Origin of the sequence: Curvibacter sp. CHRR-16, from assembly GCF_018474005.1 — a bacterium.
Lineage (GTDB): Bacteria > Pseudomonadota > Gammaproteobacteria > Burkholderiales > Burkholderiaceae_C > Allorhodoferax.
The window spans coordinates 226,004-283,674 of record NZ_JAHCSH010000001.1 but is presented as its reverse complement, the minus strand read 5'-3'; the positions used below and the strand labels follow the sequence as shown (position 1 = coordinate 283,674).

The window sequence follows — 57,671 nt, the reverse complement described above, 5'->3', positions numbered from 1 at the left end:
TTCTTTGTTCGAAATCGGCTCAAAGCGGTAGCGGCCCCGGTTGATGTTGGGCGGCTCGAACTGGATGCCAAACGCTTGCGCATCGTCCACCAACACCTTGAGCTTGTCGGTGTTGTCCATTTCCACGGTCATGTTGGCGCAGAAAAACTCCACCGTGTAATGCACCTTGATCCACGCCGTGTGGTAAGCCAAAAGCGAATACGCTGCCGCGTGCGACTTGTTAAAGCCATAGCCCGCGAACTTTTCCATCAAGTCGAAAACCTCGTCGGCTTTCTCTTGCGGTATGCCGTGGGTCTTGAGTGCACCAGCGCGGAAGATGTCCCGGTGCTGATCCATCTCCTCTTTTTTCTTCTTCCCCATGGCTCGGCGCAGCAAGTCAGCGCCACCGAGCGAGTAGCCGCCCAGTATCTGCGCCGTCTGCATCACCTGCTCTTGGTAGACCATGATGCCGTAGGTCTCAGACAGCATCTCGGCCACCGCCGGGTGCGGGTACTCCACTTCTTCACGGCCATGTTTACGCGCCACAAAGCTGGGAATCAGATCCATAGGCCCCGGGCGGTACAAAGCGTTGAGCGCAATCAGGTCTTCCAAGCGGCTGGGCTTGGCATCGCGCAACATGCCTTGCATGCCGCGACTTTCAAACTGGAACACCGCCTCAGTACGGCCTTCACTAAACAGTTTGTAGACCGGCGCGTCATCAAGTGGCAAGTTTTCGTAGGCAAATCCTTGCTGGCCCGGATGGCGTTTGCGGATGAACTCAGCCGCAATTTCCAAAATGGTGAGCGTGGCCAAGCCCAAGAAGTCGAACTTGACCAAGCCAATGGCTTCCACATCGTCTTTGTCGTACTGGCTTACTGCCGAGTCGCTACCGGGCTGCTGGTATAGCGGGCAAAAGTCAGTCAGCTTGCCCGGGGCGATCAACACCCCACCCGCGTGCATACCGATGTTGCGCGTCAGCCCTTCGAGCTTGCGCGCCATCTCCAGCAGCATCTTGACTTCTTCTTCCTTCTCTTCGCGCTCGGCCAGAATCGGCTCGGCCTCGGTGGCGTAGATGTACTTGTCGCTCTTTTTGCCATCGGTGGGCGGTAGCTGCAGCGTGACGTTGGTGCCGGGCTTGTTGGGAATGAGCTTGGAAATGCCATCGCAGAATGTGTAGCTCAAGTCCAGCACACGGCCCACGTCGCGGATCACGCCGCGCGCGGCCATGGTGCCGAAGGTGGCAATCTGGCTCACCGCATCACGGCCATATTTGTCCTTCACGTACTCGATCACGCGGTCGCGGTTGCCCTGACAGAAGTCGATGTCAAAGTCCGGCATCGACACACGCTCGGGGTTCAAGAAACGCTCGAACAGCAGGTTGTAGCGCAACGGATCCAGGTCGGTAATTTTGAGCGCATAGGCCACCAAAGAGCCCGCACCAGAGCCCCGGCCCGGCCCCACGGGGCAGCCATTGTTCTTGGCCCAGGTAATGAAGTCCGACACGATGAGGAAGTAGCCCGGAAAGCCCATCTTCAAGATGGTGTCCAGCTCAAAGTCCAGCCGCTGCACGTAGCGCGGCATCTCTGCTTCGCGTTCAGTAGGGTCCGGATACAGGTGCACCATGCGCTCCTTGAGCCCTTCGAGCGAGGCATAGCGGAAATACTCCTCCGTGCTCATCACCTGCCCATTGACCTCAGGGATGGGGAAATTGGGCAACTGCGGCTTGCCCAGCACCAGCGTCAGGTTGCAGCGCTTGGCAATCTCCACCGTATTGGCAATGGCCGATGGAACGTCGGCAAACAGCGCCTCCATCTGCTCCTGGCTTTTGAAGTACTGCTCGGTCGTGAAACGGCGCACGCGCTTGGGATTGCTCAGTATTTCGCCCTCGGCAATGCAAATACGCGCTTCGTGCGCTTCGTAGTCCTCGGGATGGGTGAACTGAATGGGGTGGGTCGCCACTACAGGCAACTTCATGCGCCCAGCCAGCCGGATGGCAGCGCGCACATGGGCCTCGTCATCCGAGCGGCCTGCGCGCTGCAGTTCGATGTAAAAGCGGTGCGGAAACCAGCCTGCCAAGCGCAGTGCCAGATCGTGGGCACGAGCCATATCGCCCAACACCAAAGCTTGGCCCAAAGGGCCCGCTTGGGCACCGCTGAGCAAAATCAAACCTTCGTTGAGCTCCTGCAGCCACTCGTGCTTGACCAAAGGCAGGTTCTTCACCACGTTTTTGGTAAATCCACGGGCTAACAGTTCAGAGAGGTTCAGGTAGCCCTGCTTGTTTTGCACCAAGAGCAGCACCCGCACCGGGACAGTCGGATCGTCACCAAAACCTTCCAGCGATACTTCAGCCCCCAACATCGGCTTGACACCTTTGCCGCGCGCAGTCTTGTAAAACTTCAGCCCACCAAAAATATTGTGCAAATCACTGATACCCAGCGCTGGCTGGCCATCGGCCACCGCAGCTTGTACAGCGTCATCAATGCGTGTCGTGCCATCGACAACGGAATACTCGGTATGCAGGCGCAAATGAACAAACATAGCTTGGGATTGTAGGGGCGGCCCAGTGCGGCAAAACGAGCCTTGGCCCTAGACCGACAGCACCACACTGCGCAGGTTATGGGCCTGCAGGGTTTGCAAAAACTTCGGCAGCACGGCCAATACAAGCGCTTGCCCGCTATCGGTGTGTGCCATGTGGGGGCCATCGTGCAGCAGCACAATATCTCCGCCTTGCAAACGCTGGCTCAGGCGCTGCAGCACCACGGTAGGGTCGGCACACACGGTGTCGTAGGGACGCCGCGTCCAGCTCACTAGCTGAAGCTGATGGCGTTCCAAAATGGGCTGCAAAAACAGATTGCGCAAACCCGCCACCGCCCGAAACAACTGAGGCATACGACCTACGGTATCGGCAATGCTGCGCTGAGCGCTGACGATTTCACGCTCCATCGCTTTAGGTCCCAAGAGCGAGAAATGCTTGTAGTGGTGCTGCGTGTGGTTCTCTATGTGGTGACCACGGGCCACGATCTCACGCGCCAAAGCGGGGTATTGCAACACCCGCTGCCCAATACAAAAGAAGGTGGCTTGCGCACCCGCGGCATCGAGCATGTCCAGCACCTGCGGCGTATGCTCTGGGTGGGGACCATCGTCCAAGGTCAGCCCTACACAGCCTTGCTGGGCCCAAGGTTCAGGCAAGCGGGTGATATTGGGCCCAAGCCAGTTCACACGTGGCAACAAACCACCAGCCGCCAAAAACGCATGGTTGGCCACCACGGCACCAGCCGCCACTGGCCATGCTGCACTATGGGCCCAGACCAAACCCAGCGCAGCGCCATGCACCGCTAAGGTGGAGGCTGTCAGCAACTGCATGGTTTAGGCCTTACCCCCTGCGAGGGTCACAAAGCGGCTCCAGTACTCAGGCACAGCGCGAAACAACAGAACGGCTGCCACCACATTGAGCACGCCCACCCCCAGCAAAACCTCAGGAATGGTGAAGCCCACAGACAACAAAACACCCGCTACCAAGGAGCTGACGATCATGAACAAGGCGTTGAGGATGTTGTTGCACGCAATCACGCGGGCACGGTGGGTTTCGGGGCAGCGTAGCTGGATCAGGGCGTACATCGGTACGCTAAACACACCGGCAAAGAGGCTGAGCAAAAACAAATCGGCCAGCACCCGCCAGTGCGGGCCGTAGGACAAAAAGGCGGCTACGCCCATCAAATCCGAAGCGGGCAAACCGCGCATGGCAAAGTACAAATCCACACTGAAGAGCGTCATGCCCAAGGCCCCTGCGGGCACCAGCCCCAGCTCCAAACGCCGTGGGCACAGCACTTCACACAAGACCGACCCCGTGCCCACCCCCACCGAAAACACCACCAACAGCAGCGAAGCCACCTGCTCATTACCGTGCAGCACATCTTTGGCCAAACTGGGGAACAGACTCAAAAATACGGCACCAAAAAACCACATCCAGCTAATGCCTAGTAAGGTGCGAAACACCTGCGGCCACTGGCGTGCCATTTGCACATTGCGCCACGTTTCGGTCAATGGATTCCAATTCATGCGCAGTTGCGGATCTGCAGGCGCAACAACAGGCACTGCTTGGGCTGCCAACCGCCCCACGATAGCTACCAGCAAGCACGCGCCGGCTACGTACTCACGCCCTACCCCCGGTATGGCAATAAGCAAACCTCCTGTGAGCTGCCCCAGCAAGATGGCGATGAATGTGCCCATCTCCACCATGCCATTGCCGCCTGTGAGTTCGGCTTCGCTGAGCACTTGGGGTAAGTAGGCGTACTTGACCGGGCCAAACAAGGTGGAATGCAACCCCATCAAAAACACACAGCCCAGCAGCACTGCCACTTGCTCTGCCAAGAAGCCCCACCCAGCCAAAAGCATGATGGCGATTTCAAGATTTTTGACCCACCGGATGATGGTGGTTTTGTTGTATTTGTCAGTGAGTTGTCCCGCCGTGGCCGAAACCAGCACCATGGGCAAGATGAACAAACCCGCGATGACCAAACCCGCCAACTGGGTTGGCAGCCAAGCCACCTGCAACTGGTAAGTCACCAGCACTGTGAAAGCGAATTTGAAAATGTTGTCGTTCGCGGCACCGCAAAATTGGGTGAGGAACAAAGGGCCATAGCGGCGTTGGCCCAAAAGCGAGAACTGGTTGGAGTGGCTCATGCACCCATTGTGCATGAGCCACGTAAGCTGTGTGCTAGAGATTAACCACGCAGTTTGGCGGCAATTTCAGCCACGCGCTTGCCATAAACCTTGGCCGTTTCCAAATCGCCGGTGTGCAGTTCTTCGGCGGACTTGGTGGGGCCTTCTTGCGCAGCCATAGCACCTGTGAATGAACCCAAACGGTTGATGTTGCCATCATTCATAGCAGACAAGCCGACCCACACCATACCGTGTTGCATGGCCAAAGTCACAAAGGACTGGATGGTAGACAACTTGTCACCACTGGGGCTGTTAGAGCAAGTAAATCCACCTGCGACCTTGTCAGCCCAACCGCGGACAAACCAACGCTTGCTGGAAGCGTCAGAGAATTTCTTGAACTGCCAAGACGCAGAGCCCATGTAGGTGGGAGCACCAAAAATGATAGCGTCAGCAGCATCCAATGTGGACCATTGGGCTTCGGTGAGATCCCCGTTGGCATCAATCGCCACCAATTCAGCGCCTGCGCCTTCGGCTACGAATTGGGCAACGCGTTGGGTGTGGCCATAGCCAGAGTGGTAAACAACAACAGTTTTAGTCATACAAGTTCTCCTAGTTGAACAAAGGGGGGTGAGAAAAATCCAAATTACGGAGCCAAATCGAACACCAGCACTTCGGCATCGTGCCCTTGCTGCAGTTGCAGCACCGACTCGTTGGCCAACATGGCTGCATCGCCGCCATGCAGCGCTTGCCCATTTACCGCCACCTGGCCACGCACCACGTGCACATAGGCTTTGCGGCTTGTGTCCAAAGCCAGGACCACAGAATCATCACCATCGAGCATGGTGCTGTAGAGCTTGGCATCGGCATTCCACAGCATAGAAGGCTGGTCAGCCTCGTGCTGCGATGCCACCAATACCAAACGGCCTTGCTTGTCAGCAGGGGCAATATGGTTTTGGGCATAACCGGGTTCGATGCCTGCCTCAGCAGGTTCCACCCATATTTGCAGAAAGTGGGTAAGCTGCTGCGGGGCATGGTTGAATTCGCTGTGCCGCACGCCACTGCCCGCACTCATGCGCTGTACGTCACCAGCAGGAATGGCCGTGACATTGCCCATAGAGTCTTGATGGGCCAAGGAACCAGACAGCACGTAACTGACGATCTCCATGTCTTGGTGACCATGGGTACCAAAGCCCATGCCCGGAGCAATGCGATCCTCATTGATAACACGCAAGTTGCCCCACCCCATGAAAGCGGGGTCGTAGTAACCAGCAAACGAAAAACTGTGGAAGGACTTGAGCCAGCCGTGATCGGCGTAGCCGCGGTCTTGGGATTTGCGAATGGTCAACATACAGCCTGTCCTCCTGAACGTAACTGTAGGGGGACACCCCCACCCAGCAGGGTGATGGACTTTGATGGCATCATTCGATTAATTTCAATAAAACAACCCCCATCATGCAAAACGCGCGCAACTACCTCACGCCAGATGCATTGGCCATGCTGCAAACCATCCACAAGCTGGGCAGCTTTGCCGCAGCAGCGCGCGAATTGGGTTTGGTGCCCAGCGCGCTGACTTACCGGGTACGCCAAATTGAGGATGCGCTGGATGTGCTCTTGTTTGACCGCAGCTCACGCCAAGCCAAATTGACCGAAGCAGGGCATGAATTACTGCGCGAGGGCAATCGCCTGCTAGAAGAGATAGATGCCATAGCCAACCGTGTTCGGCGCGTAGCCACTGGCTGGGAGCCACAACTGACAATAGCCGTGGACACGATGATTGCCAGAGCACCCATCATGGAGTTGTGCGAAAGTTTTTTGAGTCAAAACCCACCCACACGCATACGCCTGCGCGAAGAGACTTTGGCAGGCACACAAGAGGCTTTGACCTCCGGTCAGGCCGATTTGGCCATTGGCATCACCCATGCCACCTCGCTGCCGCAAGGCATTGCATACGCACCATTGGGTGAAATGATGTTTGTGTACGCCGTGGCACCACACCATATATTGGCCAGCGCACCCGAACCGTTGAGCGATGAAACCATCCAGCAACATCGGGCTATTGCCATCGCCGATACAGTGCAACGAGGAACTGCCCAAACGCAAGGTTTGCTCGCAGGCCAAGACGTCCTCACCGTCCCCAGCCTCAACGCCAAATTGGACGCCCAACTGCGCGGATTGGGCGGTGGCAACCTCCCCCTGCCTATTGCACAACCCTATTTTGAAACGGGTCGTTTGGTTCGCAAAGCCATTACGCGCGACCCCCGCACGGTGGTCTTCAGTTACGCATGGCGCAAAGGCAAAAACGCCAGCGTCGGCCGCGCACTGCAATGGTGGTTACAGCAACTAGAAAGCACCAAAACCCGCCAAGCGCTGATGCAAGCCCACAGAGGCAACCTCACATAACAAGGTTTTGCTGTGTACCGTGGCCGCTTTGCACCCTCCCCCACCGGCTTGCTGCATGCAGGCTCGCTGCTGGCTGCACTGGCCAGCTGGCTGGACGCCCGCGCCCACCACGGCGTGTGGCTGGTGCGCATAGAAGACGTGGACACCCCGCGCTGCGTGGCAGAGGCTGACCAAACCATACTGCAGCAACTGGCCGCCTGCGGGTTGGTGAGCGACGAGCCCGTGCTGTGGCAAAGCCAGCGCAGCAGCGCCTACCAGCAAGCCCTGGCCCAACTGCAAGCAGCCGAGCTGGTGTACCCCTGCTACTGCTCACGCAAAGCCATAGCTCAGGCAATGGAGCAACGCGGGTACGAACGCCACCGCCACGGCGAACTGGTCTACCCCGGCACCTGCCGCCCCGGCCTACAAACCAGCGTACAAGGCCCCCACCGCATACCCGCGTGGCGCTTGCACACCGAGCGCATAGCGCAAGCCACCGGTACACCCGCCGTGCACTGGCAAGACCGCCGCCTAGGCCCCCAGCAGCAAGACGTAGCGCAAGCCGTGGGCGACTTTGTGCTGCAGCGTGCCGACGGCCTGTGGGCCTACCAACTGGCCGTGGTGGTGGACGATGCGGCGCAGGGCATCACTCACGTGGTGCGCGGGCAAGACCTGGCCGACAACACCGCCCGCCAGATCGTGCTGCAGCAAGCGCTGGGCCTGCCCACCCCCAGCTACCTGCACACCCCACTGGAACTGGGCGCCAATGGGGAAAAACTCTCCAAACAAAACGGTGCCGAAGCGCTGCAGCTAGACAGCCCAGAGGCCGTGCAAGCAGCGCTGAACCGGGCGGCACTAGCGCTGGGGCTTACGCCGCGAGAGGGGACTAATGCGGAAATGTTGGCGGCTTGGGTGAAGGAGTGGCGCGCAGTATGGTCACCACTTCTGCTACAGACTTGACCTAGCCAGCGGCTACTTCCTGCTCAGCTAGCGCCAGTATGCGTAAGAGCACCTCGGCGGCATTCAACTTGGGGTTGCTGTTAGTTACGTGCATGTTGTGCAAGCCGATCTCAATTGCATGACACAAGTAGTTGACGTGGTGGTCACCGACCTACGCTGTTTTACGCATAGGTTCGGCGAACTGCAGGGTTATGCACCATGCTTGAGCTTGAGCATGTACCCAAATGCTGTTGCAGTCGCACCAAAAACTGCAGCAGCAAGTAGGCCCAAGATCATTGCACCAGTGGTTGCAACAAAAACGCCCATGAGAACCAGCAGTACAGACCCAACGAATAGCAGCCACAAAGTAACTTTGCTGTGACCCTCGGCTGAATTGGAGTACACCTCCTTCAGGGTGAGCTTGTCGTCGCTATACGAACAGCCAGAAATCAGAGGCTTTGTTCCAGCGTAATACCAGCCGTAAAAGATAGCTACGAGCAGAAATGCCCAAGCCCAACCAAAGAGGACGCCAACACCGATGGATGTGGGAACCGAGACTTTGTAGAAGCGATGAACAAATGCACGAACCTTTGCTTCTGCCACTTCGTCCGCCAAGACGCGGCCCTTGCCGAAGATGCCCCAAGGGAAAAAGACCGTGGTGCCGTTCTTGTCCTTCTTGAAGCTGGCGTTAGTCAAACCGTCAAAATATCCCACTTCTATCTCCTTAATTCATAACATTCAAGTTGAGACACCCGCGGAGCCAGACACTAGCTGGCCGCCGTAGCAAGTCTATTGAAACGAGGATTAGGCGCCAACTGCGGCGCAGACAAGCGATGCGAGTGTGTAAGCAGCCAAGTGGTTTGATGCCGTGTAAGACTGACTCGCGGCAACACGCTTTGGCACATCTACCAACTTGTAGCGCCGCTTGAAGGATTGAAACACCTTTTCAACCTCGCCCTTGGTGCGGGCCGCGCAAACGATGACTTGACACTTCTCTGCCTCGAGTTGTTCGAGAAGCTCCTGGACGATTTCCGGCAGGTCGCCTCGATTGAAGATGCCTACAACGTGCCCTTCTATTTCTAGGGTTGCGATAAAGTCAAGCTTCCGCCCGATAGATTTAAAGCTTAATGGCTTCGCATTCGGGTAGGCGAGTAGAAGCTTGTACAGCAGGTGAAGAGTAGTACTCTTCCCGACACCACTCTTGCCTCGCAGTGAAAGAATTTGCTTCTTCAATTGAGTATTCCTTTAGGTGAAGCTGTTGCACAGTGATAGAAGGAAACTGTCAGGATTTTTGATACCAAACGTTAGATGCAACGAGCTCCGGAGCGCAGCGAAGGGAATAAAAATGCGCAGCATTTTGGCGTCCCGTTGACGGACTTGGAAGGCAGCGGGGCCACTAGTCTTCCTTGCGGTTGTTTGAGAGAACATAGCCAGCGACGGTACCGAGCAGGGCTGAAAGCACCTCGGACTTGAACTCAGGTACGGACACGCTAATGATCAGAAGGCATGGCAGGAATGCGACTTGCCCAAGCGCCTTAAGTGAATTTGGCCCGAACCCGTGGCCATTCTTGTGAAGGTTAGCGAAGACAAGCGCCATTCCAATTAGCATCGCACTACCAGAAATGGCAATGACCATGATTTTTAGTAGATCAGCGGGCGATATCGGCATTCTGTGTCCTTAATTTGTGGCGTAGCAATTACTAATTACCAACGTAATGTGAACAGAAAACCACGGTTAATACCTCCGGATCGCACCGCTACATTCGCTGCAAAAAAATACGCCAAACCCTTGTGAATATTGGGATTTTTTCGAAAAAACCGGTTTTATATGCAGGTATTAATTTTCATAAAGCCCAGCACTCTTTTGCACCAGCCCAATCGCCTACGCCCCAATGTTTGCGAGCAAGTTATTAACTTACGTTAAATAATACAACAACTGAAGGGCGCGCAACATCCCGCCCCCACACCAGTACTTCGTCCGCAACGGCGTGGGCCATATCGGTGTCGTGGGTGATGAGCAGCACGGCGCATTGCAGTTCGTCCACGCAGCGCATCAGGTAGTCCATCACCTGCTGCTGGGTGAAGGCGTCCAGCCTGGATGTCGCCTCGTCCGCCACGATGACCTGCGGCTGCAGCAGCAGCATGCGGGCGATGGACAGGCGCTGCAGTTCGCCGCCAGACACTTGGTGCGGGTAGCGCAGCAAGAGCTCCGCATCGAGCTGCAAGCCCGCTAGCGCCTGCGCCAAGCGTTCGTGGGCGATGCCATGCAAGCGCATCACATCCATCATGGCCTGTCCCAGTTGGCGGTAGGGTGAGAAAGCCGCCAAGGGGTCTTGGTACAGCTTTTGGAACTTCCAGTGCGGTGCGCTGGGGTCTGCGCGCTGCACGACGCCGGCATCGGCGGGCAGCAAGCCCAGCAGCACATTGCCCAGCGTGCTTTTGCCGCAACCACTGGGGCCACACACGGCGGTCACAGTGCCAGCGTGCAATGACAGGCTAACGTCCGCAAAGACGGGCTTGTCGCCAAACGACTTGGCCAGCCCATGCGCCTGCAACACGGGGCTTGCACGATCTGCACTGTGTGCACGGTGCGGCCAGTGGCGCGGCTGCGCTTGCACCAAGGCTTGGGTATGGGGCGACTGGGGGGCTTGCAGCACGGTTTCGCATGGGCCGCTTTCGACCACTGCGCCCTCGTGCATGACCAGCACCTGACCACCTAGCTGGCGGGCCAAGTCCAAGTCATGCGTGACGACCACCAGCGCTTGGTGCAGGGCTTGCGCCATGAGGAGCTGCTGCGCCACCGTAGCCACGGCGTTGCGGTCTAGGCCTTTGGTGGGCTCATCGGCCAGCACCAGAAGGGCATTGGTCGCTGCCGTGCAGGCCAAGCCCACGCGCTGTGCCATACCACCCGATATCTGGTGCAAATACGCCCTGCCCGCATGCCCTACCCCTAGCGTCTGTAGCCAGTGTTGGGCTGTCTGCTGCGCCACAGCCCAGCGCCCTGCAGCGCTGCCGCTGTAGTAGGCGGCCTCGGCCACTTGGGTGCGCAACGGCATGATAGGGTTGAGCGATGCCCACGGCTCTTGCGGCAGCATCATGACGGTGCTACCCCACAGGGCTTGGGTGCGAACTGGATCGCCATCGGTACGGTGCTGCCCGATCTGCACGGCTCCGCTGACCTGCATCTCTGGGGGCAAGGTGCCCATGATGGCGTCGAGCAGCAAGGACTTGCCTGCCCCCGAGGTACCAATGATGGTCAAACGCTCCCCCGCCCGCAACTGGCAGGTAAAAGGGTGCACCAATACCGCACCGGTACTGCGCAAACGCACTGTGAGTTGGTCGGTATGCAAACGCAGATCTGCGCATGTGTTTTGTGTAGTTGGCATGTCGAGCACAGTCATGTGGTTTCTTGCGCGGCTGGGGTGCCCACGAGTAACTGCAGGGCCGCCACGATGAGCAGCAGCAAACCTGCAGGAGCGGCCATCAGCCACGGTGCTTCTTGCCAGTAGGGCAAGGCTTCGGTCATGAGCAAGCCCAGCTCGGCATACGGCGGCAGCAAGCCAATGCCTGCAAACCCCAGAGTGGCCAGCATCAGCACAGCCGACGCAAAGGCATAGCAAAACAAGCGGGCCAAGCTGGGCCCGACTTCAGGCCACACATGCCAGCGCAGCACATAGGCCCAGTCAAAGCCCAACATGTGGCAGGCTTGCACTGGCTGGCCAGCTAGAGTCAAACGCACCTGAGAGCGGGTATAGCGAAAGAACTCCACCCATGCTGTCAAAGTCAGACCGCAGTACAGGCCCCACTTACTGCCGGGGACGATAGCGGCCACCAAAACCACCCACAAAAATGCTGGAATAGCCGTGACGCCATCGGCCAGCATGCGAAGCCCTCTATCCAACCAAGCCCTTTGCCATGCCGCGGCAAAGCCCAGCAAGCTGCCAACGAGCACTGCCACCAAAGAAGTGCCTGCAGCCATTAGCAATGACGTACGGCAAGCTTCCCCCAAGCGGGCCAAGGTATCGCGCCCCAAGTGGTCTGTGCCCAGCCAATGCGCAACACCAGGTGGCTGCAAGATGTTGAGCAAGTTTTGTTGGTGGGGGTGCTGTCCCCACCAAGCGCTAGCCAGTGCAAAACAAGCCACTGCCAGCAGTACCAAGACCCCACCCATGCGAGCGGGTTTTTTGAAGTTTGCAGGCATCCTTACTCTCCCCAATGGGTTGCATTGGTGCGCAAACGCGGATCAAGACCGTGACTGAGCGCATCAAACACCGCGTTGGTTAGCACGAACAGCAGCCCCATGACCAAGGCTGTCCCTTGGATCATGGGAGTATCGCGGGCAATGACTGCATGCACCAAGGCATGACCAATGCCAGGCCATGCAAACAGACTCTCGACCACCACCACCCCTTCCACCAACAGTACCAACTGCATGCCTGCGTAGGTGAGACTGCGCAGCACCATGTCTGGTACGGCATGGCGCCATACTGCCCGGCCATGCGGTAAACCCTTGATGAGGGAAAACAAGAACGCATCGCTGGCAATGCGCTGCTGCAGCGCGTGTTGCATCACCTGCACAAACCCCGGCAACAAGACCAGCGCCAGCGTGCTAGCGGGCAAAACCCAATACTCCACCCCACCATGCCCAGCCACAGGCAACCATTGGGCGTGCACGCCCAAGACCAGCATCAGCAGCAAGCCTGTCAAAAACACTGGCGTCGTACGCAAAGGCAACCACACGCACTGCAGAGCCCGCGCCAGCCTCTGCATACGAGCAGCAGCCAAGCCGACGCTGATGCACAAGGCCAAGACCAAGGCCAGCAGCCACGCCACCAAAGCCAGCACGGTGGTGTGACCCATCAGGTGTTGCAACTCATCCCACACCGGTTCACCACTGACCATGGAGTTGCCCAAGTGCAGTTGCAGCAAATCGAGTAACCAGCGCCACTGCTGCATCCAGATGGGTTGATCCAGCCCCAATTGAGCCCGCACAGACTGGGCCGCAGCGGCATCCACCATGTCATAACCGTAGCGGCTAGCGGCTATGCGAAAGGCCGCATCGCCTGGCAAAGCCTTGGTCATCCAAAAAGTCAGCACCCCCACAGCCAAAGCCACACACGCGGCCTGTACCCCCATGCGCAGGACAAAGTGCAACGCCGTGCGGTGCAGCGTCAATGCAGATTTCATACAGATCCCGCCTTAGCGTTGCCAACGCAAACGGTCGATGCGGTAATCCCGCTCCAAAGGATCAAGGCTTGCTCCTTGCAAACGCTTGCTCGCTGTCGCCGTAAGCTGGTACCACACCACGGGGATGAGGGGTAAATCGGCCTGCACAATGGTCGAAAAAGACCCTCGCAATGCGGAGCGACGCTGGACTTCACTGCTGCGCGAGAGCTGGCCCAGCACATCATCGACCTGCGCACTGCGCCAGCCCATAGCGCCCCAATCGCCTCCTGTAGGGCCAAAGTCTTGCAGCAAAGTGCCTACAGGGTCTGGCACCAAAGCGTAGTTGCGCGCCAGCAAGGCCAGTTCCAGACTGCCGTCTTGGTGGCCCGCAGGAATGTCACTGGAATTGCCCACACGCACCTCCAACGCCACCCCGATTTCGCGCAGCTGGGCTTGGATAGCGGTCGCAATCGCAGGTAACTCCGGGCGGTCTGAGAAGGTGCGCATAGTCAGTCGCACAGCTTGGCCATTGGCGCTGAACATGCCATCGGCCCCCTGCACCCATCCGGCTGCTTGCAATAGCTGGCGTGCCTGCGCTGCATTGCGTTGCAGTGGGGCCAGCCCAGGCACATGCCACTCCGCCATAAAAGGGGGAAACAACTGGGTGGCGGCGGCCTTGGGATCGCGCAAGACTGCAGCACCAATGCCCGCCCTGTCCAACGCCATGCTCAAGGCTTGGCGCACCCGCACGTCTTTGAGCAAAGGGTGGTGCGCATTGACCTTGATGTAAATGGTGCGAGGTACGGGCTGGCTCAAGAGCGTGAGATTGGCATTGCGGCGCAAGCGCTCCAAAGCGGCTGGATCGTGGCTGAACACCAAGTCAGCTTGGCCACTTTCGGCCAGCATGGCGCGTGTTTCGGCCCGGCTTACGGCCAGGTACTGCGCCTGCGCAATGGCTGGTGCGCTGCCCCAGTAAGCAGCGAAACGCTCCAAGGCCATTTTTTGCGGTGCTTGCAGCGACGCCACTTGGTATGGGCCTGTGGCAACGATGCGCTTGACGCTGCCATCGGCGGCGTAGGCCGCCGGAGCCAGTATTTGTGCGCTGCTGTGCGCTAGGTAAGCGGGCAAAGCACCAAACGGTTTGGCCAACTGGATCACCACGTCCGTACCGTCGGCACTGATTTTTTGAATACCCGCAGTGCGCAGCAAGCCAGGCTGCTGCAACGCCAATTCCAAGGAGCGCACCACAGCAGCACTATCGCAAGCCGTACCGTCATGGAATTTCACACCCGAGCGCAAGGTAAAACGCCACTGCAAAGCATCCTTAGAAACTGTCCATCGCGTCGCCAAGGCACCGCGCAGACTGCCATCATCGGCCACATCCACCAATGTCTCGGCCACCCGCATGCGGGTGAACACATAACCCGCTTTGGCTGGGTCTAAACCCGTTATCTCCCAAGGCGCAACGACTTTCAAGCTCTCGGTGGGCGCGGCCAATGCACCACCCAACACCAACGACGTCCCGACCAATACAGCCACGGCATGGACCATGAGTTTTCTTCTATTCATCACCATCTCGCTCATCTATCGCAACAAAATTGCATTTATTCTATTGCAATAGAGTTGCATTAAATGCATTGACCTAGCGAAAAATGGGCTTCGTACAATCGCAGGCTATGAGTACCGATCACGCCCCCACGCCCCACGCGGCAGCCGACAACGAGACCCAACCATATCTGCGCACCATCAAAAGCTTTGTCAAACGCACTGGCCGTATGGGCAGCGGCCAAGCCAAAGCGATGCAAGAGCTAGGCCCCCAGTTTTTGCTACCCTACCAAGCCTCTGCTATCGATTTAGTAGCACCCTATGCAAGCAGGACAAGCTCTAGAGGCCAATCTTTCACCCAAGAAAACCCGCTGATTCTGGAAATCGGTTTTGGCATGGGCGAGGCCACGGCGCAAATCGCCACCACCCTGCCCGACACCCGCTTCCTGTGCTGCGAGGTGCACGAGCCCGGCGTGGGTGCACTGCTCAAACGCATCGGCGAGCAAGACCTGCGCAACATCCGCATCTGCGCGCACGACGCGGTGGAAGTGCTGGACAACATGCTCACCCCCGGTTGCTTGGACGGTGTGCACATCTTCTTCCCCGACCCTTGGCACAAGGCCCGCCATAACAAGCGACGCCTGATCCAATCGCCCTTGGTAGCCAAGCTGGCCGGTCGCCTCAAGAGCGGCGGCTACATCCACTGCGCGACCGACTGGGAGCCGTACGCCCAGCAAATGCTGGAAGTGCTCAGTGCCGAACCTTTGCTGCACAACCCGGCCGCCACCAGCAACCCCGAACTGGGTGGCTATGCCCCCAAGCCGCACTATCGGCCACTGACCAAGTTTGAAAACCGCGGCATCAAGCTCGGCCACGGGGTGTGGGATTTGGTCTTTGTGCGCCGCTAATTACGCCCCGCCATCCGCTGCGGCTGCGTCAATTGGCAGTCCACCTGCCTTGCCACTGCGCGGGGGCCTAGGTGCTAGCCGCGTGGTGCTGCCCAGCTTTGCAAAAGGGCGCGCACCTGCAGCGTGTTTGCTGGACTTTATGGCCCAGCGCTTTGCCAGTGTCAGCCGGGCTGACTGGACGCAGCGCTTTGCCGCTGGCGATGTACTGCTAGCCAACGGCAGCCCTGCCAGCGCAGACAGCCCTCTGCACAGCGGCCAAACGCTGTACTACTACCGCACGGTAGCCGAGGAAAAACCCATTCCTTTTGCAGCCCACGTGCTGTGGCAAGACGAGCATTTGGTGGTGGCCGACAAACCGCACTTTCTGCCCGTAGTGCCATCGGGCCAGTACCTGCGTGAAACGTTGCTGGTGCGTCTCAAAGAGCAGCTGCAATTGCCCCACCTGAGCCCCTTGCACCGCATAGACCGCGACACCGCCGGGGTCGTCGTCTTTGGCGTGCGAGCGCAAGACCGCGGGGCCTACCAGCAACTGTTTCGCCAACGCAGCGTGGACAAGGTGTACGAATGCATCGCCCCCTACCGTGCTGCACTGGCACCTGCCTTGGCACAAGGACTGGAGCGCAGCAGTCGCATCGAGCCATCACCTGCGCACTTCATGCAGCAGTGCGAGGTGGATGCACCGCCCCACCAGCACAACGCCCACACCACCATACGGCTACTGGCACACCAAGGGCAGTGGGCGCACTACCAGTTGCACCCGCGCACCGGCCAGCGCCACCAACTGCGCGTGCACATGGCCGCGCTGGGCCTGCCTATCCGCTACGACGGCATCTACCCCACTCTCACGCCCGAGGGAAGCAGCAACTATGCAGAGCCGCTGCAACTGCTGGCGAGCAGCATTGCGTTTGCAGATCCCATCACCGGTCAACACCGCTTTTTTGCCAGTCAACGCTCCCTGCTGGCGCTGTAGAGTCCTATGCCCCACACCACGCACGCCGAAGTGCCCCTTGGCATGGCCCCAACGCCAAAGGCCAAGTGGATGCGCAAACGGGATTTCGCCTGATCACCAGCCGCGACAAATAGGCTGCTTTAGGGTTGCATGTGGAATGGAGCATTGCGAGCCACCACTTGCTTTGGTTAAAGCATAATTTGTAAAAAGCATATACAAATTTCCGCCAATAGAGGGCTAAGCCCTATAGGATGATGCGCATCCTCCACTGCTAGCCTTTCTATGCTCAAAACCATCCGATTACGACTTGTCGCCATGTCGGTGCTCATTGTGTTTGCCGCAGTCTTGGTACTGGGCGCAATCAGTTACAGCATCGCCAAGGGCTATATCTTGGCCGACCTCAATAACGAATTGGTCACCGTCAGCAAAGCCCAAGGAGACTTGCTTGGGCGTTGGGCGCAGATGCAAAAGCAAATCGTGCAAGGCATCGCAGGCAACTACCAGCAAGCCGATTTGGCACCTGTGTTGCAGCAAAGCACGGTATCGGGCCAGCAGGACTTGGCCTATATCGGCTTTGCCGACAAGCGCATGGTGTCCATCCCGCCCCGTGATAGGCCTGCAGAGTACGACCCAACGGCACGCCCGTGGTACAAGTTGGCCGACCAAGTGGGGGGTGCCGTCATTACCCCGCCCTATATGGCAGCATCCAGCAAAAAGTTGGTGGTGACCTTTGCCTATCCCATCAAAAACGGTGGCACCACGCAAGCAGTAGCCGGTGCCGACGTGACCGTGGAAGACGTGATCAAAGGCATCACCCAGATTCACCCCACACCCAGTGGTTTTGCGTTTCTGCTCGACAAAGACAGCCGCATACTGGCCCACCCCGATGCAGCGCTGACGCTCAAACCCGTGGGCGAGTTGTCGGCTAGCATCACACCCGAAGTGCTGGCACTGGCCAAGCAAAGTGACCAAGAACCGGCCTTGGCTGAGGTGGGTGGAAAAACATTTTTCCTCAAAGCCGTCGCGGTACCGCAAACCGACTGGGTACTGGTCACAGCAGCCGAGCGTGGCGAGGCCTTGGCGCGGCTCAACAATTTGCTCATCAGCATCGTGGTCACGCTGCTGGTGGTGAGCGTGGTGGCTGGCATGCTGGCTACTGGTGCCATCCACGCCTTGCTGCAAGGGCTCACCCACGTGCGCAATGCCATGCTGCAAATTGGCTCGTCCAACGGTGATTTGACCCAACGCTTGCCCATTAAAGGGGAAGACGAGATTGCTGAACTATCGAACGCCTTCAACCAATTTGTCGCCAAGATTGAAGCCGTGATGCTAGACGTGCGCGAGAGCGCATCGTCGATTGCGGTGGCATCATCCGAGATTGCGCTGGGCTCGCAAGACCTGAGCAACCGCACCGAGCGCACCGCCAGCAACATCGCCGAGGTGAGTTCGTCCATGGATCACCTCAATCAACTGGTCAAGCACAGCGCCGACAATGCCCACAATGGCCAAGGCTTATCCCAAAGCTCCGCCCAGTCGGCTGACAAAGGCGGTCAGGTGGTCGAGCAAGTCATTAGCACCATGGCCAACATCACCGACAGCTCGCGCCGCATTGCCGACATCACAGCGGTGATCGACGGCATCGCCTTCCAAACCAACATCTTGGCCTTGAACGCTGCTGTGGAAGCCGCCCGTGCCGGCGAGCAAGGCCGCGGTTTTGCCGTGGTGGCCAGTGAAGTGCGCGCCTTGGCCAGCCGCAGCGCTGAGGCGGCCAAGGAGATCAAACAGCTCATAGGCACCAGCGTAGAGCGGGTGGAAGATGGCAGCCGATTGGTGGGTGAAGCTGGTTTGTCCATGAATGAGATCGTGCAAAGCGTGCGCCAAGTGACGTACATCGTGCAAGAGATCAGCGAAGGCTCGCGCAAGCAAAGCTCGGGCATTGACGAGATTTACACTGCCATTTCTGATCTAGACCAAATGACCCAGCAAAACGCGGCGCTGGTGGAAGAGTCTGCGGCGGCGGCGGCCAGCCTGAAAGACCAAGCAGCCCATTTGGCCCAAGTGGTGGGCTCTTTCAAGCTGGGCGAGCACCGCTAAACCCACACGGCTGCTTACCGAACCAACTGCGCCTGCAACCACCCACGCAGGCTGTTCACAAACGCCACGGCCTGCACGCGGGGCAGGTCGGCCAGCGTGACCACGGCCTCCTGCACACGCCCCTCTTGCAAGGCGATTTGACGCCCCACGCCCCCTAGCAAACCGCACTGCAAAGCCGGTGTGACCCAGTGGCCATCGAGCAGCAGCGCCACGTTGCCGCGGGTGCACTCGGTAATTTCCCCGCGCAGGTTGTAGAGCACGGTGTCAAACACCCCGGCTTGGGTCTGCGCTGCCGTGGGGCCCAGTGCATCGTAGTGCGCACGGTGGGTGGTTTTAAAGCGCACAAACTCGCTATGCGCCCACTCCATGGGTTGGCTGGCCAGCTGTAGCTGCACAGGCTCGGGCGTGGCGTGCATGGCAAAGGCTTGGGCGCTGTATTGCCCACTGCGGCCAAGCAGCAAGCGCACCCGCCACAGACCCTGCGGATGTTGCTGCGCCACGGCTTGCAAAGCCTGGTATGCAGCCTCTTCGCACCAAGGGTAGCCAAAGTGCTGGGCAGCGTGGCGCATGCGTTGCAAGTGCAGTGCCGCATGGCGCAAATGCCCAGCATCCAGCGCCAGCGTTTCCAGCAGTTCAAACGGGGCGCTAGCGCGCTCCAAAAAAGCACGCTTGGCCAGCCATTCGGCCCACTCGGCATCGGCCTGGGCATCCGCAGTGATGCCGCTGCCCACGCCAGATACCCAGCGCGGCGCGGCATCGTCTGCAGCCGCTGTAGACGATTTAGCCACCACCGTGCGGATGCCTACATTGAAGGTGGCATGCCCACCGGGTCGGACAATACCGACTGCTCCACAGTAAATGCCGCGCGGCTCGTCTTCCAACGTGGCGATGTGCTGCATGGCGCGCACCTTGGGTGCCCCAGTGATTGATCCGCACGGAAACAGCGCCGCAAACACATCGCCCAGGGTGATGCCAGGCCGGGTTTGTGCCACCACATCGGACGTCATTTGCCACACGGTGGGCAAGGCCTGCACGGCACACAGGGCAGGCACTTGCACAGTGTGCGGCTGCGCAATGCGCGAGAGGTCATTGCGGATCAAGTCCACGATCATCACGTTCTCGGCCCGCTCTTTGGCCGATGCGGCCAGTGTTTGCGCCGCTTGGGCATCCAGCTCAGGCGTGGCGCCGCGTGCTGCGGTACCCTTCATGGGGCGACTCAGGATGTGCTGGCCATCCCAGTCGAAAAACAATTCGGGCGAAACAGACAACACCTGCTCTGCCTGCGTATCCAACCACAGCGCATAGCTGTTGGGCTGGGCCGCCTGCAGTTGGGCAAACAATCCCCATGCCGCACGGGCTTCCTGCTTGGCATCAGCACTGACTGCTGGGGACGGCTGCGCCAGAGCACTTCCATACAGCTGGGTGGTGTAGTTCACTTGGTAAAGCTCACCAGCGCGTATGGCTTGGTGAATGTGTTCCACACCCCGGGTACACGCCGTGCGTTCCGTGGCACTGCGCCATGCGATGTGCATGAGCGCAGCCTCCTCTTTGGCTTGGGGCAAACACACCGCCGCCTCTGCAGCCTCCAGCGGTTGGTCAAACACCGCAAACCACACCAGCGGCCCCGCTTGAGGGGCAGAGGCCGCCACGGGCTTTACGGCCAGTGCAGCATCCAAACCCGGTGCCGCCTCGTAGCGCACATACCCCACGCACCAACGCCCTTGCAAGGCTTGCTGGTGTACAGCGTCCAAAAGCGCCTGCACTTGGGCCGCGTCACTGGTTTGCAACACCGCCATGGGTTGGGCAAAAGCCCAGCACTCACGCTGATCCGGGTTGCGGGCCTGCACCATGTCCACATAAGCCGTGGGCCATGGCAGTGTGTACTTGCTACGTGTCTGCAAAGAGGAGCTGGCGTTGCTGGCGGAGGAAACAGTCATACAAGATCGATTATCGATCCATCGCCTATAGTCATGGCCTCGCGCATGACTGATTCGATCCCCCTACCCTCTTTGGCATCCAACGCCGCCACGCCCCCCCACCCGAACCCCGCCGCCACGCCTGAGCAGGTAGCGCAGTGGCAGAGCGCTGGGGTGCAAGCGTTTGAGCAAGTGGTGTCGCAAACACCCGGCTTTCGTCGCCGCCAAGGTCAGCACGACATGGCTGAACTGGTGGCGCACACCTTGGCCCGCGGGGATTTGGGTGAGCACGCCGAGCCGCAGCGCTGTATCGCCGTCATCCAAGCCGGTACTGGCGTGGGCAAGAGCGCGGCTTATGCGGCCCCGGCCATCGCTTTGGCGCTGGCGCGCAAGACGCGCGTCATCATCGCCACCGCCACCGTGGCGCTGCAAGAGCAGCTCATGCTCAAAGACCTGCCCGCCTTGGCACGCAGTCTGCCCCAACCCTTTGCCTACACTTTGGCCAAAGGGCGCGGGCGCTATGTCTGCCTGCTCAAGCTCGACCGCTTTGCTGGCACCGGTGCGGGCGAGGACGACTGGTTTGAAGAAGAACGCCAAGCCCTGAGCCAAGGCCAGCAGGAAGAAGAGGACATGCGCCGCCAACACCTGTTCGAGCGCATGGCCCACCTGATTGCCACCGGCCAGTGGAACGGCGACCGCGACCTGCTGGCCGAGCCACCTGACCCACGCGACTGGTCGGTAGTGGCCGCCGAGCGCCACACCTGCACGGTGCGGCACTGCCCGCGCTTCAAAGACTGCAGCTACTACCAAGCGCGGGCGCAATTGGCCGAGTCCCAAGTGATAGTGGCCAACCACGACTTGCTGCTGGCCAGCCTCAATACCAAAGCCCTGCCCGACCTGAGCAACAGCCTGCTGGTGCTGGACGAAGGCCATCACCTGCCTGCCGTGGCACTGGACCAGTTTTCCAGCAGCATGGACTTGTCCAACCTGCGCTGGCTGGACAAAGCGCCCAAGACCATGACGGAGGTAGCAGGTCGCCTCGGGCTGGAGGTGACGCAAGATGTGCATACGCTGGTGAGCGAACTCAAAGCCGCCTTGACCACTTTGGCCCGCATGGCCATGGACATGGTGTGGGCACACACCGGGCGCAACAGCCACGGACAGGGCCAAGACGGCACGCTGCGCTTTGCCAACGGGGTGTTGCCCGAGAGTTTGTTGGAGAGCGTGGAGCAAATCCGCACCATTGCCAGCGCTTTGAGCAAAAGCCTGCAAACATTGGGCACCGACATCAAAGCCGTGGCCAAGGACGATCCCAGTCTGGCCACGATGTGCGCGCAACAGTTTGCGCAACTGGGCAGCATTGCCCCGCGGGTAGGCAGCCTAGTCAGCACGTCCGAACTGCTGCTGGAGCATGGCGAACAGCCCTTGGCCAAATGGCTGCAAGCCCAAAGCGGCAACGGCTTTTTGACCATGACCGCACACGCCTGCCCCATCGTTCCCGGCGACTTGTTGCGGCAGTTTTTGTGGAGCCAGGTGCGCAGCGCCGTGGTGACCAGCGCCACGCTCACGAGCTGCGGCAGTTTTGACTTCTTCTTGCGCGAGGCGGGTTTGCTGGGCAAGCCCGAGGTGCAAACACTGGAAGTGAGCAGCCCCTTTGACTACGCCCGCCAAGGCGAGCTGCAGGTGCGCGCCACCCAAGCCAGCCCCAGCGATGCAGCCGCCTACACGCGCGAAATGGTGCGCCTGCTGATGCAGGACTTAGAGAGTGTGCAGCGCGGTGCTTTGGTGCTTTTTACCAGCAAGGCCCAGATGCAAGCGGCGCGAGAGGCCATCCCCGGCCATCTGCTGGACATTGTGCTGGTGCAAGGCGACCAGTCGCGCACGCGCTTGCTGCAAGCCCACACCAAACGGGTGGCTGACGGTTATCCATCCGTGCTGTTTGGCCTACAGAGTTTTGGTGAAGGCTTGGATTTACCGGGCGAGTTATGCGAAACGGTATTCATTGCCAAGTTGCCCTTTGCCTCCCCCAGCGATCCGGTGGACGAGGCACGCTCCGAATGGCTCAAATCCATAGGACGCGAGCCATTCATGGAGTTGGTGATACCCGCTACCGGCGTGCGCCTGCTGCAGTGGACGGGCCGCGCAATCCGCACCGAAGACGACCAAGCCCGAGTGGTGTGCTACGACAAACGTCTGACGCAAACTGCTTATGGACGCCGTATGCTACAAGGACTTCCTGCCTATGCACTAAAAGCATGAGAATAGTGGTATGCGTATACCCTCTCTTAACCATTGGCTAACTGGTCATCTCTGGCGTCACTGGCGTGGTGCTGCATGGAGCAGTGCGGTAATTATTTTTATTGTGGGCATATGGACTGGTGAAATGATTCACCATGCCCAACAGGAAGAGCACAAAAGTCTGCGTGACAGCCAAGCCAGTACATATCTGTCTATGGTTAGCATGACCATTGATGATGAAGTCCAATCCATGCTGGGCTTTACGAGCGGCTTATCCGCCTATCTGAGCATTCGCAGCAATAAGTTAGACGAATCGGAATTGCAGGCCTTGCTCGCCAAGATTCATACCAACACCAGACACATCAAATATTTCTCAATAGCTGAAGCTTATCAAGTTCGATACATACATCCCTTGCAAGGGAACGAAGCACTGCTCAATGCTGATTTTCGGTCACTCCCCGACCGTTGGCCCTTGGTGGATCGAATTTCACGCACTGGGGAAAGCGCATTGGCAGGCCCAGTCAATTTGCTCCAAGGTGGCTGGGGCATGCCCTACCGGGTTCCTATCATGGTCAATGGCAAATACTGGGGCATGCTCGGTGCCACGATTGATGCGACTTCATTTTTCGAGACGATTGAAACCAAGGTATACCACCCAGGTTTTGATCTGGGCATCAAGGGCGTTGATGGCAAAGGCTTACAGGGCGGCATGATTTGGGGTGATAGCGATCTATTCACCCAATCTGACAGCCGATTCCAATTGATTGATATCCCCGGTGGGCAGTGGGCAATTGGCATTCGCCAACACCCCGATGCATCCGATAAGACATTGCGTTGGCGCACACGTTCCATCAGCATTGGACTGAGTGTGTTGGCTGCCTTGCTCCTGTACTCGCTCATCAATAACCATGTGAAATTGGCCGAACAGGCCATGCACGACAGCCTGACCCAACTCCCCAATCGCGCGCTGTTCATGGAGAAAGCCCACACAGCGCTGTCAGCAGCTAGTCGGCAAGCGAACGCGCAATCAGCATTGCTATTTGCCGATTTAGATGGTTTCAAATCCATCAACGATGCCTATGGCCACAAGACCGGAGACGCCGTGCTGCAAGCCGTAGCACAGCGCATACGCCACATCGTGCGCCCACACGATACCGTGACACGCTGGGGCGGAGATGAGTTCATTATTTTGCTCACCCAAATCCCCCCCGAAGGCTTGCAGGACATCATCGCGCGCTTGCGCAATGCGGTAGAGCAACCGATTGCCTACCAAGGCAATGTGCTCCACATAGGACTGTCGATTGGCTACGCTATCTACCCTGACCAAGCCCAGAACTTTGACCAACTGATCCACCTTGCCGATCAGCATATGTATGCTGAAAAGCAAGGCCGCAAAAGCCTTGGCCCTGCGTAAGGACAGCCACTGACGATCAGTGGCTAGGCTTACTGTTCAACGAACGCGCGTTCCACCACGTAGTGTCCTGGTGTGGTGGTGTTGCCTTCCACAAAACCACGGGCGTTGAGAATATCGCGCATGTCTTTGTTCAGACCGGGACTGCCGCAGATCATGATGCGATCTGTCTCAGGGTTGAGTGGGGGCAAGCCCAAGTCTTGCTGCAGCTTGCCGGACTCCAACAGCGTTGTAATACGGCCTTGGTTTTCAAAAGCTTCGCGTGTCACCGTAGGGTAATACAGCATTTGCTGGCTCACGATGTCGCCCAAAAACTCGTGCTTGGCCAATTCGGTCTTGAACAAATCGTAGTAGGCCAACTCCTTGACCTCGCGCACACCGTGAACCACGATGACTTTCTCGTACTTTTCGTACGATTCTGGATCACGCGCCACGCTCAAGAAAGGGGCCAAGCCCGTACCACTACCCAACAGATACAGGTTCTTGCCAGGCAGCAAATAGTCAATCAGCAAAGTGCCTGTGGGTTTGCGACCTACCACAATCTTGTCACCGGGCTTGATGTGCTGCAGTTGGGAGGTCAAGGGGCCGTCTTGCACCTTGATGCTCAGAAACTCCAGATGCTCTTCGTAATTGGCACTGGCAATACTGTATGCACGCAGCAGTGGCTTGCCGTTCTCTTGTTTGAGGCCAATCATGGTGAAGTGGCCATTGGAGAAACGCAGGCCAGGGTCACGCGTGGTAGTGAAGCTGAACAAACGATCGGTCCAGTGGTGGACGCTGAGGACGGTTTCTTCGAGAAAAGCGCTGCTGCTCATGGGAATCTTGCGTTTTAGGCTGGAAAATAGAAGTCGATCATTGTAAAACTTCATACCCAACGGGTTTGATATACCCATATTGATTAAAGTCATGAGCCCCAGTGCCTCAGCGCCCCCCTCCTCCCCAAGCAATGGCACTCTGTTGCAAGTGGTATGCCTTTGTGCGGCTTGGTGTGGAACCTGTAAAGACTACGCAACAACGTTTGCGCGTATTGAACAGGAGTACCCACAGTGCCAGTTTCGCTGGATCGACATAGAAGACGAGGCCGATCTTGTCGATGATTTTGAAGTAGAAAACTTCCCGACGATTGTAGTGATACGCGATGGCTCAGTCCGCTTTGCCGGCACCCTCTTACCGCATGCAGAAACGCTCAAACGCTTACTTCAAAACCACTGCCAAACGCTAGCCGAACGTGCCATCAGCGACGAGCAAACTCAGTTATTAGGGCGTCGAATTCTCGCAAAATGGTAATGAATATTAAATTTAAATATCCACTAAAAATATACAAAATCGTCACAAATTAATAATATAAAAGTTACGGTAAAGTAAATACAACGTAATTCGCAAACTCAAAAAAGCAACGCCAGCTTGTGACAATTGGTTTCAAATGCAGTGAGCAGATTACTCTAGAATCGTTTCCGCCCTGCAAAAACCCTCCCTATAACCGATAACTAATACTATATTGAATATGCGTAAAAATACCGTCACGTTGGCCGATATTGCGCAAGTAGCTGGTGTCTCTGCCATGACTGCCTCACGGGCACTCAACCAACAAGCAGGCGTATCAGCCAAAACTCGCGAACTCATTATCAAACTCGCGAATGAAATGGGATATGTTGCGAACCTGAGCGCACAAAAATTGTCTTCGGGAAGAAGCCATGTGATTGGCCTATTAACAGCCAATTTGAGTTCATCCACTTTGGGTGGTTTGGCGAGTGAAATCGTGAAAACGGCCGCCAGTCACCAATATGAAGTGGTCATATACCCGGTCATGGATCAAACAGTGCGTCCACACCAGACAGTGATGCACCTGATGCAGCAATTCACCGACGGCATCATCGCCTTGTGGCCACACGACCATGACTTTTTGGATCAGCTCAAAAGCACCCAGCACCCAGTGGTCACGATAGACAGTCGCAGTGACAACAACCCCTTCATCACCATCGAAGCCGATAGTTACGGCGGTGGCCGCATGGTCATGGAACATTTGGCCAAGCTAGGACACTACCGCGTAGCCTTCGTAACTGGCAAAGAGGGCCTGAGTTCAGCCCGTGAACGCAAGCGCGCTTACCAAGATGCGACTTTGCTGCACAAACTCGACACCGACCCCGAACTCATTTTGCAGGGGGACTTTTCCTTTGAAAGTGGACAAGTAGCAGCCAACCAAGTGTTGGCCATGGACAACCGCCCCACTGCCGTATTCGCCTCCAATGACAAAAGCGCCATGGGTCTGATTTATGGTCTGCAGCAAGGCGGCTTGCGCATTCCACAGGACATTTCCGTGGTTGGTTTTGACGACATGCCCGGTTCCGCGCACATCTATCCCGGTTTGACCACTGTTTCTCAGCCACTGGCTGACATGGGTCGCGCCGCTGTCAACAGCTTGCTGGCCCATATGGCAGGACTGGAAAGCCCCACCAAATCCATCACTTTGCCAGTGCAACTGGCGCAGCGTAATTCCACCGCTGCGCCAGCCGCGCCGTCTACCTCTATACCTTGGCGCTAACCCAAGCCTGCACGCTGGCCAGGGCACTGGCCAGTTTGGCAGGCTCGGTACCACCAGCCATGGCCATATCGGGCTTGCCGCCGCCTTTGCCACCCACTTGGCTGGCCACAAAGTTCACCAACTCACCGGCCTTGACCTTGCCAACACTGTCGGCAGTCACACCAGCGGCCAGCTGAACCTTGTCACCCTCCACCGCCGCCAGCACGATGGCCGCGGTCTTGAGCTTGTCTTTGAGCTTGTCCATGGTATCGCGCAGGGTCTTGGCATCGGCTCCTTCCAGCTTGGCAGCCAGCACCTTGATGCCCTTGACGTCCACCGCCTGGGTCAACAACTCATCGCCTTGGCTGGAAGCCAATTTGCCCTTGAGGGCCGCGATTTCTTTTTCCAGCGACTTCACTTGATCCAAGATTTGGCCTAGGCGTGAACCCAGCTCGGCCACGGGTGCTTTGACCACCGCGGCGGCGGCGTTCACAGTGCCTTCGAGGTCTTGCAGGTACTGCAAAGCACCAGCGCCGGTAACCGCCTCGATGCGGCGCACGCCAGCGGCCACGCCGCCCTCGGACACGATCTTGAACAGGCCAATATCGCCAGTCGCTTTCACGTGCGTACCGCCGCACAGCTCGGTGGTGCTGCCGATGTCGAGCACGCGCACGATGTCGCCGTACTTCTCACCGAACAGCATCATCGCGCCGGTTTGCTTGGCGGACTCGATGTCCATCAGGCGTGCATGGGTGGCGGCGTTGGCCAGTACCTCGGCGTTCACGCGGGCTTCGATCTCGCGGATTTCAGCATCGGTCACCGGCGCGTTGTGGGCAAAGTCAAAACGGGTGCGCTCGGCGTTGACCAAGCTGCCCTTTTGCTGCACGTGCGTGCCCAGCACTTCGCGCAGGGCTTTGTGCAGCAAGTGGGTGGCGCTGTGGTTGCGCATGGTAGCGGCGCGCTGGGTGGCGTCCACATGGGCGGTGACGGCATCGCCCACCGACAGGGTGCCTTTTTCTACAGCACCGTGGTGACCGAACACGTCGGCCTTGATCTTTTGTGTGTCAGCCACGGCGAACAGGCCGGCATCGCTGAAGATGGAACCGGCATCGCCCACCTGACCACCGCTCTCGGAATAGAAAGGCGTGGTCTCTAACACCACCACACCACTCTGACCTGCCTTCAGGCTTGCGACGCTTACGCCATCGGCATAGAGCGCTACCACTTTGGTGCTGCTGGTCAGTGCGTCATAGCCCACAAAGGTGTTGCCAGCGCCGGTGTATTCCAGCGCCTTGTCCATTTTGAACTTGCCTGCAGCGCGGGCTTGGGCTTTTTGGCGTTCCATGGCTTCTTTGAAACCCGCTTCGTCCACTTGTACATCGCGTTCGCGGCATACGTCGTTGGTCAAGTCCAGTGGGAAGCCATAGGTATCGTGCAGCTTGAAAGCCACTTCACCAGCCAGCATCTTGGAACCGTCAGCCAACGCTGCATCCAAAATTTCCATGCCATTGGCCAGTGTTTCGTAAAAGCGCTCTTCCTCCACGCGCAGCACGTCGGTGATGCGCTCTTCTTGCGAGGCCAAGTTGGGGTAAGCAGCGCCCATCAGTTGCACCAAGTCTTTGACCAGCTTGTGGAAGAACGGGGTCTTTTTGCCCAGCTTGTAGCCGTGGCGGATGGCGCGGCGCACGATGCGGCGCTGCACATAGCCTCGGCCTTCGTTGCTGGGGATCACACCGTCACTCACCAAGAAAGCGGTCGCGCGGATGTGGTCGGCGATCACGCGCAGGCTCTTGTTTTCCAAGTCGGTGCAGCCGGTTTCGCGGGCAGCGGCTTTGATGAGCGTGTCAAACAGGTCAATCTCGTAGTTGCTGTGCACGTGCTGCAAGATGGCAGCCAAACGCTCCAAGCCCATGCCGGTGTCCACGCAGGGGGCGGGCAGCGGGGTCACCGCGCCGGTCTCGTCCATGTTGAACTGCATGAACACGTTGTTCCAGATTTCGATGAAGCGGTCACCGTCTTCGTCCGGGCTTCCTGGAGGGCCGCCGGGGATGTGGTCACCGTGGTCGTAAAAGATTTCCGAGCAAGGGCCGCAGGGGCCGGTGTCGGCCATCATCCAGAAGTTGTCGCTCTTGTAGCGCCCACCCTTGTTGTCGCCAATGCGGATGATGCGGTTCTCTAGGCGGATGCGCTCGGGCGTCCAACCAGACTTGACGAAGATGTCTTCCCAAATGGCGTAAGCCTCGTCGTCTTCCAAGTACACAGTGGCGTACAGCTTCTCGGCAGGTAGCTTGTACACCGTGGTCAGCAGCTCCCAAGCCCAGTTCAGGCTTTCCTTCTTGAAGTAGTCACCAAAGGACCAGTTGCCCAGCATTTCAAAGAAGGTGTGGTGGCGCGCGGTGTAGCCCACGTTTTCCAAGTCATTGTGCTTACCACCAGCACGCAAGCAGGCTTGCACCGACGCGGCACGCACATACGAGCGCTTGTCCGTGCCCAAAAACACGTCTTTGAACTGCACCATGCCGGAGTTGGTGAACATCAGGGTCGGGTCATTGCCCGGCACCAGCGGGCTGGAGGCCACCACGGTATGGCCTTTGGCGGCAAAGAAATCCAGAAAGGTCTTGCGAATATCGGCGACGCTCATTACTGGCTGTGTCATGGCAGCGGGTCTCGTTGTTGGTTGGGTTGGTTTTGTCAAACCTCCTATTATCGCCGCACTCACTGCATGGGTTTATGCCCAGGGCCTCTCATTGGAAAGTCCAGCTTTGGCGAGGGTTTGTACGGTGGGATTTGCTTTGACAGGCAACTAACATGTTAGTCATGCCAGCAGCCATCAAAGCCTCTTCTGCCCCGCACAGCGGCAACGCATTGGCTGCCGAATCCAGCCAGCGGGCAAAGGCGTACCAAGAGTTCACACAGCAAATACTGCAAGGCGGCATTCGGGCTGGACAGTTTGTGTCACAGCGCCAACTGATGGCCCTGCTGGATATGCCGCTGGCCGCAGTGCGTGAAATGATTCCCCGGCTCGAAGCCGCAGGTTTGGTGCGCACGGTGCCCCAGCGCGGGCTGCAAGTAGCCCCCGTCGACTTGCACCTGATCCGCAACGCCTTTCAAGTGCGCAGCATGGTGGAACGCGAAGCCATCAGCCACTTTGTGCACAGCGCCAGCGACCGTGAGCTAGCCCAGATAGCCGAGCAGCACCACGCCATATTGCAACGTGCCCGCGCGGCTCAAAAAAACGGCACGCCTGACCCACAACTGCTCAGTGACGCCCAGTCCTTAGACTGGGGTCTGCACGACCGCATGGTCGATGCGCTGGGCAACGACATCATTTCCGAGCTGTACCGCGTCAACACCCTGCGGGTGCGCCTGATTCGCTTGGAGCACAGCGTGATTACCCCAGCCCGGTTGATCCCCGCCATGCAAGAACACCTGGACTTTATTGCCGCCCTGCAGCAGCGCGACAGCACCGCTGCCGTAGAGCTGCTGCAAGCGCATATCCGCAGCGCCCGTGACCGGGTGCTGCATGCATCGCTGGACCAAATCCACCAAGAGTGGGCCGCAGAGCCCACCACCACACCCCCAAACCCATGAGGAGACACCCCCTTGCCCACCCCATCGATACGCGGCCTTTGGCCCGCATTGCTCATCCCCGTTCACGCTGACGGCAGCGTGGACACCCCGCGTGCCATCGCGCACGCACACCACCTGCTGGGCAGCGGCTGCGACGGCATCACGCTGTGCGGCACCACGGGCGAGGGCTTGGCCTTTACCGTGGCCGAGCGCAATGCACTGCTCGAAAGCATGCTGGGCAGCGGCATAGGGCCACACCGCATCGTGGTGACCACCACCGCCTTGGCACTGGCCGATGCCATCGAGCTAGGCCAGCACGCCGCCCGCTTGGGGGTGCACCGGCAGATGTGCATGCCCCCGTTTTATTTCAACAACCCCAGCGATGACGGCGTGATGGACTTTTACCGCCAGTTGATTGAGGGCATTGGCGACGAACAATTGCAACTGCTGCTCTACCACTTCCCAGCCATCAGCACTTATGGTTTCAGCCACGACACCATTCGCACGTTGGTTGAACGCCATCCTCAGCACATTGCGGGCATCAAAGACAGCAGCGGGGACTTGGAACACTCGCTCGGTCTGGCGCGGGCTTTTCCGCACCTGTCGGTGCTGGTCGGTAGCGAACCGCACGTAGCCCCCACCATGTGTGTCGGTGGGGCCGGTTCTATCAACGGCATGGCCAACATCGCTCCACGCCTGATGCAGCGCGTCATGGCCAAGCCCCATGCGGTATCCCCTGCAGACAGTCAAACCATTAACGACTTGCTGGCAATACTTTTCTTCAAGCCCAGCGTCTCTTTCATCGCTGCCTACAAGGGCATGCTGGCCGAACAAACCGGTGACGATGCTTGGCTACGGGTACGCACGCCGCTCAGTGCCATGGAATCCACCGATTTGCAAACCCTGCGCAGCCGCTATCGTGCACTGGGCACGGCATTGAACAGCCTGTAAACCAACACACACAAAACGAGGAGACACCACCATGAGCCAATACAACCTTTCCAAGCTCAAGCGCCGCACAGCTCTGGGTCTGGCCGCCGCTGCATTGGGCGCAACGACTCTGCGCGCCAAGGCACAGAACAAAACCGTGCTGCGCATTTCTACGCCTGCCGTGCCCGACGACTGGCACGCCAAGATGTGGACGGTGTTCAAAGAACAGCTAGAGAAAACCGCTCCGGGCGAGTTCGATGTGCAAATCAACCTCAACGCCACCTTGTTCAAGCAAGGCACTGAACCCGCCGCCATGGCCCGGGGCAATTTGGAGTTGTCCAGCATCTCGGCCTTTGACATCGCCAAGCTGGTGCCCGAGTTCTCCATATTCACCGCAGGCTATGTGGTGCGTGACCCTGAGCAACAGCAAAAAATCTTCCGCGGCCCCATTGGGGCGGAGTTGTTCAAGCTAGTATCGGAAAAAATGGACGTCACGCCACTGGCCACCGTCTATCTGGGCACGCGCCAAGTGAACCTGCGCGAAGCGCGCAGCGTGAAAACCCCGGCCGACCTCAAAGGCGTGAAGCTGCGCATGCCCGGCTCCAAAGAGTGGTTATTCCTGGGCGAAGCACTGGGAGCCACGGCCACGCCACTGGCCTTTGGCGAGGTCTACATGGGCCTGAAAACCGGCACCATCGACGGCCAAGACAACCCCCTGCCCTCGGTCAAGGCGGCCAAGTTTTACGAGGTGACCAAGCAAATCGTGCTGACCAACCACTTGGTCGATGGCATCTTCATCAGCATCTCCAACAAGAGCTTCAACGCGCTAAGCGCCGCGCAAAAGCAAAAGGTGATGGACGCAGCCCAAGCCGCTGCGGCCTACAACAATGAGAACCGCATCAAAGAAGAAAGCCAACTGGTGGACTTCTTCAAGCAGCAAGGCCTGCAGGTGACTGCGCCCGATGCGAATGCGTTCCGCACCGCTGTGCAAACCGCGTACCAAAACTCCGAGTACGCCAAGGTCTGGCCCAAGGGGCTGCTCGATCGCATCAACGCCACCAAGTAAGACCCGCTTATGCACAAGCTCAAACAAACCGCCAACTGGGTTGGCGGAGGACTCTTTTTGCTGCTGTTTGGCGTGTTTCTCATCCAAATCGGAGCCCGTTTTGGTCTGAACAAACCCCTGCCATGGACAGATGAAGCAGCGGTCATTTTGTACGTATGGGTCATTTTGTGGGCTTGTGCGGTGATGGTGCCCGAGCGCGAGCACGTGGTGTTTGACCTGCTGTGGAACAGCGTGCCGCGCCCGGTGCGCCTGGGCATGCGCATAGTGGGCAATATGCTCATTGGCGGTTTGGCCTTGGTGGCCATTCCTGCCAGTTGGGACTATGTGCGCTTCATGGCGCGTGAGGGCACGCCCGTGCTGGGCCTGCCCTTCATGTGGGTGTTCATGCCCTTTGTGCTGCTGCTGGTGGCCTTGGTGGTGCGCAGCGCGTGGGCCATTGGGCAGGCCGTGCGCGGCCACGGTTTGGAAGCGGAGTTGCGACTATGAGCACAGCCATCATCGTTTTGTGCATCGTGCTGGTAGCAGGCATGTTGCTGCGCATGCCCATTGGCTTTTCCATGCTGGCAGCAGGTGCTGCCTACTTGCTCACCAAAGGCCAAGACATGGGTCTGATGGCCGAACAAGTGGGCAACGGCCTGTACAACAGCTATGTGCTGCTGGCCGTACCGCTGTTTGTGTTTGCCGCCAACATCATGAATGCGGGCACGGTCAGCGAGCGCTTGTTTGACTTTTGCCGCATTCTGGTGGGGCGCATGCGCGGCGGGCTGGCGCAGGTGGACATCATGGTCAGCGTCATCTTCTCGGGCATGAGCGGCAGCGCCATTGCCGATGCAGCAGGCCCGGGCTTGGTGACCATTCGCCAAATGCTCAAAAAGCCCGAATACACCCGTGGCTTTGCCGGCGCGGTGGTGGTGGCCAGCTCCACCTTGGGCCCCATGATTCCGCCGTCCATTCCCATGGTTATTTATGCCTTGGTGTCAGGGGCCTCGGTGGGCGCGCTGTTCTTGGGCGGGGTGCTGCCGGGTTTGCTCATGGCGGCACTCATGATGGGCGTGGTGCACATCATTGCCGTCAAGCGCAACATGCCCCAAGACGACCCCGTGCCGCGCCACGAATGGCCGGGGCTGATACTGCGCGGCGCTCTGCCCTTGTCCATGCCTTTGGTGCTGCTGGGGGGTATTTACTCCGGTGCCTTTACCCCCACCGAAGCCGCAGCCGTGGCCGCCTTGCATTCATTGGTGCTGGCCGCCGTGGTGTTTCGGGCGCTGAGCTGGCGCAGCTTTTGGGGCGTGGTGCTCGAATCGGCCCGCGCCAGCGCCGTCATCACCATCATCCTGGCTGGCTCCTTCATGCTGAACTACGCCTTTACCGCTGAAGGTGTGCCCCAAGCCATGGCACAGTGGGTGGACTCCATGCACCTGAACCGCTGGCAGTTCTTGCTACTGACCAATGTGCTGTTTTTGGTGCTGGGCTGCTTTTTGGACGTGTCGGTGCTGCTGCTGGTGTTTGTGCCCATGCTGCTGCCTGCAGCCAAGCTGCTGGGCGTGGACTTGGTGCACTTTGGCGTGCTGGTGGTGCTCAATATGATGATTGGCCTCATCCACCCCCCCTTTGGCATGCTGCTGTTTGTCACCAAAGCGCTCACTGGCATCCCCATTGGCGAGATGATGAAAGAAGGCTGGCCCTTTCTCGTCATGCTGCTCTTGCTGCTGCTGGCCATGACCTTCTTCCCCCAAATCGTGCTCTGGCTGCCCCAAACCATGGGCTATACCACCGGATAGCCACCAGCGGCACAGTCCGCCAGCCCCACACCAGCCGCGCTCAGCTTGTCTGGGCGTTTTTTTGGTCACTACTTGCCTCACCAAAAATAGCCAAAGCAATTACAGCCTCGGCATTATTTGCCTAGGCAATATACAATCAACAACATGACCGATCTATCCACGCCAAACAATACAGCCCCCGCCCGCGGCACAGCGCCCTTGGTGTCCGCTTCGTTCTACGAACCGGAAAACTACCGCCCCGCCGAGAGCATTGGCTACCTCATGAAGCACATCTTGGGCTTGGCACGTGATGAGATAGACCGCCAACTGGCCCCCAAAGACCTGACCAATGCCCAGTGGGACCCGCTGTTCAAGCTCTACAACGGCCACGCCAACACGGTGGCCGAGTTAGCACGCCACTGCAGCTTGGACGCTGGGGCCATGACCCGCATGCTCGACCGCTTGGAAGCCAAAAACCTGTGCCAACGCCAGCGCTCTGAAGTAGACCGCCGCGTGGTGAACTTGGTGCTCACCCCCGAAGGCCAAGAAGCCGCCGCCGCCATTCCAGACGCCCTGTGCCACACCATGAACAGCTTGCTGGCTGGCTTTGATGCCCAAGAGTTCGCCGCCCTCACGAGCTACCTGCAGCGCATCTTGGTCAACGCCAAAGCGCTGCAAGACCGCGCAGCAGCGCAGACACCTGCAAGCAGCAAGACAGGCCCGCAAGCCTAGTCCCCAGACATTCCGAGACCACTATGCTCCAGACCGCCCCCACCACACAGAACCTGGCCCTGCAGGCAGCCCCATCGCGCAGCCTGTGGCGTACAAGCCAAAGCCTGCTCACCATCACCGCGCTGGCTGCCTTGACTGCCTGCGCCAGCTTCACCCATGTGGAGCAAAAGGCCACGCTGGCCCCCGCCCCTAACCTGTCGGACAAAGCGCTGGCCAGTGACAACGCCGCCGCCAACGCCCAGTGGTGGACGGTATATGGCGATGCCCAGTTGAGCCAATTGGTCACCCAAGCATTGGCCAACAACCCCAACCTGCGCGTAGCACAAGCCCGCTTGGTCAAGGTGCAAACCGCTGTCGATAGCGCCAACACCCTGAACAAGCCCCAGATCACTGGCTCGGTAGACGCCACCCACCAGCGCTACACCAAAAACGGGTTGATACCCGCCCCCTTGGCCGGCACCGAGCGTGACACCGGCACCGTGCAAGCCAGTGCTAGCTGGGAGCTAGACCTGTTTGGCAAAAACCGCGCCGCGCTGGAAGCCGCCATCGGCCAAAGCCGCGCCATGGAGGCCGATACCGCTAGCGCCCGCTTGCTGCTGGCCAGCAACGTGGCCCGCAACTACATGCAATGGGTGCGCGTGCAGCGCCAACTGCAAGTGGCCCAGCGCACGCTGGAGCAACGCCAGCAACTGCTGCAACTGGTGCAAGACCGGGTACAAGCCGGGCTAGACACCCAGCTGGAACTGCAGCAAGCCCAAAGCGGCCTGCCCGAGGCGCGTTACCAAATCGAAGTGCTGCAAGAGCAAGCCGATTTGCTGCGCAACGCCCTGACTGCACTGACTGGACAAAAAACGGCTGTAGAGCTTGATACACAAGCTTCACTAGCTACAAAAACTATAGCAAACACCTCGCTAGCCAGCATTGATCAACTGCCACTGGACTTGCTGGGCCGCCGCCCCGACATCGTGGCAGCGCGCTGGCGCGTGGAAGCGGCCAGCCACGACGTGAGCAATGCCAAAACCTTGTTCTACCCCAACATCAACCTGACCGCCTTTGCGGGCTATTCGAGCTTGGGGTTTGACAAAGTGTTTGACAACAACAGCCAGCAGTGGGGCTATGGCCCGGCGATTCGTCTGCCCTTGTTTGAAGGCGGTCGCCTGCGCGCCAACCTCAAAGGCAAAGCAGCGGATTTGGATGCCGCCATCGAAACCTACAACGGCTTGGTGTTAGATGCGGTGCGCGACGTGGCCGACCAGCTCACTTCGGCCCAATCGCTGCAGCGCCAGCAAGCCGAGCAAGCCCAAGCCCAAAAAGCCGCCGAAGCCGCCTACACCGTGGCCGTGCAGCGCTACGAAGCAGGCTTGGGCAATTACCTGCAAGTGCTCAACGCCGAAAGCGCCGTGCTCACCCAACGCCGCTTGGCCGTTGACCTGCATGCACGCCAAACCGATACCGAGTTGCAGCTCATCCGCGCGCTGGGCGGTGGCTACCAAGCCAGCGCTCTTCCTGCCACGCAAGACAACTCCTGAACACCCACCGCAGCGAACGAGTAAACGACCATGAACACCCCAGTTACCCCTGCCACTTCTACCCCCACCAAAAGCAAGCGCAAACAAATCCTGACCGTGCTGGCCATCGTCTCCGCACTGGGTCTGGCCTACGGTGGCTACCACTGGTACGGCGAGCGCGCGACCGAAGAAACCGACAACGCCTACGTGCAAGGCAACCTGATCCAGATTACCCCCCAAGTGAGCGGCACGGTCACGGCCATCTTGGCCGATGACACCGACTACGTGAAAGCCGGCCAAGCCTTGGTGCAACTGGACACGGCCGACGCCAAAGTCGCGCTGGACACGGCAGAAGCCAACCTGGCCCAAGCCGTGCGCCAAGTGCGCAACCTCTACGCCAACAACGACACGCTGGCCGCCCAAGTCTCGGTGCGCGAGACCGACATTGCCCGCGCCCAAACCGAAATCGCCCGCGCCAGCGACGACCTCAAGCGCCGCGAAGCACTGGCCAGCAAAGGCGCCGTGTCGCAAGAGGAGCTGAACCACGCCAAATCGCAACTGCTGGCGGCGCAAAACGCGCTGGCCGCTGCCCAAGCCGGGGTGGTCAACGCCAAAGAACAACTCAGCAGCAACCAAAGCTTGACCTCTGGCACCCACGTGGACAACCACCCCAGCGTGCTGGCTGCTGCCGCCAAAGTGCGCGAGGCCTACCTGAACCTGCACCGTGCCACTTTGCAAGCCCCGGCGGACGGCTACGTCGCCAAGCGCACCGTGCAAATCGGCCAGCGCGTGCAAGCCGGTGCCCCGCTCATGAACGTGATCCCGCTGCAGCAACTGTGGGTGGACGCCAACTTCAAGGAAGTGCAGCTGCGCAGCATCCGCATCGGCCAGCCCGTGCTACTGACAGCTGACCTGTACGGCAAGCGCATGGAGTACCACGGCAAGGTGGCTGGCATGGGCATGGGCACGGGCGCAGCCTTCTCGCTGCTGCCTGCGCAAAATGCCACGGGCAACTGGATCAAGGTGGTGCAGCGCGTGCCCGTGCGCGTGGAACTAGACCCCGCTGAACTGGCCCAACACCCCTTGCGCATTGGCCTGTCCATGGACGCCAAGGTGGATGTAGCCGACCAAAGCGGCAAGATGCTGGCCGATGCCCCAAGCAGCAGCCCTGTAGCGCAAACCACCATCTTTACCGCGCTGGAAGACCAAGCCAATGCCGAAGTGAAGCGCGTCATCGCCCAAAACGCGGGCGCACGCCCATAAACACCAGGCCCCCACCATGAGCCAACCCTCCTTCACACCCCACGCACCGCTGCTGGGCTCGGCCCGCGTGTGGGGCACGCTGGCCTTGTCCGCTGCCACGTTCATGAACGTGCTGGACTCGTCGATTGCCAACGTATCCCTGCCCGCCATAGCTGGCGATATGGGCGTGAGCCCCAACCAAGGCACATGGGTCATCACCAGCTTTGGCGTGGCCAACGCCGTGGCCGTGCCACTGACTGGCTGGCTGTCGCAACGCTTTGGGCAGGTGCGCTTATTCATGACCAGCGTGCTGCTGTTTGTGCTGGCATCGTGGCTGTGCGGTCTGGCACCCAACATGAGCGTGCTGATTGCCGCCCGCGCCCTGCAAGGCTTTGTGGCCGGGCCCATGATTCCGCTCTCCCAAGCACTGCTGCTCTCCAGCTACCCACCGGCCTTGGCAGGCTTGGCCATGGCCATGTGGTCCATGACCACACTGGTCGCCCCCGTTATGGGGCCTCTGCTGGGCGGCTGGATCACCGACAACATGACTTGGCCGTGGATCTTCTACATCAACATCCCCGTCGGTTTGGCTGCTGCCGGAGCCACTTGGATGCTCTACCACCAGCGCGAAACACCCACCCGCAAGCTGCCCATCGACAGCATTGGCTTGGCGCTCCTGGTGGTGTGGGTATCGGCCCTGCAAATCATGCTGGACAAAGGCAAAGAGCTGGACTGGTTCGACTCGCCCGAAATCGTGGCCTACGCCATCGTGGCCGCCATTGGCTTTGCCTTCTTCTTGGCGTGGGAGCTGACCGACGACCACCCCGTGGTAGACCTGTCCTTGTTCAAACGCCGCAACTTCTGGGCCGGTGCGCTGGCCACTGCGGTGGGCTATGGCCTGTTCTTTGGCAACGTGGTGGTGCTGCCCCTGTGGCTGCAGCAGTTCATGGGCTACACCGCCACGCAGGCGGGCATGGTCATGGCGCCTGTGGGCTTGCTGGCCATCGTGTTCTCGCCCATCGTGGGCAAGAACGTGGGCAAGTTCGACCCGCGCTGGTTCGCCACCTTCTCGTTTTTGGTGTTTGCACTCGTGCTGTGGCTGCGCTCGCGCTTTAACACACAGGCCGACTTTGACACCATCATGATCCCCACCTTCATCCAAGGCGTGGCCATGGCCTTCTTCTTCATCCCGCTCATGACGCTCACGCTCTCGGGCATCACGCCAGAGCGCATACCGTCGGCATCTGGGGTGTCCAACTTCATGCGCATCACCGCAGGGGCCATGGGCACGTCGCTGGCCACCACCATTTGGGAAGACCGCGCCAAACTGCACCACACCCAACTGGTGGAATCCATCAACGCGGGCAGCAACACGGCAGTGCAAACCCTCTCGGGCTTGGGCAGCAGCGGACTGGACACCACCCAAGCACTGTCGCAAGTGAACCGACTCGTGGACCAGCAGTCCTTCATGCTCTCCACCAGCGAGCTGTTCTTTGTCTCCTCCTTGCTGTTCTTGGCACTCATCCCACTGGTGTGGCTCACCAAACCCAAACGCAGCGGTGGTGCTGGCGCACAGGATGCGGCGGCGGGGGCGCATTGAAAGAGGACTTACAAGACGAACTGTTGGCACACGCGCGATTGCTAGCGGAATTTGGCCCCAACTTAGGGCGTCCTACCGTGGATACGCTCAAGGGTTCACGCCACACCAACATGAAAGAGCTGCGTTTTGCGTGGAATGGGCAGGTTTGGCGCGTGGCGTTTGCTTTTGACCCACAACGACAGGCCATTCTTTTGGTTGGGGGAGACAAAGGCGGCACAGACCAACGCCGTTTTTATAAACGCTTGATCCATATCGCCGATGAGCGCTATGACGAGCATCTGGGCCAACAGCCCGCGCACAGCAAGGAGTCACACAATGGCAAGAAAACTCGATGACATCATGGCCGCACTGCCCCCAAAGCGGCAGGAGCAGATAGCAGCGCGTGCCATGGAGTTGGCCACCCTCAAAGACCTGCGCTTGGCAGCCCAACAAACCCAAGAGCAACTGGCCGCCACCCTGGGAGTAGGCCAAGACACCATCTCGCGCCTAGAAAAGCGCAGCGACATGCTGCTCTCTACCTTGCGCCACTATGTGGAGAGCATGGGCGGCAAGCTAGAACTGGTGGCACAGTTCCCGAACCGACCACCCGTGGTGATCCAGCACCTAGGAATGGCTGAAGACAAGGCTGCACACAAGAGCGGCGCAAGGGTTTAGTTAGTCGGTGGGTGTTACAAGGCTATGGTGCGTGGTGACACGCCACGCATAGCTTGTTGCCATCGGGATCGCGAAAGTAGGCCCCGTAGTAGTGGGCGTGGTACTGGGGCCGTAAACCGGGTTGGCCTTCACACACACCACCGTGGGCCAATGCCAAGGCATGGACTTGATCGACTTGCTGGCGCGAGCTGGCAAGGAATGCCACCATCTGCCCGTTGCCCGGGTGGTGCGGTTGCTGGTTGAACGGACGACCAATTAGAAACAATGGCCGAGGCTCGGGTGAAGATTGCCAGCCAGCCCAAGGCTGATCGTCCTCCAAGAAACGAAACTGTATGCCCAGCGCGTCGAGCACAGGCTTGTAAAAAGCCATGGCCCGCTCGAAGTCACTGACGCCCACCATGATGTGTGAAAACACGCAATTACTCCTTGTCGACAACCCAAGCACGCAACTTTTCAGTGATGTAGCGCGCGATTGAAAACGTCAATACAAACGGAATAATGCCCCATAGGCCCGAAATTCCAATACCCATCGGAATGGCATCCAGAGCATGCTCGGACATCTGTGCCAAGGCAGAGGTAAAAAGAAACACCCAGCAACCGCACCCGCAAAAAAAGATTGAGGACGACTGCAGCAAACCGTGTAAATGGGTCAAACCCCTCACCGTCCCCGCCCGTTGTTCACCGACCAAGGGATGTTGTTGGGGTTGTTCACTTCCAGCGGTTTGGCCTTGGTAAACAGGGCTTGCCAGAAGAAACCGCTTTGGAAGGCGATGACGTCAAACAGCACGTAGCTTTGCGAGGTGCTGGCCAGCCACAGGGTGTACACGGGGTAAAACACAATGGGCGAGACCAGCAGCGGCAGCACGATGCGCCCCACCTGCATGTACTCCAGCCCCAAGCCCATGTTGAACAAATCCCAGTAGTAGTTGGCAAACATGCCCAGCAGCATCCAACAGGCCAAATGCCACACAAACACGATGACGTGGTTGCGCACCAGCATGGCTATCCAGGGGGCGGGGTTGTCATCGGCGTTGACGATGACCACGAGCAAAGCGCCCGTCGCCAAGAACAACACAACAAACAGGAAGATGAGGAATTTGAGGGCTTTGGACATGGGTGAAAAGCACTTACAGCAATGGCACGCCAGTTTTGGATTGAATGTGTTCGCGGGTCACGTCAGGGGCCAGCTCCACCAGCTTGAGACCTTGGGGGGTGACGTCCATGACGCCCAAGTCGGTGATGATGCGATCGACCACACCCACGCCCGTCAGGGGCAAGGTGCATTGGGGGACGATCTTGAGGTCTTCGCTGCCGTCTTTCTTTTTGGCCACATGCTCCATGAGCACGATGACGCGCTTGACGCCAGCCACCAAATCCATGGCACCGCCCATGCCTTTGACCATCTTGCCCGGAATCATCCAGTTGGCCAGATCGCCATTGGCAGTCACTTGCATGGCCCCCAAAATGGACAGGTTGATCTTGCCGCCCCGAATCATGGCAAAGCTCTCGTGGCTACCAAAAATGGACGAACCTTTGATGGTGGTGACGGTTTGCTTGCCGGCATTGATGAGGTCGGCGTCCACTTGGTCTTCGGTGGGAAAAGGACCTATGCCCAGCATGCCGTTTTCGGACTGCAGCCACACTTCTTTGTCGTCAGGCACATGGTTGGCCACCAGCGTGGGGATACCGATACCGAGGTTGACATAAAAACCGTCTTCCAACTCTTGGGCTGCGCGGGCAGCCATTTGGTCTTGGTTCCAGGGCATGGTCAGGCTCCTTCCTTGGCGGTGATGGTGCGTTTTTCGATGCGCTTTTCAGGGTGGGGGTTGTGCACGATGCGGTGCACGTAGATGCCGGGCAGGTGCACGCTATCGGGGGGCATGTCGCCGGTTTCCACAATCTCTTCCACTTCCACTACCGTGACCTTGCCCGCCATGGCCACGGCGGGGTTGAAGTTGCGGGCGGTGTAGCGGAACTGCAGGTTGCCGGACTTGTCGGCGCGATAGGCTTTGACCAAGGCGACGTCAGGCACCAAGGCGCGCTCCATGACGTAGGTTTCGCCGTCAAACTCGCGCAGCTCTTTGCCATCGGCCACGATGGTGCCCACACCCGTTTTGGTGAAAAAGGCTGGAATGCCAGCGCCGCCTGCGCGCAACTTTTCGGCCAGCGTGCCTTGAGGGGTGAATTCCAGCTCCAGTTCGCCTGCCAAGTACTGGCGCTCGAACTCTTTGTTCTCGCCCACGTAGCTGGAGATCATTTTCTTGATCTGCCGCGTCTCTAGCAGCTTACCCAAACCAAAGCCGTCCACGCCAGCGTTGTTGGAAATAACGGTCAGGCCTTGCACACCGCTGTCTTTGAGCGCGTCGATCAAGGCCTCGGGGATGCCGCACAGGCCAAAGCCCCCCACGGCCAACAACTGGTTGTCGCGCACCAACCCCTGCAGGGCCAGCGCTGCGCTGGGATACACCTTGTTCACAACAGTCCTCCTTCTCCGCCTGCGGCGGCCATGGGTAAAACGAAAACAAAAACGCGAAAGACCAGCCTTAATCCTCCAGCATACGCAAGTCGCGTACCGCGCCTTTGTCGGCCGAGGTAGCGAGCAAGGCGTAGGCCTTGAGCGCAGCCGACACTTTGCGGGGGCGTGGTTGGGCAGGCTTCCAGCCCTTGGCATCTTGGGCAGCGCGGCGGCGGGCCAACTCGTCCTCGCTCACCAGCACGTTGATGCTGCGGTTGGGGATGTCGATGCGGATGCGGTCGCCGTTTTGTACCAAACCAATCGCACCGCCCGCTGCCGCTTCGGGCGAGCAATGGCCGATGGACAAGCCCGAGGTACCGCCGGAGAAACGGCCATCGGTCAGCAATGCGCAGGCTTTGCCCAAGCCCTTGGACTTGATGTAGCTGGTCGGGTAGAGCATTTCCTGCATGCCAGGGCCGCCCTTGGGGCCTTCGTAGCGCACCACCACCACGTCGCCCGCTTTGACCTTGTCAGCCAAGATGTTGGCCACGGCTTCGTCTTGCGACTCGGTGACGTGGGCGGTGCCTTCAAACACCAGCAGCGAGTCATCCACGCCGGCGGTTTTGACCACGCAACCGTCTAGGGCGATGTTGCCGTACAGCACGGCCAAGCCGCCCTCTTTGGAGAAAGCATTGTCAAACGAGCGGATGCAGCCGCCTACGCGGTCGGTATCCAAACTGGGCCAGCGGGTGCTTTGGCTAAAGGCCACTTGGGTGGGAATGCCTGCGGGGCCTGCTTTGTAGAACTCTTGCACGGCAGCCGAGGGCTGGCGCATCACGTCCCACTGCTCCAGCGCCTGGCCCAGCGTGGGGGTGTGCACGGTGGGCACATCGGTGTGCAGTTTGCCAGCGCGGGCCAACTCGCCCAAGATGCCGTAAATACCGCCTGCGCGGTGCACGTCTTCGATGTGGTACTTGTTGGTGTTGGGCGCAACCTTGCACAGTTGGGGCACCACGCGCGAGAGGCGATCAATGTCCTTCATGGTGAAGTCGATCCCCGCCTCTTGCGCAATGGCCAGAATGTGCAAGATGGTGTTGGTGGAGCCGCCCATGGCGATGTCCAGCGTCATGGCGTTTTCAAATGCCTTAAAGCCCATGGAGCGGGGCAGCACGGTTTCATCTTCTTGCTCGTAGTAGCGCTGGCACAGTTCCACCACCAAGCGACCTGCCCGCTTGAAGAGTTGCTCGCGGTCGGCGTGGGTGGCCACCACCGTGCCATTGCCCGGCAGCGAGAGGCCCAGCGCCTCGGTCAAGCAATTCATGGAGTTGGCGGTGAACATGCCCGAGCAGCTACCGCAGGTGGGGCAAGCGCTGCGCTCGACTTCGGCCACGGTAGCGTCATCCACCTTGCTATCGGCGGCCATCACCATGGCGTCGATCAGGTCGAGCTTCTTGATTTCAATGGTTTGCGTACCGGGCACGGCCAGCTTGGCCTTGCCCGCTTCCATGGGGCCACCGGAGACAAACACCACGGGGATGTTCAGGCGCATCGCGGCCATCAGCATGCCGGGGGTGATCTTGTCGCAGTTGGAGATGCACACCATGGCGTCGGCGCAGTGCGCGCCCACCATGTACTCCACCGAATCGGCAATGATGTCGCGGCTGGGCAGCGAATAGAGCATGCCGTCGTGGCCCATGGCAATGCCATCGTCCACGGCGATGGTATTGAACTCTTTGGCCACACCGCCCGCGGCTTCAATCTCGCGTGCCACCAGTTGGCCCAAATCCTTCAGGTGCACGTGACCCGGCACGAACTGGGTGAAGCTGTTGACCACCGCAATGATGGGCTTGCTGAAATCAGCATCCTTCATGCCAGTGGCACGCCACAGAGAGCGCGCACCAGCCATATTGCGACCAGCGGTGGAGGTTTTGGAACGGTAAGCAGGCATGGGTGTGGAAAGAATGAGGGGTGAAAAACGTCTAAAGCAAGCGTGATTCTAGGCGCGTGCTCCGGCGCGCTCTGCAGAAAGGCATTTTCATCCGCCTTTTGTAATAAAAATAGCCGCTAGAGCTTGATAGACAAGCTGTAGCAGCTATTAATTTGATAGCAAACCCTTTCAGACTGCAGGGTCAGGCAAACGAATTTGCTCGTTTTCGCTGAACTGGTAGTCCTTGAACACGTGTTCCGCCGTCAGCAATTGGTAGCTGCCATCGGGCAGGCGCAGGCTGGTGTCTTTGAGGCGCCACGTGAGCTGGCCGCAGGTCCAGATGGCGAAGTTGCGCATGTGGGTGCACAAGCAGGTTTTGTCGTACACGCTCAGGCGGCGCTCGCCGGGGTGGGCCTGCGCTTCGCGGTTGTACGAGTCCACGTAGGCGCAGCGGCCATTGGCATCCAGCAGGTAGCCATAGGCTTCGCAGTTGGGGCGAATGCCATCGCCAATGCCCGGGCTGGCCTTGATCATGCGCATGGGGTAACCCGTGGGCGATATTTCGTTGACCTCGATATCGTCTTCACTGGCTTTGAAGTATTCCTGCTTCACATCGTCAGGCAAGCCGCATTCGCGGGTGACAGTAAAGCGGGTGGCCACTTGCACGCCTGCAGCACCCATTTGCAGGTAGCGCACGGCGTCTGAACCGGTGAAGACGCCACCAGCAGCAATCACCGGAATCTCCAGTTGCTCTTGGCGCAGGTAGTCCAGCACCTCTTGCACAATGGTTTGCAGGCTGTAGTTGGCCCAGTCCATGCCAAAGCCCAAGTGACCACCAGCCAAGGGGCCTTCCACCACCACGTAGTCGGGCAGGCGGTTCAGGCGTGAGTTTTTCTTCAAGAACAACTGCAGCGCGCGCACTGACGAGACGATGATGCCCAGCTTGGCCTGCCGAAAACGCGGATTGGCTTCCATGAGCGCAAAAGAGCCCAGGTGCAAACCCGCCGCCAAGGTGATGCCGTCAATGCCGGCGTCCAGCGCAGCGTTCAAACGCACGGCCAAGGTGTCCTTGGGGCCGTTCATAGTGAGCTTTTCCATGCAGTTGATAAAAATCATCCCACTGCCTTGCTTGCGCTCCATGGTGTGGCGCACGTGCAAGCGGGTGGCTTCGGCCAAGTCTTCTAGGCTGAACTTGACGGAGGACTTGTCCATCGAATCCATGTTGTGCTTGTAGAGCGCTTGCTTGGCTTTCACGAACTTGGTCTGGTAGCGGCGGTCGGTGACGGTTTTGATCATCGCGTCCGAAATATGGCCCACCCCCCCCAGTCGGGCAGCTTCCAGCGCCAAGTCGGCAGTGGAGATATCCACACCCATGCCACCAATCACGATTGGCACCAGCTCGTGCTGGCCCAGTCGCATGCGAAAGTCGTTTACGCACACCATGTCACACTCTCTTCCAATTCAGAGCCGCGGATTGTCGCCGCATCTGTCCCCCAAGCCCGCCACTGTGCACCCAAAAGCTGACCTAAAGCAAGCCGCGCTGTTTTTACAATCCCCTCCATGGCCATTCCCCAAAGCTTTATTCAGGACTTGATCGCCCGCGCCGATGTGGTGGAGGTGGTGGGTCGCTACGTGCAGTTGAAGAAAGCCGGGGCCAACTTCCAAGGCCTGTGCCCTTTCCACAGTGAAAAAAGCCCCTCCTTCACCGTCAGCCCAACCAAACAGTTTTTCCACTGCTTTGGCTGCGGCAAGAACGGCAACGTGATTGGCTTTTTGATGGAGCACAGCGGCATGAGCTTTGTGGAAGCCGTGCAGCAACTGGCAGGCCAAATGGGCATGAAAGTGCCCGAAGAGCACAACCCCAACCGCAATCCCGCGCTGGAGCGCCAGCAAAAAGACCGCCGCCAGATGCTCAGCAGCGTGTTGGAGCAAGCCGCCAAGGCCTACCAGCAGCAGCTCAAGCAGTCGCCCGAGGCCATTGCCTACTGCAAACAGCGCGGCCTGTCTGGCCAGATTGCCAAGCGCTTTCAATTGGGCTTCTCGCCCGACAACTGGCGCATGCTGGCCAGCGTGTTCCCGCACTACGACGACGCCAGCTTGGTCGATAGCGGCCTCGTCATCGTGGGCGAAGGACAAGACGGCCAAGAGCGCCGCTACGACCGCTTCCGCCACCGACTGATGTTCCCCATCCGCAATGTGAACGGCGAATGCATAGGCTTTGGTGGGCGTGTGCTGGGGGATGAAAAACCCAAATACCTCAACTCACCCGAAACCGAGGTGTTTAACAAAGGCAAAGAGCTGTACGGCTTGTTTGAGGCACGCCAGGCCATCCGCGAGAAAGGCTATGTGCTGATCACCGAAGGCTATATGGACGTGGTGGCGCTGGCGCAGCTAGGGTTTCCCAACAGCGTGGCGACGCTGGGCACAGCGTGCACAGCCGACCATGTGCACAAGATATTTCGCTTCACCGACAAACTCGTATTCAGTTTTGACGGCGATGCCGCTGGCCGCCGCGCTGCAGGCAAAGCGCTGGAAACCAGCTTGGCCTACGCCACCGATGGGCGCAGCATCCAGTTTTTGTTTTTGCCTGCCGAGCACGACCCAGACAGCTACATCCGCGCCTACGGGCCAGAGCGCTTTGAGGAACAGGTGCAAAACGCCACGCCCTTGAGTCAATTCCTGTTCGACACACTGGAGCACCAATGCCAACTGCACACAGCCGAGGGGCGTGCGCAATTGCTCAAGCTGGCCAAACCGCTGTGGCAACAGTTGCCCCAAGGGGGTCTGAAGGTGCAACTCACCATAGAGTTGGCGCAAAAAGCCCAAGTACCGCTGGAGCAACTGGAAAAGTTGTGGGCTGACGCCTCCCAAGCAGGTCGCCCAACAGCAACACACCCAGCCCAAGGGGAGCGCTACGGAAACAGCAACAGCCCCCGCCCTGCAGGGCCTGCGTCAGCTGCTGAACCATCCGTTTGGGAAGATGGCATTCCCTACGAAGAAAACGCAGGCTATAGCAGCCAGCCAAAGCCACCGCGCAGCAACCGATATGACGCGGGCATAGACCCGCGCGATGGCGAACAGCCTGCCTCCAACTGGCGATCTGGGAATGGTTTTGGCAAAAATTTGGGTGGCAAAGGCCAGTGGAATAACGGCCGTGGTAACGGTTTTGGGCGCAAGGAATTGGCCAGCAACCGCCCACGCCGAGGGCGTTTGGACACGCGGGCGGATTTCGCCGTGCGCCTGATCTTTTTGCACAGCGAACTGTGGCTGCAACTCACACACGAAGACCACAACCTGCTCTGCCATTTACCCGCCCCGTATGGCGAGTTGTTTGTCTGGCTGGACAACCAGCTACACGAGCACGGCCCACTGGCCCACATGGCACTGCTGGAACAGCTAACCGGCCACCCCGGCGAAGACCTGCTGCGCCGCTTAACAGCGGACAATGCCACCAAACCGCAAAGCGCCCAAGACTGTTACAAAGACCTGCGCGATGTGCTCAACCGCATGCTGCTTGATCACATCAAGGACTACATGAACGAGCTGGCCCAGACCATGGCGCACGACGCGACCGCGCAACAAAGCTACCGCGAATGCCTGCAACGCAGCAAGGAACTCAGTCAAGCCTTGTTGTCAAGCGCGGTATAATCCTTCCCAAATCTGGCAAGCGCGACAGCAATACCTCCGGACAGGCCACAGCGACTACAACGTCCAGCGCCGCTCACCGCAAGGACTGCACACCAAATGTTCGCCCTTCTCTCTTGCCTCTGTTTCTACCAGTAAGTCGGACGTCCCGTCTGGGTCGTCACATCTGCTTTCGTTGATCCACGAGGTTTTTTCATGCCCAGTTCGAAAACTCCGAAGAGCGCTGCCAGCAGCCCCAAAGCTACCTCAACCAAGAAAGAAACTGCCCCTGTGACGACGCCCAAGTCCAAAGCAGCCCTGCTTGCCGAAGCAGACGCACTGCTGAAAAAAGCCAAACCCGCCCGCGCTGCTAAAGAAGACAAAGAGCCTGCTGAGCCCAAGGCTGAAAAAGCCCCGGCGAAAAAAGCCGCTGCCAAGACAGCCGCCAAAACCGCTGCCAGCGCAACAGCTCCCGCAGCCAAGCGTGGACGCAAGCCCAAGAAAGAAGAGGGAGCAGCGGCGTCATCTGAGGATGATTTGGACTTGTCCGACATTGAGGCTGATTTGACCGAAGAGCCGGAAGCAGCAGCCGCTACGGAAGAAACAGGCGAAAAAGCCAAACCACTGCGCATGAAGATCAGCAAGGCCAAAGAGCGCGCCTTGATGAAAGAATTTGGCTTGGACGAAACCGTGCTGACCGAAGAGGAAATGGTCAAGCGCCGCCAGCGCCTCAAAACCCTGATCAAACTGGGTAAAACCCGTGGCTACCTGACCCATGCCGAAATCTCCGACCACTTGCCCGATAAGCTGGTCGACGCTGAAACGCTGGAAGTGGTGATTTCCATGCTCAACGACATGGGCGTGGCGGTGTACGAGCAAACACCCGATGCCGAAACCCTGTTGCTGAACAACACTGGCCAAGCAGCCACCACCGAAGAAGAAGCGGAAGAAGAAGCCGAAGCCGCCCTGTCCACCGTGGACAGCGAATTTGGCCGTACCACCGACCCCGTGCGCATGTACATGCGCGAAATGGGTACCGTGGAACTGCTGACGCGCGAAGGTGAAATTGAAATCGCCAAGCGCATCGAAGGCGGATTGATGGACATGATGGAGGCCATCAGTGCCTCCCCTGCCACCATCGCCGAAATTCTGCAAAAAGCCGAAGAAATCCGCGAGGGCAAGATTGTTATCACCACTTTTGTGGACGGGTTCATCAACCCCAACGAAGCCGATGACTACGTGGCCGAAGAAGACTTCGACGAATTTGACGAAGCCGATGACGACGACGGCAAAGGCGGCTCCAAAGCGCTGACCAAAAAGCTCGAAGAACTGAAAAACCAAGCCTTGGAAAAGTTCGACAACCTGCGCAGCTTGTTCGAGAAGATGCACAAGGTCTATGACAAGGAAGGCTACGGCACGCCCAACTACATGAAATCACAGAAGGCCATCTCTGAAGAGTTGATGACCATCCGCTTTACCGCCAAAGCGATCGAAAGCCTGTGTGACATGTTGCGCGCCCAAGTCGATGACGTGCGCAAGAAAGAGCGAGAACTGCGCAAGATCATTGTGGACAAGTGCGGTTACCCGCAAGAGCAATTCATTGTCGAATTCAGTGGCCGTGACAGAAACGGCAACAAAGTGGCATCGCACCTGCTCGATCTCAAATGGATCGAAAAGCAAGCCGCTGCTGGTAAGCCATGGAGTGCCATCATGGGTCGCAACATCCCACCAGTGCAAGACATTCAGCAAAAGCTGATCGACTTGCAAGCTTCGGTGGTGGTGCCGCTCGATGAGCTCAAAGACATCAACAAGCGCATGAACCAAGGCGAAGCCGCTTCGCGCGCTGCTAAGAAAGAGATGATCGAGGCCAACTTGCGTCTCGTGATCTCGATTGCGAAAAAGTACACCAACCGTGGCTTGCAATTCTTGGATCTGATCCAAGAAGGCAACATCGGTTTGATGAAGGCGGTGGACAAGTTCGAATACCGCCGCGGCTACAAATTCTCGACCTACGCCACTTGGTGGATTCGCCAGGCCATCACCCGCTCCATCGCGGACCAGGCCCGCACCATCCGTATCCCGGTGCACATGATCGAAACCATCAACAAGATGAACCGCATCTCGCGCCAGCACTTGCAAGAGTTTGGCTTTGAGCCCGATGCTTCCGTCTTGGCTGAGAAGATGGACATCCCCGAAGACAAGATCCGCAAGATCATGAAGATCGCCAAGGAACCGATTTCCATGGAAACGCCGATCGGGGACGATGACGACAGCCACTTGGGGGACTTCATCGAGGACGGTGCCAACACAGCGCCTATCGAAGCCGCGATGCAAGCCGGTCTGCGCGATGTGGTGAAAGACATTTTGGACAGCCTCACACCGCGCGAAGCCAAGGTGCTGCGCATGCGTTTTGGTATCGAGATGACCAGCGACCACACTTTGGAAGAAGTGGGCAAGCAGTTCGACGTGACACGCGAACGCATCCGCCAGATCGAAGCCAAGGCGCTGCGCAAGCTCAAACACCCCAGCCGCTCGGACAAGCTGCGCAGCTTCACTGATTCGCTGTAAATGGGGTTTATGCATGAGTGCTAGCCACAGCGCGCCGTCGTATTGCCTTGCCGGAGTGATGGGGTGGCCAGTGGCCCACTCCCGCTCCCCACTCATCCACAACCACTGGATGGCTGAGCACCAACTACACGGTGCGTATGTAGCGCTGCCTGTGCAGCCTCAGAACTTGGCCACGGCTTTGCGCGCCTTGCCAGCTTTGGGCTTTGCGGGCTGCAACTTGACCATTCCGCACAAAGTAGCGGCCATGGATATCGTGGATGTGGTGGAGCCCGCTGCACAACACATTGGCGCGGTCAATACGGTGGTCGTGCAAGCCGATGGCTCTTTGCTAGGACGCAACACCGACGGTGCCGGTTTTATCCAGAGCTTGGACGATGCCACCCCCCAGTGGCGCACGCTCGGTGGACAGGCCTGCGTCATAGGTGCTGGAGGTGCTGCCCGCGCCATCATCACAGGTCTGTTGCAAGCGGGCATTGCCAGCATCCATGTGTGCAACCGCAGTATCGACAAGGCGTATGCACTGCAAGCTGCCTTTGGCAATGCGGTTACCGTGCATGCATGGAATGATCGCGCCGCCATGCTTGAAGGCGCTTGCTTGGTGGTAAACACCACCAACCAAGGCATGCACGGTGAAGCCGAATTGGACTTGCCTTTGGAGGCCTTGCCCAGTACAGCCGTTGTGGCAGACATCGTGTATGTGCCACTACAAACCGGGTTGCTGCGTGTTGCGGCTGCCCGAGGAAATCCGTGTGTGAATGGTTTGGGCATGCTGCTCAACCAAGCACGCCTGGCATTTGCGGCGTGGTTTCAGGTCATGCCCAGTATCAGCCCCGCGCTCACGAACAAATTGCTCAAGAGTTTTTAGCGTTTTTTCCAGCCCGTTCAGCCACAAAAACAAATGCGAACTGCAAGGCCTCTTCCAAGGCCAGTTCGATAGCGTGGCGCTCATGTTCAGTCATGTAAAAAACCAAATCCACGTCGTGGCGTACGTAGCGTGCTGGCAAACGATTGAGTGCCACACACGCTACGTCAGCCAGCATGTTATGGTCAAAATGGGAGTGGCTTTCTGAGCGTTTCACGACTTCCTGAAATACCAAACGTTCGTAGTAGTTATGGACTTGCTCAAAATCAAATTGCATGGAAACGTCTCCACAAAAGTGTTGTAGACCAACCTTAACACCAGAGAATCCCTCATACAAGCAGGCGCACGCTTTCTCGAAAATGGTGTTTGGAAATTCATTTTTCCATGCGCTATGAAACTTGTAGCACCGAATAAAGTGGGTTATATTCAACCCGTCTTCGAGGCCACTTCAAACCCGGCCTCGTTTTCTTTTTGATGCATTGGATCTATTGATGAGTGCCAAAGACTCTGCGGCTATCAGCCAACTCTTCAGCTTGCTGGAATCCCGTTACGCACTGCGCATCATCTGGGCATTGCGCGATGGGCACGCCCAAACCTTCCGCTTGCTGCAAGACAGCGTGGGGGGCATCACCCCCAACACACTCAATACCCGCATTCAGGAACTGCGTGCAGCAGGCCTAGTCAACCACGGCTCAGATGGCTATCTGCTCACAACCAGTGGCATTGACTTGGTACGACGCTTAGCCGATGTACCGGCGTTTGCCACAAAATGGGCCAGTGCACAAAGCAAAAAAACCTCTTAATTCGTCTCTCCCACCATGATTACCACCTCATCCGGACTGCAATACCAAGACACTATCGCTGGCGCTGGCGAACAAGCGCGCAAAGGCCAATCGGTCACCGTGCATTACACAGGCTGGTTGTATGAAAACGGCCAACAAGGTGCCAAGTTTGACTCCAGCAAAGACCGCAACGAACCCTTCTCCTTCTTGCTGGGTGGCGGCATGGTGATTCGCGGCTGGGATGAAGGTGTGGCTGGCATGCAAGTGGGTGCCCAACGCACTCTGATTATCCCCCCTCAACTCGGTTATGGTGCCCGTGGCGCAGGCGGAGTCATCCCACCCAATGCCACACTCAAATTCGACGTGGAGTTGCTGGCCATCCACGGCTAATTTTTCGGATTCCAAACTACTTGAAATCCGATTAAATGCCCCCACTTAGGGGGCATTGATTTTTCCAAGCCCTCTTTTTGAGCACACACAGCATGTCCGATACGACTACGCCTATCCCCGAAAACACCGCTGCCCATGCCCCTATGGCCTCTGAAGCCGACGTTCTGGCGCAAGTGCAAGCCGAACTCGCAGAGCTCAAAGCCAAGAGTGCTGAACTGGCTGACCAATACCTGCGCGCCAAAGCCGAGGCTGAAAACGCCCGCCGCCGGGCTGAAGAAGAGATTACCAAAGCCCGTAAATTTGCGGTGGAAGGCTTTGCTGAAAGCCTGCTGCCCGTAATTGATAGCTTAGAAGCGGGGCTTGCCATCCAAGAAGCGAGCATTGAACAAATTCGCGAAGGGGCACAAGCCACACTGCGCCAATTGCAAGGTGCTTTGGAACGCAACAAAGTCATTGCCATCCAACCAGCGGCGGGCACCAAATTCGACCCACACCAACACCAAGCCATCAGCGTGGTACCTGCCGAGCAAGAAGCCAACACCGTGGTCAGCGTGTTGCAAAAAGGCTACTTAATTGCCGAGCGTGTACTGCGCCCCGCATTGATCATGGTCGCTGCGCCCAAATAAAGCAAGGCCACCCACCACTTGAAAAACAGGGGCACATCCCCAGTTAGCCCCACATCAGCATTTCACTATTGAATCGGAGAAAACTATGGGACGCATCATCGGCATCGACTTGGGCACCACCAACAGCTGCGTGGCCATCATGGAGGGCAACACGACCCGCGTGATTGAAAACAGCGAAGGTGCCCGCACCACCCCATCCATCATTGCTTACCAAGAAGACGGCGAGATTTTGGTGGGTGCTTCGGCCAAACGCCAAGCCGTTACCAACCCCCGCAATACCCTGTATGCGGTCAAGCGCCTGATTGGTCGCAAATTCACTGAAAAAGAAGTGCAAAAGGACATCGACCTGATGCCCTACACCATTGCAGCAGCCGACAACGGTGATGCTTGGGTAGAAGTGCGCGGCAAGAAGATGGCGCCCCCCCAAGTCAGCGCGGAAGTGCTGCGCAAGATGAAAAAAACCGCTGAAGACTATCTGGGCGAAGAAGTCACCGAAGCCGTGATCACCGTTCCAGCTTACTTCAACGACGCCCAGCGCCAAGCCACCAAGGATGCTGGCCGTATCGCTGGCTTGGAAGTCAAGCGCATCATCAACGAGCCCACAGCGGCTGCCTTGGCCTTCGGTCTGGACAAGAACGAAAAAGGTGACCGCAAGATCGCCGTGTACGACTTGGGTGGTGGTACGTTTGACGTCTCCATCATCGAAATCGCCGATGTGGACGGTGAAAAGCAATTCGAAGTGTTGTCTACCAACGGTGACACCTTCTTGGGCGGTGAAGACTTTGACCAACGCATCATCGACTTCATCATCACCGAGTTCAAGAAAGAATCCGGCGTTGACCTGACCAAAGACGTGCTGGCTCTGCAACGCCTCAAAGAAGCAGCAGAAAAAGCCAAGATCGAGTTGTCCAACTCCTCTGCTACCGACGTCAACCTGCCCTACATCACTGCTGATGCCACAGGTCCTAAGCACTTGAACGTCAAGATCACACGCGCCAAGCTGGAAGCTTTGGTGGAAGACCTGATCGAGCGCTCCATTGCCCCTTGCCGCACTGCGATCAAGGATGCTGGCATTTCCGTCAGCGACATCGACGATGTGATTCTGGTCGGCGGCCAAACCCGCATGCCCAAGGTGCAAGAGAAGGTCAAGGAATTCTTTGGCAAAGAGCCACGCAAAGACGTCAACCCTGACGAAGCCGTGGCTGTGGGTGCTGCCATCCAAGGCCAGGTGCTGTCGGGTGACCGCAAGGACGTGCTGTTGTTGGACGTGACTCCCCTGTCTCTGGGCATTGAAACCCTGGGTGGCGTCATGACCAAGATGATCGCCAAGAACACGACCATCCCCACCAAGTTTGCACAGACTTTCTCTACCGCAGAAGACAACCAACCTGCGGTAACCATCAAGGTCTTCCAAGGCGAACGCGAACTGGCTTCGGCCAACAAGATGCTGGGCGAATTCAACCTCGAAGGCATCCCACCCGCAGCACGCGGAACACCCCAAATTGAAGTGGCTTTTGACATCGACGCCAACGGCATCTTGCACGTCAGCGCCAAAGACAAGGGCACCGGCAAGGAAAACAAGATCACCATCAAGGCCAACTCGGGCTTGTCCGAAGAGGAAATCCAAAAGATGGTGAAAGACGCCGAGCTCAATGCGGCAGACGACAAGAAAAAGCTCGAGCTCGTGCAAGCCCGCAACGAAGCTGAAGCCGCCATCCACAGTGTCAAGAAGAGCTTGGGTGAGCATGGTGACAAGCTCGAAGCTGGCGAGAAAGACAAGATCGAAGCTGCGGTGAAGGCCTTGGAAGAAGTCGCTAAGTCCGAAGACAAAGACGGCATCCAAGCAAAAACACAAGAGCTGATTGCCGCCAGCCAGAAGCTGGGTGAAAAGGTCTACGCCGACATGCAAGCCCAGCAAGCCGCTGAACAAGCGGGCGCTGGAGCCAGCGCCTCGGCTGAATCGAGCAAGCCCGCCGATGACAACGTCGTCGATGCCGAAGTGAAGGAAGTGAAAAAAGGCTGATAAGCCCTAGCCCCCATGGCCAAAAGAGACTATTACGAAGTTCTGGGCGTTGGCAAAACAGCGTCCGACGAAGAAATCAAGAAGGCCTACCGCAAGCTGGCCATGAAGTACCACCCTGACCGCAATCAGGGTGACGCAGCCAAGGCTGCGGAAGAAAACTTCAAGGAAGTGAAGGAAGCCTACGAGATGTTGTCGGACGCGCAAAAGCGCGCCGCCTACGACCAGTATGGCCACGCGGGTGTCGATCCCAACCGCGGCATGGGTGGTGGCGCTGAAGGCTTTGGCGGTTTTGCTGAAGCCTTTGGTGACATCTTTGGTGACATGTTCGGCCAGCAGCGTGGACGGGGTGGCCGGCAGGTGTACCGTGGCAGCGATTTGAGCTACGCCATGGAAATCACACTGGAAGAAGCGGCCAAGGGCAAGGATGCCCAAATCCGCATTCCCAGCTGGGACAACTGCGATACCTGCAAAGGCACGGGAGCGAAACCCGGCACCCAAGTCAAAACTTGCGGCACCTGCAATGGCCAGGGCAGCGTGCAAATGCGCCAAGGCTTCTTCAGCGTGCAGCAAACCTGCCCTACTTGTCGTGGTACTGGCAAGGTTATTCCCGAACCGTGCACAGCCTGTGCAGGCCAAGGCAAGATCAAGCGCCAAAAGACACTGGAAGTCAAAATTCCAGCAGGCATTGATGGTGGTATGCGCATCCGCAGTGCAGGCAACGGTGAGCCAGGCACCAATGGCGGCCCACCAGGGGATCTGTACATCGAGATACGCCTCAAAAAGCACGACATTTTTGAACGCGATGGCGACGATTTGCATTGCGCCGTGCCCATCAGCTTTGTCACAGCAGCTTTGGGCGGAGAAATCGAGGTGCCCACACTGGCGGGCAAAGCGCTTATCGACATTCCCGAAGGCACCCAAACGGGCAAGCAATTCCGCCTGCGCGGCAAGGGCATCAAGGGCGTACGCTCAAGCTACCCCGGTGACCTGTACTGCCACATCACGGTGGAAACGCCCGTCAAACTCACTGAGCACCAGCGCAAACTGCTCAAAGAGTTGGACGAGTCGTTCAAGAAAGCGGGCAACAAGCACTCTCCCTCGGCTGAGAGCTGGACTGACAAACTGAAGAACCTCTTCAGTTAATCGGCACGCTTTGCCCTCACGAGGCTAGCCGGACGCAATTGCGTCCGGCTGCTTTTGCAGCATACAAAGCCGCATCGGCACGCTGGAGCAACTGGTCTGTATCCGTGTCATCGGCACAGATGCAGGCCACACCAAAGCTGGCCGTCATGCGCAAAACCCCTGCATGACTCTGAAAAGGCTCTGCTTGCAACCCTGCACGCAAGCGCTCGGCTTGGATTTCTGCTCCCGCCAAGTCAGCCAATGGCAACACAAGCATGAATTCCTCCCCACCAGTGCGCGCCAAGATATCGGTGGCTCGGATGCTCGAAGCGAGCCGTTTGGCTACAGCCGCTAACACCTCATCTCCTACCAAATGTCCATGCGTATCGTTGATGCGCTTGAAATCATCCAAATCGAATGTCACCACCGAATAGGGTTTGCGACTGCGCTTGCTGCGTTCATGCTCCTCTTGTAAACGCTCCATCAAAACACGGCGATTGAACAGCCCTGTGAGTTGATCGGTAAACGAGAGCTCTTGCAGCTTGCGCAGCAAAGCACCGACCACCAAATTGAACAAGAGCAAATTGAACATACCCAACAGCAAGAGCATGCCCAAGGTCACCGACAAGTCCCAAGGACTGCCATCCCCAAAGTGGATTGACAAACCATTGTCATAAAACAACAAAAGCGCAGCCCGCCACCAAAAGAGCATGAGCAAGAAAAAAATGGGCACGATGAGAAGCAGATTGGATGTTCTGCGCTGACGTCGCCCAGCCAAACCCATTACAGGAACCGTCAGTAGCTGCATAGCCCCCACCATTGGCATGGTGGCACCAAGGGCGAACAAAAACGCGATCACACCGTACAACTGAGGAGACTCTATGCGCACCAGTTCGGCCATGAAAAGCGGCACAAGCATCCACAGGATGACAAGCCAGTTGAATTTACGCTGGGTGTAAAAAAGCAAGCCGCGGTAAAGGCAGACAAATGCAGCGTAAGTGAACAGGTTAACGACAAAACGCTGCGGCACCAGCACCATCGATGGCATGAAATACAGTGCAACGGCAGCGCATGCAGAAAGCAACCATCCCACCGACCAGCTGTAACAGGCTTGGGTGTGGATACGGAACTTCCACCCCACAATCCACCAAGCCAGCGCGTAAATAAGCAACTGCACACCCAGTGCAGCCATCAATGCATTCATGTCAATCCTTCGCCTTCAGACAGCGATTTTGGAGGTGAAGGATAACATTAATAAAAAATTTGTAACAATTACACTAGCAAAGCTTGTTTGGCATGCTCATATTCACGGCGCAATTGGGCAATAAAGTTCGCCGCAGACTGCACTTTCTGAATCGCCCCAATCCCTTGGCCACAACCCCAAATGTCTTTCCAGGCCTTCGCACCCGCCATGGAACCAAAATTCATCTGACTGGGATCGCTCGCGGGCAAATTGGCAGGATCCAAACCCGCAGCACGGATGCTGGGTGCTAAGTAATTGCCATGCACGCCAGTAAACAGGT

Annotated in this window: 51 protein-coding genes and 1 pseudogene (2 of these 52 running past the window's edge); 28 read left to right on the top strand and 24 right to left on the bottom strand. The window is 58.3% G+C overall.

Going from position 1 to position 57,671, the window contains the following annotated elements:
• The 5 genes and pseudogenes from dnaE to KIK84_RS01340 all read right to left on the bottom strand — a co-directional run.
• A protein-coding gene (gene dnaE, locus KIK84_RS01360; protein WP_214121186.1) for a DNA polymerase III subunit alpha crosses the window boundary here: on the bottom strand, positions 1 to 2,517 show its 5' portion. The gene continues 1,047 nt to the left of window position 1, outside the view; the window shows 2,517 of its 3,564 coding nt (coding positions 1-2,517); its start codon is at positions 2,515 to 2,517; its stop codon lies off the left edge, out of view.
• 48 nt (positions 2,518 to 2,565) lie between these two features.
• Positions 2,566 to 3,342 carry a polysaccharide deacetylase family protein gene (locus KIK84_RS01355; RefSeq protein WP_214121185.1) on the bottom strand — a complete coding sequence of 259 codons (777 nt, stop codon included), beginning with the start codon at positions 3,340 to 3,342 and terminating at the stop codon, positions 2,566 to 2,568.
• A 27-nt stretch (positions 3,343 to 3,369) separates the two neighbouring features.
• Positions 3,370 to 4,677, bottom strand: a pseudogene (locus KIK84_RS01350) (MFS transporter); the annotation flags it as partial.
• Between the two features lie 26 nt (positions 4,678 to 4,703).
• Positions 4,704 to 5,240 carry a flavodoxin family protein gene (locus KIK84_RS01345; protein ID WP_214121183.1) on the bottom strand — a complete coding sequence of 179 codons (537 nt, stop codon included), beginning with the start codon at positions 5,238 to 5,240 and terminating at the stop codon, positions 4,704 to 4,706.
• Between the two features lie 44 nt (positions 5,241 to 5,284).
• Entirely contained in the window at positions 5,285 to 5,989 is a 705-nt protein-coding gene (locus tag KIK84_RS01340) for a pirin family protein (RefSeq protein WP_214121182.1), read from the bottom strand.
• A 104-nt stretch (positions 5,990 to 6,093) separates the two neighbouring features.
• Between KIK84_RS01340 and KIK84_RS01335 the strand changes: the two genes are divergently transcribed.
• Together KIK84_RS01335 and gluQRS are read left to right on the top strand one after the other, a co-directional pair.
• Positions 6,094 to 7,041 (top strand): LysR family transcriptional regulator, encoded by a 948-nt coding sequence (locus KIK84_RS01335; RefSeq protein ID WP_214121181.1) that lies wholly within the window; start codon positions 6,094 to 6,096, stop codon positions 7,039 to 7,041.
• 12 nt (positions 7,042 to 7,053) lie between these two features.
• Entirely contained in the window at positions 7,054 to 7,980 is a 927-nt protein-coding gene (gene gluQRS / locus KIK84_RS01330; RefSeq protein ID WP_214121180.1) for a tRNA glutamyl-Q(34) synthetase GluQRS, read from the top strand.
• 189 nt (positions 7,981 to 8,169) lie between these two features.
• On the opposite strand, the gene KIK84_RS01325 is transcribed toward gluQRS, so the two are convergent.
• The 7 genes from KIK84_RS01325 to KIK84_RS01295 form a co-directional block, all read right to left on the bottom strand.
• Complete coding sequence (locus KIK84_RS01325; protein WP_214121179.1) at positions 8,170 to 8,673, bottom strand: hypothetical protein; 504 nt, start codon at positions 8,671 to 8,673, stop codon at positions 8,170 to 8,172.
• Between the two features lie 90 nt (positions 8,674 to 8,763).
• On the bottom strand, positions 8,764 to 9,192 hold the full coding sequence (locus KIK84_RS01320; RefSeq protein WP_214121178.1) for a hypothetical protein: 429 nt from the start codon (positions 9,190 to 9,192) through the stop codon (positions 8,764 to 8,766).
• Between the two features lie 163 nt (positions 9,193 to 9,355).
• Entirely contained in the window at positions 9,356 to 9,628 is a 273-nt protein-coding gene (locus KIK84_RS01315; RefSeq protein WP_214121177.1) for a hypothetical protein, read from the bottom strand.
• Between the two features lie 241 nt (positions 9,629 to 9,869).
• A complete protein-coding gene (locus tag KIK84_RS01310) occupies positions 9,870 to 11,360 on the bottom strand; it encodes an ABC transporter ATP-binding protein (protein WP_214121176.1) in 1,491 nt (496 codons plus the stop codon).
• On the bottom strand, positions 11,357 to 12,160 hold the full coding sequence (locus tag KIK84_RS01305) for an ABC transporter permease (RefSeq protein ID WP_214121175.1): 804 nt from the start codon (positions 12,158 to 12,160) through the stop codon (positions 11,357 to 11,359). The genes KIK84_RS01310 and KIK84_RS01305 overlap by 4 nt, the downstream gene beginning before the upstream one ends.
• A gap of 2 nt (positions 12,161 to 12,162) precedes the next feature.
• Entirely contained in the window at positions 12,163 to 13,146 is a 984-nt protein-coding gene (locus KIK84_RS01300; protein WP_214121174.1) for an ABC transporter permease, read from the bottom strand.
• A gap of 12 nt (positions 13,147 to 13,158) precedes the next feature.
• Positions 13,159 to 14,694, bottom strand: a complete 1,536-nt coding sequence (locus tag KIK84_RS01295) for an ABC transporter substrate-binding protein (protein WP_250207671.1) — start codon at positions 14,692 to 14,694, stop codon at positions 13,159 to 13,161.
• Between the two features lie 107 nt (positions 14,695 to 14,801).
• Here KIK84_RS01295 and trmB point away from each other — a divergent pair, with 107 nt between their 5' ends.
• The 3 genes from trmB to KIK84_RS01280 all read left to right on the top strand — a co-directional run bounded on the left by trmB (position 14,802) and on the right by KIK84_RS01280 (position 18,621).
• Positions 14,802 to 15,578, top strand: coding sequence for a tRNA (guanosine(46)-N7)-methyltransferase TrmB (gene trmB, locus KIK84_RS01290; protein WP_214121173.1), 777 nt, complete (start codon positions 14,802 to 14,804; stop codon positions 15,576 to 15,578).
• Between the two features lie 49 nt (positions 15,579 to 15,627).
• Complete coding sequence (locus tag KIK84_RS01285) at positions 15,628 to 16,548, top strand: pseudouridine synthase (protein ID WP_250207670.1); 921 nt, start codon at positions 15,628 to 15,630, stop codon at positions 16,546 to 16,548.
• Between the two features lie 294 nt (positions 16,549 to 16,842).
• Complete coding sequence (locus KIK84_RS01280) at positions 16,843 to 18,621, top strand: methyl-accepting chemotaxis protein (protein ID WP_250207669.1); 1,779 nt, start codon at positions 16,843 to 16,845, stop codon at positions 18,619 to 18,621.
• A gap of 14 nt (positions 18,622 to 18,635) precedes the next feature.
• Here KIK84_RS01280 and KIK84_RS01275 read toward each other — a convergent pair whose 3' ends face one another.
• The gene (locus tag KIK84_RS01275; RefSeq protein WP_214121564.1) at positions 18,636 to 20,471 is read right to left on the bottom strand and encodes a bifunctional anthranilate synthase component I family protein/class IV aminotransferase; all 1,836 of its coding nucleotides are present in this window, start codon (positions 20,469 to 20,471) and stop codon (positions 18,636 to 18,638) included.
• A 132-nt stretch (positions 20,472 to 20,603) separates the two neighbouring features.
• Between KIK84_RS01275 and dinG the strand changes: the two genes are divergently transcribed.
• Both dinG and KIK84_RS01265 read left to right on the top strand, forming a co-directional pair.
• Entirely contained in the window at positions 20,604 to 22,796 is a 2,193-nt protein-coding gene (gene dinG / locus KIK84_RS01270) for an ATP-dependent DNA helicase DinG (RefSeq protein ID WP_214121171.1), read from the top strand.
• A 124-nt stretch (positions 22,797 to 22,920) separates the two neighbouring features.
• Complete coding sequence (locus KIK84_RS01265) at positions 22,921 to 24,189, top strand: sensor domain-containing diguanylate cyclase (protein ID WP_214121170.1); 1,269 nt, start codon at positions 22,921 to 22,923, stop codon at positions 24,187 to 24,189.
• Positions 24,190 to 24,218: 29 nt separating this feature from the next.
• On the opposite strand, the gene KIK84_RS01260 is transcribed toward KIK84_RS01265, so the two are convergent.
• Positions 24,219 to 25,001, bottom strand: coding sequence for a ferredoxin--NADP reductase (locus tag KIK84_RS01260; protein WP_214121169.1), 783 nt, complete (start codon positions 24,999 to 25,001; stop codon positions 24,219 to 24,221).
• A 91-nt stretch (positions 25,002 to 25,092) separates the two neighbouring features.
• Between KIK84_RS01260 and KIK84_RS01255 the strand changes: the two genes are divergently transcribed.
• Positions 25,093 to 25,473: a thioredoxin family protein gene (locus tag KIK84_RS01255; protein ID WP_214121168.1), complete on the top strand. Its 381-nt coding sequence runs from the start codon at positions 25,093 to 25,095 to the stop codon at positions 25,471 to 25,473.
• 217 nt (positions 25,474 to 25,690) lie between these two features.
• Positions 25,691 to 26,728: a LacI family DNA-binding transcriptional regulator gene (locus tag KIK84_RS01250; protein WP_214121167.1), complete on the top strand. Its 1,038-nt coding sequence runs from the start codon at positions 25,691 to 25,693 to the stop codon at positions 26,726 to 26,728.
• Here the strand turns inward: KIK84_RS01250 and alaS are convergent.
• Positions 26,712 to 29,363, bottom strand: a complete 2,652-nt coding sequence (gene alaS, locus KIK84_RS01245; RefSeq protein ID WP_214121166.1) for an alanine--tRNA ligase — start codon at positions 29,361 to 29,363, stop codon at positions 26,712 to 26,714. The two genes, KIK84_RS01250 and alaS, sit on opposite strands and share 17 nt — an antisense overlap.
• 161 nt (positions 29,364 to 29,524) lie before the next feature.
• Here alaS and KIK84_RS01240 point away from each other — a divergent pair, with 161 nt between their 5' ends.
• From KIK84_RS01240 to KIK84_RS01190, 11 genes are all read left to right on the top strand, one after another.
• Positions 29,525 to 30,298, top strand: a complete 774-nt coding sequence (locus KIK84_RS01240; protein ID WP_214121165.1) for a GntR family transcriptional regulator — start codon at positions 29,525 to 29,527, stop codon at positions 30,296 to 30,298.
• Between the two features lie 12 nt (positions 30,299 to 30,310).
• On the top strand, positions 30,311 to 31,228 hold the full coding sequence (locus KIK84_RS01235; RefSeq protein ID WP_214121164.1) for a dihydrodipicolinate synthase family protein: 918 nt from the start codon (positions 30,311 to 30,313) through the stop codon (positions 31,226 to 31,228).
• A gap of 31 nt (positions 31,229 to 31,259) precedes the next feature.
• Positions 31,260 to 32,273, top strand: a complete 1,014-nt coding sequence (locus KIK84_RS01230) for a sialic acid TRAP transporter substrate-binding protein SiaP (RefSeq protein ID WP_214121163.1) — start codon at positions 31,260 to 31,262, stop codon at positions 32,271 to 32,273.
• 9 nt (positions 32,274 to 32,282) lie between these two features.
• Positions 32,283 to 32,759 carry a TRAP transporter small permease gene (locus KIK84_RS01225; protein WP_214121162.1) on the top strand — a complete coding sequence of 159 codons (477 nt, stop codon included), beginning with the start codon at positions 32,283 to 32,285 and terminating at the stop codon, positions 32,757 to 32,759.
• Positions 32,756 to 34,054, top strand: coding sequence for a TRAP transporter large permease (locus KIK84_RS01220; protein ID WP_214121161.1), 1,299 nt, complete (start codon positions 32,756 to 32,758; stop codon positions 34,052 to 34,054). Before KIK84_RS01225 ends, KIK84_RS01220 begins: the two co-directional genes overlap by 4 nt.
• A 144-nt stretch (positions 34,055 to 34,198) precedes the next feature.
• Positions 34,199 to 34,765, top strand: a complete 567-nt coding sequence (locus tag KIK84_RS01215) for a MarR family winged helix-turn-helix transcriptional regulator (protein ID WP_250207666.1) — start codon at positions 34,199 to 34,201, stop codon at positions 34,763 to 34,765.
• A gap of 23 nt (positions 34,766 to 34,788) precedes the next feature.
• On the top strand, positions 34,789 to 36,294 hold the full coding sequence (locus KIK84_RS01210; protein WP_214121160.1) for an efflux transporter outer membrane subunit: 1,506 nt from the start codon (positions 34,789 to 34,791) through the stop codon (positions 36,292 to 36,294).
• A gap of 30 nt (positions 36,295 to 36,324) precedes the next feature.
• A complete protein-coding gene (locus tag KIK84_RS01205) occupies positions 36,325 to 37,536 on the top strand; it encodes an HlyD family secretion protein (protein ID WP_214121159.1) in 1,212 nt (403 codons plus the stop codon).
• A gap of 16 nt (positions 37,537 to 37,552) precedes the next feature.
• Positions 37,553 to 39,115, top strand: a complete 1,563-nt coding sequence (locus KIK84_RS01200) for a DHA2 family efflux MFS transporter permease subunit (protein ID WP_214121158.1) — start codon at positions 37,553 to 37,555, stop codon at positions 39,113 to 39,115.
• 23 nt (positions 39,116 to 39,138) lie between these two features.
• Positions 39,139 to 39,450 carry a type II toxin-antitoxin system RelE/ParE family toxin gene (locus KIK84_RS01195; RefSeq protein ID WP_250207665.1) on the top strand — a complete coding sequence of 104 codons (312 nt, stop codon included), beginning with the start codon at positions 39,139 to 39,141 and terminating at the stop codon, positions 39,448 to 39,450.
• Positions 39,431 to 39,769, top strand: coding sequence for an XRE family transcriptional regulator (locus tag KIK84_RS01190; RefSeq protein ID WP_250207664.1), 339 nt, complete (start codon positions 39,431 to 39,433; stop codon positions 39,767 to 39,769). Before KIK84_RS01195 ends, KIK84_RS01190 begins: the two co-directional genes overlap by 20 nt.
• Positions 39,770 to 39,791: 22 nt before the next feature.
• Here the strand turns inward: KIK84_RS01190 and KIK84_RS01185 are convergent, their stop codons facing one another.
• The 6 genes from KIK84_RS01185 to KIK84_RS01160 all read right to left on the bottom strand — a co-directional run bounded on the left by KIK84_RS01185 (position 39,792) and on the right by KIK84_RS01160 (position 45,594).
• Entirely contained in the window at positions 39,792 to 40,184 is a 393-nt protein-coding gene (locus tag KIK84_RS01185; protein ID WP_214121156.1) for a VOC family protein, read from the bottom strand.
• A gap of 243 nt (positions 40,185 to 40,427) precedes the next feature.
• Positions 40,428 to 40,883 carry a hypothetical protein gene (locus KIK84_RS01180; protein WP_214121155.1) on the bottom strand — a complete coding sequence of 152 codons (456 nt, stop codon included), beginning with the start codon at positions 40,881 to 40,883 and terminating at the stop codon, positions 40,428 to 40,430.
• Between the two features lie 13 nt (positions 40,884 to 40,896).
• A complete protein-coding gene (locus tag KIK84_RS01175; RefSeq protein ID WP_214121154.1) occupies positions 40,897 to 41,535 on the bottom strand; it encodes a CoA transferase subunit B in 639 nt (212 codons plus the stop codon).
• A 2-nt stretch (positions 41,536 to 41,537) separates the two neighbouring features.
• Entirely contained in the window at positions 41,538 to 42,245 is a 708-nt protein-coding gene (locus KIK84_RS01170) for a CoA transferase subunit A (RefSeq protein ID WP_214121153.1), read from the bottom strand.
• A gap of 67 nt (positions 42,246 to 42,312) precedes the next feature.
• Complete coding sequence (gene ilvD / locus KIK84_RS01165; protein ID WP_214121152.1) at positions 42,313 to 44,172, bottom strand: dihydroxy-acid dehydratase; 1,860 nt, start codon at positions 44,170 to 44,172, stop codon at positions 42,313 to 42,315.
• Between the two features lie 168 nt (positions 44,173 to 44,340).
• Positions 44,341 to 45,594, bottom strand: coding sequence for a nitronate monooxygenase (locus KIK84_RS01160; protein WP_214121151.1), 1,254 nt, complete (start codon positions 45,592 to 45,594; stop codon positions 44,341 to 44,343).
• A gap of 117 nt (positions 45,595 to 45,711) precedes the next feature.
• On the opposite strand from KIK84_RS01160, the gene dnaG reads away from it, so the two are divergent.
• The 3 genes from dnaG to KIK84_RS01145 all read left to right on the top strand — a co-directional run bounded on the left by dnaG (position 45,712) and on the right by KIK84_RS01145 (position 51,208).
• Positions 45,712 to 47,799, top strand: coding sequence for a DNA primase (gene dnaG, locus KIK84_RS01155; RefSeq protein WP_214121150.1), 2,088 nt, complete (start codon positions 45,712 to 45,714; stop codon positions 47,797 to 47,799).
• A 192-nt stretch (positions 47,800 to 47,991) separates the two neighbouring features.
• On the top strand, positions 47,992 to 50,343 hold the full coding sequence (gene rpoD / locus KIK84_RS01150) for an RNA polymerase sigma factor RpoD (RefSeq protein WP_214121149.1): 2,352 nt from the start codon (positions 47,992 to 47,994) through the stop codon (positions 50,341 to 50,343).
• A gap of 13 nt (positions 50,344 to 50,356) precedes the next feature.
• Positions 50,357 to 51,208, top strand: a complete 852-nt coding sequence (locus tag KIK84_RS01145) for a shikimate dehydrogenase (protein WP_214121148.1) — start codon at positions 50,357 to 50,359, stop codon at positions 51,206 to 51,208.
• Here the strand turns inward: KIK84_RS01145 and KIK84_RS01140 are convergent.
• Positions 51,195 to 51,482, bottom strand: a complete 288-nt coding sequence (locus KIK84_RS01140) for a late competence development ComFB family protein (protein WP_214121147.1) — start codon at positions 51,480 to 51,482, stop codon at positions 51,195 to 51,197. The two genes, KIK84_RS01145 and KIK84_RS01140, sit on opposite strands and share 14 nt — an antisense overlap.
• Positions 51,483 to 51,696: 214 nt before the next feature.
• Between KIK84_RS01140 and KIK84_RS01135 the strand changes: the two genes are divergently transcribed.
• The 5 genes from KIK84_RS01135 to dnaJ all read left to right on the top strand — a co-directional run bounded on the left by KIK84_RS01135 (position 51,697) and on the right by dnaJ (position 56,169).
• Positions 51,697 to 52,008 (top strand): winged helix-turn-helix transcriptional regulator, encoded by a 312-nt coding sequence (locus KIK84_RS01135; RefSeq protein ID WP_214121146.1) that lies wholly within the window; start codon positions 51,697 to 51,699, stop codon positions 52,006 to 52,008.
• 15 nt (positions 52,009 to 52,023) lie between these two features.
• Complete coding sequence (locus KIK84_RS01130; protein ID WP_214121145.1) at positions 52,024 to 52,377, top strand: FKBP-type peptidyl-prolyl cis-trans isomerase; 354 nt, start codon at positions 52,024 to 52,026, stop codon at positions 52,375 to 52,377.
• 92 nt (positions 52,378 to 52,469) lie between these two features.
• Complete coding sequence (gene grpE, locus KIK84_RS01125) at positions 52,470 to 53,003, top strand: nucleotide exchange factor GrpE (protein WP_214121144.1); 534 nt, start codon at positions 52,470 to 52,472, stop codon at positions 53,001 to 53,003.
• 85 nt (positions 53,004 to 53,088) lie between these two features.
• On the top strand, positions 53,089 to 55,026 hold the full coding sequence (gene dnaK, locus KIK84_RS01120; protein WP_214121143.1) for a molecular chaperone DnaK: 1,938 nt from the start codon (positions 53,089 to 53,091) through the stop codon (positions 55,024 to 55,026).
• Positions 55,027 to 55,041: 15 nt separating this feature from the next.
• The gene (gene dnaJ / locus KIK84_RS01115) at positions 55,042 to 56,169 is read left to right on the top strand and encodes a molecular chaperone DnaJ (protein ID WP_214121142.1); all 1,128 of its coding nucleotides are present in this window, start codon (positions 55,042 to 55,044) and stop codon (positions 56,167 to 56,169) included.
• A gap of 16 nt (positions 56,170 to 56,185) precedes the next feature.
• On the opposite strand, the gene KIK84_RS01110 is transcribed toward dnaJ, so the two are convergent.
• Together KIK84_RS01110 and KIK84_RS01105 are read right to left on the bottom strand one after the other, a co-directional pair.
• Positions 56,186 to 57,352 (bottom strand): GGDEF domain-containing protein, encoded by a 1,167-nt coding sequence (locus KIK84_RS01110; RefSeq protein WP_214121141.1) that lies wholly within the window; start codon positions 57,350 to 57,352, stop codon positions 56,186 to 56,188.
• Between the two features lie 68 nt (positions 57,353 to 57,420).
• Positions 57,421 to 57,671: the final stretch of an NAD(P)H-dependent flavin oxidoreductase gene (locus KIK84_RS01105; RefSeq protein ID WP_214121561.1), read on the bottom strand. 706 nt of this gene lie beyond the right edge of the window; the window shows 251 of its 957 coding nt (coding positions 707-957); its start codon lies beyond the right edge, outside the window — the gene reads right to left on this strand; the stop codon is at positions 57,421 to 57,423.

Coding starts and splice junctions, on each gene's coding strand:
- KIK84_RS01355 (WP_214121185.1), bottom strand. CDS start 3,342: ATGCAGTTGCTGACAGCCTCCACCTTAGCGGTGCATGGCGCTGCGCTG.
- KIK84_RS01345 (WP_214121183.1), bottom strand. CDS start 5,240: ATGACTAAAACTGTTGTTGTTTACCACTCTGGCTATGGCCACACCCAA.
- KIK84_RS01340 (WP_214121182.1), bottom strand. CDS start 5,989: ATGTTGACCATTCGCAAATCCCAAGACCGCGGCTACGCCGATCACGGC.
- KIK84_RS01335 (WP_214121181.1), top strand. CDS start 6,094: ATGCAAAACGCGCGCAACTACCTCACGCCAGATGCATTGGCCATGCTG.
- KIK84_RS01315 (WP_214121177.1), bottom strand. CDS start 9,628: ATGCCGATATCGCCCGCTGATCTACTAAAAATCATGGTCATTGCCATT.
- KIK84_RS01310 (WP_214121176.1), bottom strand. CDS start 11,360: ATGACTGTGCTCGACATGCCAACTACACAAAACACATGCGCAGATCTG.
- KIK84_RS01305 (WP_214121175.1), bottom strand. CDS start 12,160: ATGCCTGCAAACTTCAAAAAACCCGCTCGCATGGGTGGGGTCTTGGTA.
- KIK84_RS01300 (WP_214121174.1), bottom strand. CDS start 13,146: ATGAAATCTGCATTGACGCTGCACCGCACGGCGTTGCACTTTGTCCTG.
- KIK84_RS01295 (WP_250207671.1), bottom strand. CDS start 14,694: ATGAATAGAAGAAAACTCATGGTCCATGCCGTGGCTGTATTGGTCGGG.
- trmB (WP_214121173.1), top strand. CDS start 14,802: ATGAGTACCGATCACGCCCCCACGCCCCACGCGGCAGCCGACAACGAG.
- KIK84_RS01280 (WP_250207669.1), top strand. CDS start 16,843: ATGTCGGTGCTCATTGTGTTTGCCGCAGTCTTGGTACTGGGCGCAATC.
- KIK84_RS01275 (WP_214121564.1), bottom strand. CDS start 20,471: ATGGTGCAGGCCCGCAACCCGGATCAGCGTGAGTGCTGGGCTTTTGCC.
- dinG (WP_214121171.1), top strand. CDS start 20,604: ATGACTGATTCGATCCCCCTACCCTCTTTGGCATCCAACGCCGCCACG.
- KIK84_RS01265 (WP_214121170.1), top strand. CDS start 22,921: ATGATTCACCATGCCCAACAGGAAGAGCACAAAAGTCTGCGTGACAGC.
- KIK84_RS01260 (WP_214121169.1), bottom strand. CDS start 25,001: ATGAGCAGCAGCGCTTTTCTCGAAGAAACCGTCCTCAGCGTCCACCAC.
- KIK84_RS01255 (WP_214121168.1), top strand. CDS start 25,093: ATGAGCCCCAGTGCCTCAGCGCCCCCCTCCTCCCCAAGCAATGGCACT.
- KIK84_RS01250 (WP_214121167.1), top strand. CDS start 25,691: ATGCGTAAAAATACCGTCACGTTGGCCGATATTGCGCAAGTAGCTGGT.
- alaS (WP_214121166.1), bottom strand. CDS start 29,363: ATGACACAGCCAGTAATGAGCGTCGCCGATATTCGCAAGACCTTTCTG.
- KIK84_RS01240 (WP_214121165.1), top strand. CDS start 29,525: ATGCCAGCAGCCATCAAAGCCTCTTCTGCCCCGCACAGCGGCAACGCA.
- KIK84_RS01230 (WP_214121163.1), top strand. CDS start 31,260: ATGAGCCAATACAACCTTTCCAAGCTCAAGCGCCGCACAGCTCTGGGT.
- KIK84_RS01225 (WP_214121162.1), top strand. CDS start 32,283: ATGCACAAGCTCAAACAAACCGCCAACTGGGTTGGCGGAGGACTCTTT.
- KIK84_RS01220 (WP_214121161.1), top strand. CDS start 32,756: ATGAGCACAGCCATCATCGTTTTGTGCATCGTGCTGGTAGCAGGCATG.
- KIK84_RS01215 (WP_250207666.1), top strand. CDS start 34,199: ATGACCGATCTATCCACGCCAAACAATACAGCCCCCGCCCGCGGCACA.
- KIK84_RS01210 (WP_214121160.1), top strand. CDS start 34,789: ATGCTCCAGACCGCCCCCACCACACAGAACCTGGCCCTGCAGGCAGCC.
- KIK84_RS01205 (WP_214121159.1), top strand. CDS start 36,325: ATGAACACCCCAGTTACCCCTGCCACTTCTACCCCCACCAAAAGCAAG.
- KIK84_RS01200 (WP_214121158.1), top strand. CDS start 37,553: ATGAGCCAACCCTCCTTCACACCCCACGCACCGCTGCTGGGCTCGGCC.
- KIK84_RS01190 (WP_250207664.1), top strand. CDS start 39,431: ATGGCAAGAAAACTCGATGACATCATGGCCGCACTGCCCCCAAAGCGG.
- KIK84_RS01180 (WP_214121155.1), bottom strand. CDS start 40,883: ATGTCCAAAGCCCTCAAATTCCTCATCTTCCTGTTTGTTGTGTTGTTC.
- KIK84_RS01175 (WP_214121154.1), bottom strand. CDS start 41,535: ATGCCCTGGAACCAAGACCAAATGGCTGCCCGCGCAGCCCAAGAGTTG.
- ilvD (WP_214121152.1), bottom strand. CDS start 44,172: ATGCCTGCTTACCGTTCCAAAACCTCCACCGCTGGTCGCAATATGGCT.
- KIK84_RS01160 (WP_214121151.1), bottom strand. CDS start 45,594: ATGGTGTGCGTAAACGACTTTCGCATGCGACTGGGCCAGCACGAGCTG.
- dnaG (WP_214121150.1), top strand. CDS start 45,712: ATGGCCATTCCCCAAAGCTTTATTCAGGACTTGATCGCCCGCGCCGAT.
- rpoD (WP_214121149.1), top strand. CDS start 47,992: ATGCCCAGTTCGAAAACTCCGAAGAGCGCTGCCAGCAGCCCCAAAGCT.
- KIK84_RS01145 (WP_214121148.1), top strand. CDS start 50,357: ATGAGTGCTAGCCACAGCGCGCCGTCGTATTGCCTTGCCGGAGTGATG.
- KIK84_RS01140 (WP_214121147.1), bottom strand. CDS start 51,482: ATGCAATTTGATTTTGAGCAAGTCCATAACTACTACGAACGTTTGGTA.
- KIK84_RS01135 (WP_214121146.1), top strand. CDS start 51,697: ATGAGTGCCAAAGACTCTGCGGCTATCAGCCAACTCTTCAGCTTGCTG.
- KIK84_RS01130 (WP_214121145.1), top strand. CDS start 52,024: ATGATTACCACCTCATCCGGACTGCAATACCAAGACACTATCGCTGGC.
- grpE (WP_214121144.1), top strand. CDS start 52,470: ATGTCCGATACGACTACGCCTATCCCCGAAAACACCGCTGCCCATGCC.
- dnaK (WP_214121143.1), top strand. CDS start 53,089: ATGGGACGCATCATCGGCATCGACTTGGGCACCACCAACAGCTGCGTG.
- dnaJ (WP_214121142.1), top strand. CDS start 55,042: ATGGCCAAAAGAGACTATTACGAAGTTCTGGGCGTTGGCAAAACAGCG.
- KIK84_RS01110 (WP_214121141.1), bottom strand. CDS start 57,352: ATGAATGCATTGATGGCTGCACTGGGTGTGCAGTTGCTTATTTACGCG.